Source organism: Pseudomonas urethralis (assembly GCF_021602465.1).
Taxonomy (GTDB): domain Bacteria; phylum Pseudomonadota; class Gammaproteobacteria; order Pseudomonadales; family Pseudomonadaceae; genus Aquipseudomonas; species Aquipseudomonas vlassakiae.
The window spans coordinates 171810-229480 of sequence record NZ_BQIJ01000008.1; the positions used below are offsets into that span (position 1 = coordinate 171810).

At 64.6% G+C, this 57671-nt stretch carries 40 protein-coding genes and 1 pseudogene (2 of these 41 cut by a window edge); 20 read left to right on the top strand and 21 right to left on the bottom strand.

What is annotated here, in order from left to right:
• Window positions 1-2242, top strand: the 3' portion of a protein-coding gene (locus tag L6D64_RS15445) for a glycoside hydrolase 5 family protein (RefSeq protein WP_176509588.1). It extends 359 nt beyond the left edge of the window; only the last 2242 of its 2601 coding nucleotides appear in the window; the start codon falls outside the window, past its left edge; its stop codon occupies window positions 2240-2242.
• A 75-nt stretch (window positions 2243-2317) separates the two neighbouring features.
• A complete protein-coding gene (gene galE, locus L6D64_RS15450) occupies window positions 2318-3280 on the top strand; it encodes a UDP-glucose 4-epimerase GalE (RefSeq protein WP_176509589.1) in 963 nt (320 codons plus the stop codon).
• 47 nt (window positions 3281-3327) lie between these two features.
• Here galE and L6D64_RS15455 read toward each other — a convergent pair whose 3' ends face one another.
• The 7 genes from L6D64_RS15455 to L6D64_RS15485 all read right to left on the bottom strand — a co-directional run bounded on the left by L6D64_RS15455 (window position 3328) and on the right by L6D64_RS15485 (window position 10468).
• Window positions 3328-4134 (bottom strand): CpsD/CapB family tyrosine-protein kinase, encoded by an 807-nt coding sequence (locus tag L6D64_RS15455; RefSeq protein WP_176509590.1) that lies wholly within the window; start codon window positions 4132-4134, stop codon window positions 3328-3330.
• Window positions 4135-4145: 11 nt separating this feature from the next.
• Complete coding sequence (locus L6D64_RS15460; protein ID WP_176509591.1) at window positions 4146-5711, bottom strand: GumC family protein; 1566 nt, start codon at window positions 5709-5711, stop codon at window positions 4146-4148.
• A 20-nt stretch (window positions 5712-5731) separates the two neighbouring features.
• The gene (locus L6D64_RS15465) at window positions 5732-6850 is read right to left on the bottom strand and encodes a hypothetical protein (protein WP_176509592.1); all 1119 of its coding nucleotides are present in this window, start codon (window positions 6848-6850) and stop codon (window positions 5732-5734) included.
• A 25-nt stretch (window positions 6851-6875) separates the two neighbouring features.
• Window positions 6876-7421, bottom strand: a complete 546-nt coding sequence (locus L6D64_RS15470) for a polysaccharide biosynthesis/export family protein (RefSeq protein ID WP_054885433.1) — start codon at window positions 7419-7421, stop codon at window positions 6876-6878.
• Window positions 7422-7708: 287 nt separating this feature from the next.
• Complete coding sequence (gene eppA / locus L6D64_RS15475; protein ID WP_176509593.1) at window positions 7709-7885, bottom strand: EPS-associated small membrane protein EppA; 177 nt, start codon at window positions 7883-7885, stop codon at window positions 7709-7711.
• A 233-nt stretch (window positions 7886-8118) separates the two neighbouring features.
• Window positions 8119-9237, bottom strand: coding sequence for a glycosyltransferase 61 family protein (locus tag L6D64_RS15480; protein ID WP_176509594.1), 1119 nt, complete (start codon window positions 9235-9237; stop codon window positions 8119-8121).
• A 73-nt stretch (window positions 9238-9310) separates the two neighbouring features.
• The gene (locus L6D64_RS15485) at window positions 9311-10468 is read right to left on the bottom strand and encodes a GNAT family N-acetyltransferase (protein WP_176509595.1); all 1158 of its coding nucleotides are present in this window, start codon (window positions 10466-10468) and stop codon (window positions 9311-9313) included.
• A 341-nt stretch (window positions 10469-10809) separates the two neighbouring features.
• Here L6D64_RS15485 and L6D64_RS15490 point away from each other — a divergent pair, with 341 nt between their 5' ends.
• Entirely contained in the window at window positions 10810-14409 is a 3600-nt protein-coding gene (locus L6D64_RS15490; protein WP_176509596.1) for a leucine-rich repeat domain-containing protein, read from the top strand.
• 11 nt (window positions 14410-14420) lie between these two features.
• Here the strand turns inward: L6D64_RS15490 and L6D64_RS15495 are convergent, their stop codons facing one another.
• A complete protein-coding gene (locus L6D64_RS15495) occupies window positions 14421-16022 on the bottom strand; it encodes a putative bifunctional diguanylate cyclase/phosphodiesterase (RefSeq protein ID WP_176509597.1) in 1602 nt (533 codons plus the stop codon).
• A gap of 138 nt (window positions 16023-16160) precedes the next feature.
• Here L6D64_RS15495 and L6D64_RS15500 point away from each other — a divergent pair, with 138 nt between their 5' ends.
• The 3 genes from L6D64_RS15500 (at window position 16161) to L6D64_RS15510 (ending at window position 19609) form a co-directional block, all read left to right on the top strand.
• Complete coding sequence (locus L6D64_RS15500) at window positions 16161-17780, top strand: NADP-dependent glyceraldehyde-3-phosphate dehydrogenase (protein WP_176509598.1); 1620 nt, start codon at window positions 16161-16163, stop codon at window positions 17778-17780.
• A 110-nt stretch (window positions 17781-17890) separates the two neighbouring features.
• Window positions 17891-18358 carry a VOC family protein gene (locus tag L6D64_RS15505; protein WP_176509599.1) on the top strand — a complete coding sequence of 156 codons (468 nt, stop codon included), beginning with the start codon at window positions 17891-17893 and terminating at the stop codon, window positions 18356-18358.
• A 63-nt stretch (window positions 18359-18421) separates the two neighbouring features.
• Window positions 18422-19609: a hypothetical protein gene (locus L6D64_RS15510; RefSeq protein ID WP_176509600.1), complete on the top strand. Its 1188-nt coding sequence runs from the start codon at window positions 18422-18424 to the stop codon at window positions 19607-19609.
• A 103-nt stretch (window positions 19610-19712) separates the two neighbouring features.
• On the opposite strand, the gene yiaY is transcribed toward L6D64_RS15510, so the two are convergent.
• The 3 genes from yiaY to L6D64_RS15525 form a co-directional block, all read right to left on the bottom strand.
• A complete protein-coding gene (yiaY, locus tag L6D64_RS15515; protein WP_176509601.1) occupies window positions 19713-20861 on the bottom strand; it encodes an L-threonine dehydrogenase in 1149 nt (382 codons plus the stop codon).
• A gap of 78 nt (window positions 20862-20939) precedes the next feature.
• Window positions 20940-22502, bottom strand: coding sequence for a threonine ammonia-lyase, biosynthetic (gene ilvA / locus L6D64_RS15520; RefSeq protein ID WP_176509602.1), 1563 nt, complete (start codon window positions 22500-22502; stop codon window positions 20940-20942).
• Between the two features lie 181 nt (window positions 22503-22683).
• A complete protein-coding gene (locus tag L6D64_RS15525) occupies window positions 22684-23115 on the bottom strand; it encodes a PACE efflux transporter (RefSeq protein WP_176509603.1) in 432 nt (143 codons plus the stop codon).
• Window positions 23116-23383: 268 nt separating this feature from the next.
• Here L6D64_RS15525 and wecB point away from each other — a divergent pair, with 268 nt between their 5' ends.
• The 5 genes and pseudogenes from wecB (at window position 23384) to L6D64_RS15550 (ending at window position 31719) form a co-directional block, all read left to right on the top strand.
• Window positions 23384-24538: a non-hydrolyzing UDP-N-acetylglucosamine 2-epimerase gene (gene wecB, locus L6D64_RS15530; protein ID WP_176509604.1), complete on the top strand. Its 1155-nt coding sequence runs from the start codon at window positions 23384-23386 to the stop codon at window positions 24536-24538.
• Window positions 24535-26709, top strand: a complete 2175-nt coding sequence (gene nfrB / locus L6D64_RS15535; protein ID WP_176509605.1) for a cyclic di-3',5'-guanylate-activated glycosyltransferase NfrB — start codon at window positions 24535-24537, stop codon at window positions 26707-26709. The genes wecB and nfrB overlap by 4 nt, the downstream gene beginning before the upstream one ends.
• Window positions 26706-29708, top strand: a pseudogene (locus L6D64_RS15540) (phage receptor). Before nfrB ends, L6D64_RS15540 begins: the two are co-directional and overlap by 4 nt.
• The gene (locus L6D64_RS15545) at window positions 29708-30547 is read left to right on the top strand and encodes a DUF4434 family protein (RefSeq protein WP_176509606.1); all 840 of its coding nucleotides are present in this window, start codon (window positions 29708-29710) and stop codon (window positions 30545-30547) included. Before L6D64_RS15540 ends, L6D64_RS15545 begins: the two are co-directional and overlap by 1 nt.
• 80 nt (window positions 30548-30627) lie before the next feature.
• The gene (locus L6D64_RS15550) at window positions 30628-31719 is read left to right on the top strand and encodes a GGDEF domain-containing protein (protein ID WP_176509607.1); all 1092 of its coding nucleotides are present in this window, start codon (window positions 30628-30630) and stop codon (window positions 31717-31719) included.
• Here L6D64_RS15550 and L6D64_RS15555 read toward each other — a convergent pair.
• Both L6D64_RS15555 and L6D64_RS15560 read right to left on the bottom strand, forming a co-directional pair.
• Window positions 31694-32992, bottom strand: coding sequence for an ATP-binding protein (locus tag L6D64_RS15555; RefSeq protein WP_176509608.1), 1299 nt, complete (start codon window positions 32990-32992; stop codon window positions 31694-31696). The two genes, L6D64_RS15550 and L6D64_RS15555, sit on opposite strands and share 26 nt — an antisense overlap.
• A gap of 6 nt (window positions 32993-32998) precedes the next feature.
• Window positions 32999-33700 carry a response regulator gene (locus tag L6D64_RS15560; RefSeq protein WP_176509609.1) on the bottom strand — a complete coding sequence of 234 codons (702 nt, stop codon included), beginning with the start codon at window positions 33698-33700 and terminating at the stop codon, window positions 32999-33001.
• 182 nt (window positions 33701-33882) lie between these two features.
• On the opposite strand from L6D64_RS15560, the gene L6D64_RS15565 reads away from it, so the two are divergent.
• The 3 genes from L6D64_RS15565 to mobA are packed head-to-tail and all read left to right on the top strand — an operon-like array spanning window position 33883 to window position 38840.
• On the top strand, window positions 33883-35052 hold the full coding sequence (locus L6D64_RS15565; protein WP_176509610.1) for an efflux RND transporter periplasmic adaptor subunit: 1170 nt from the start codon (window positions 33883-33885) through the stop codon (window positions 35050-35052).
• Between the two features lie 11 nt (window positions 35053-35063).
• Complete coding sequence (locus tag L6D64_RS15570; RefSeq protein WP_176509611.1) at window positions 35064-38186, top strand: efflux RND transporter permease subunit; 3123 nt, start codon at window positions 35064-35066, stop codon at window positions 38184-38186.
• 60 nt (window positions 38187-38246) lie between these two features.
• Complete coding sequence (mobA, locus tag L6D64_RS15575; RefSeq protein ID WP_176509612.1) at window positions 38247-38840, top strand: molybdenum cofactor guanylyltransferase MobA; 594 nt, start codon at window positions 38247-38249, stop codon at window positions 38838-38840.
• A 205-nt stretch (window positions 38841-39045) separates the two neighbouring features.
• Here the strand turns inward: mobA and peaD are convergent, their stop codons facing one another.
• Genes peaD through peaA form a run of 4 tightly spaced genes read right to left on the bottom strand, consistent with a single transcriptional unit; the run spans window position 39046 to window position 43573 of the window.
• Window positions 39046-40167 (bottom strand): quinohemoprotein amine dehydrogenase subunit beta, encoded by a 1122-nt coding sequence (gene peaD, locus L6D64_RS15580; protein ID WP_176507520.1) that lies wholly within the window; start codon window positions 40165-40167, stop codon window positions 39046-39048.
• A 32-nt stretch (window positions 40168-40199) separates the two neighbouring features.
• Window positions 40200-40523, bottom strand: a complete 324-nt coding sequence (qhpC, locus tag L6D64_RS15585) for a quinohemoprotein amine dehydrogenase subunit gamma (protein ID WP_054885454.1) — start codon at window positions 40521-40523, stop codon at window positions 40200-40202.
• Window position 40524: 1 nt separating this feature from the next.
• Window positions 40525-41955 (bottom strand): quinohemoprotein amine dehydrogenase maturation protein, encoded by a 1431-nt coding sequence (gene peaB / locus L6D64_RS15590; RefSeq protein ID WP_176507521.1) that lies wholly within the window; start codon window positions 41953-41955, stop codon window positions 40525-40527.
• Window positions 41956-42004: 49 nt separating this feature from the next.
• Entirely contained in the window at window positions 42005-43573 is a 1569-nt protein-coding gene (peaA, locus tag L6D64_RS15595) for a quinohemoprotein amine dehydrogenase subunit alpha (protein ID WP_176507522.1), read from the bottom strand.
• 392 nt (window positions 43574-43965) lie between these two features.
• On the opposite strand from peaA, the gene L6D64_RS15600 reads away from it, so the two are divergent.
• The gene (locus L6D64_RS15600) at window positions 43966-45459 is read left to right on the top strand and encodes an aldehyde dehydrogenase family protein (protein ID WP_176507523.1); all 1494 of its coding nucleotides are present in this window, start codon (window positions 43966-43968) and stop codon (window positions 45457-45459) included.
• Here L6D64_RS15600 and qhpG read toward each other — a convergent pair.
• From qhpG to L6D64_RS15620, 4 genes are read right to left on the bottom strand one after another with little or no spacing between them, the layout of a single operon-like run.
• Window positions 45423-46748 (bottom strand): flavin-dependent monooxygenase QhpG, encoded by a 1326-nt coding sequence (gene qhpG / locus L6D64_RS15605; protein WP_176507524.1) that lies wholly within the window; start codon window positions 46746-46748, stop codon window positions 45423-45425. The genes L6D64_RS15600 and qhpG overlap by 37 nt on opposite strands.
• Window positions 46741-47412 carry a subtilisin-like serine protease QhpE gene (gene qhpE, locus L6D64_RS15610; protein ID WP_176507525.1) on the bottom strand — a complete coding sequence of 224 codons (672 nt, stop codon included), beginning with the start codon at window positions 47410-47412 and terminating at the stop codon, window positions 46741-46743. The genes qhpG and qhpE overlap by 8 nt, the downstream gene beginning before the upstream one ends.
• Complete coding sequence (locus tag L6D64_RS15615; RefSeq protein ID WP_176507526.1) at window positions 47402-49135, bottom strand: ABC transporter ATP-binding protein; 1734 nt, start codon at window positions 49133-49135, stop codon at window positions 47402-47404. The genes qhpE and L6D64_RS15615 overlap by 11 nt, the downstream gene beginning before the upstream one ends.
• 1 nt (window position 49136) lies before the next feature.
• Window positions 49137-51050 carry a sigma-54-dependent Fis family transcriptional regulator gene (locus tag L6D64_RS15620; protein WP_176507527.1) on the bottom strand — a complete coding sequence of 638 codons (1914 nt, stop codon included), beginning with the start codon at window positions 51048-51050 and terminating at the stop codon, window positions 49137-49139.
• Window positions 51051-51539: 489 nt separating this feature from the next.
• On the opposite strand from L6D64_RS15620, the gene L6D64_RS15625 reads away from it, so the two are divergent.
• The 5 genes from L6D64_RS15625 to alkB form a co-directional block, all read left to right on the top strand.
• Window positions 51540-52868, top strand: coding sequence for a hypothetical protein (locus L6D64_RS15625; protein ID WP_236192494.1), 1329 nt, complete (start codon window positions 51540-51542; stop codon window positions 52866-52868).
• A 32-nt stretch (window positions 52869-52900) separates the two neighbouring features.
• Window positions 52901-55135: an Ig-like domain-containing protein gene (locus L6D64_RS15630; protein WP_236192498.1), complete on the top strand. Its 2235-nt coding sequence runs from the start codon at window positions 52901-52903 to the stop codon at window positions 55133-55135.
• A gap of 15 nt (window positions 55136-55150) precedes the next feature.
• Window positions 55151-55621 (top strand): curlin, encoded by a 471-nt coding sequence (locus L6D64_RS15635; RefSeq protein WP_236192500.1) that lies wholly within the window; start codon window positions 55151-55153, stop codon window positions 55619-55621.
• Between the two features lie 16 nt (window positions 55622-55637).
• Window positions 55638-57083: a curlin gene (locus tag L6D64_RS15640; protein WP_236192501.1), complete on the top strand. Its 1446-nt coding sequence runs from the start codon at window positions 55638-55640 to the stop codon at window positions 57081-57083.
• Between the two features lie 248 nt (window positions 57084-57331).
• Window positions 57332-57671 carry the 5' portion of a DNA oxidative demethylase AlkB gene (alkB, locus tag L6D64_RS15645; protein WP_236192502.1) on the top strand. It continues 305 nt past the right edge of the window, so only the first 340 of its 645 coding nucleotides appear in the window; it begins with the start codon at window positions 57332-57334; its stop codon lies beyond the right edge, outside the window.

The following is a 57671-nucleotide window of genomic DNA, read 5'->3' on the forward strand; positions in this document are numbered from 1 at the left end:
GGGTGGCGGTATCGTCTGGCGCTTCGACCCCACGCTGATTGCCGGGGAAATGGGCGACCCGGTGCTGTTGCCCGACAACCGCGGCTGGGCGTGGGGCAAGAACCCGCAAGGGCCGCACGTCGAAATGCGCTTCGATCCACCGCTGGCCAAGGTCTATTTCGAACGCGGCAACACCGACCAGGTGCGCACCTTCTTCTACACCGACCCGATCAAGCCTGGGCAACAGCACATCAAGGCGCAGCTCAGCGTGACCGGGGATATCACCATTGGCCAGACCGCGACGGAACGCTTCGGCATGAGCGACCCCACGACGTGGCCGGATGACCAGCTCGACTGGCGCACCTCATCGGTCGACCTGTCGTTCCTCAACGCGCCGGAGAAACCGGCCGGCAAGCGCGGCTTCGTCAAGGCCGAGGGTGAGCAGCTGGTGTTCGCCGACGGCACCCCGGTACGCTTCTGGGGGACCAACCTCTCGGCCTATTCGCTGTTCCGTACGCCCGACGAGGAAATCAGGCTGCAGGCCAAGCGCCTGTCGGCGCTGGGTTTCAACCTCGTGCGCCTGCACCATCACGACTCCCCTTGGGTGACGCCCAACATTTTCGGCGACCTGCAGCAGATCAAGGACACGCAAACGCTCAGCGCCGAGTCGTTGAAGAAGATCGACCTGTGGGTCAAGAGCCTCAAGGACGAAGGCATCTATGTCTGGCTCGACCTGCATGTGTCGCGGCCGGTCACGGCCGCTGACAACATTTATGGCTTCGACGAGTTGCCCAAGGACCATGGTGTCGCCGGGCTCAAGGGCTACCTGTTCGTCAACACCAGCATGCAGCAGGCCTTGAAGCGCTTTGCCGAACAGTACCTGACCCACGTCAACAGCTATACCGGGCTGGCCTACAAGGATGACCCGGCGATTGCCGCCGTGCTGATCACCAATGAGAACGACGTCACCCACCACTTTGGCAACGCGCTGCTACCCGACAAGGAGGTACCCAAGCACAGCAAGCTCTACATGGACCAGGCCAAGGCCTTTGCCGAGCGCCATGACCTGCCCGCGGACAAGACCTGGCGTGCCTGGGAGCATGGCCCTTCGAAGCTGTTCCTCAACGACCTGGAGCAGCGTTTCTATGCCGACATGATCGGTTACCTGCGCACGCTGGGCGTCCAGGTGCCGATCGCCACCACCAGCACCTGGGGCCTCAATGGCTTGTCCTCGCTGCCTGCACTGACGGCCGGTGATGTGGTCGACGCCCACAGTTACGGCGGCCTCGGCCAACTGGAGAAGAACCCGCTGAGCAGCGACGGCATGATCAACTGGCTGGGCGCGGCGCAGGTGCTGGGCAAGCCGATGACCGTCACCGAGTGGAACGCCGAACCCTTCCCCCTGCCTGACCGCCACACGCTGCCGCTGTACGTGGCCGGCACCGGCAGCCACCAGGGTTGGGATGCGATCCTGCAGTACGCCTACAGCCAGCAGGCGTTCTTCGAACAATGGCGCCGGGCCGACAACTGGAACGCCTACAACGACCCGGGGCTGATCGCCACCCTTCCCGCCGCCGCCCTGCTCTATCGGCGCGAGGACGTGCACCAGGCCAAGACCCGCTACGTCTTTGCACCCTCGGCAGAAACGCTGTTCAACCAGGACATCTCGCCCGCCAACTCGGTGATGTTGCGCACGGCCATGGAAAAAGGCCGCCTGCAGATCGCCATGCCGCACACCCAGCAGTTGCCGTGGCTGCAGGCCGGCACGCTGCCGGCCGACGCGCAGGTGCTGAAAGACCCGGGGCAGTCACTGATCGATGCCAATGCCAGCGAAGCCGTCAGCGACAGCGGCGAACTGCGTCACAACTGGCAGCAGGGCCTCTACACCATCGATACGCCCATGACCCAAGCGGCGAGCGGCTGGCTGGGCGGCCAGTCGCTCAACCTCGGCGACATTCAGGTCCAGCTGAAAACCGGCTATGCCAGTGTCGTGGTGCAGAGCCTGGACAGCAAGCCGCTTGCCCAGTCGCGCAGCCTGCTCATTTCACTGGGCAGTCGCGCCATCCCCAGGCCCGAAGACGTCACGCCCTTCCATGTCGAACCACTCGACGGCAGCCTGAGCATCAAGGCGCCGGCAGGCCTGAAACTCTACAGCCGCAGCAGCGATGGCAAGGAAAATGCCTTGCCGGCGCGCTACAAGGATGGGCGCTACCTGATCACGTTCGATGGCCAGCACATGGCCAACTGGCTGTTCTTGAAATAGGGCATATCGCCATCTACAGTCATTGAAGCCCTGTACACCAGGCATTCAACGCTGCGTCTGCTCCAGGAGGATTGGATGAAGTATCTGGTTGTCGGTGGTGCAGGTTATATCGGCTCACACATGGTCAAGCACCTGCTGCGTGCCGGCCATGACGTGGTGGTGGCAGACCTCGAGGCTCCGGCATCCGGCGTCGAATGGGTGTGCCTGGACATCGCCGACGGCCACGCGCTGGACACCCTGTTCAGCGACTACCACTTCGAGGCCGTGTTCCACTTCGCCTCGTTCATCCAGGTCGGCGAGTCGGTGGCAGACCCCGACAAGTATTACTTGAACAACGTCTGCTCGACCCTCAGCCTGCTGGAGGCCATGGTACGGGCAGGCATCAAGCGGCTGATCTTCTCCTCCAGCGCCGCGGTATACGGCGACCCTCTGTCTGTTCCCATCGACGAGCAACACCGCAAGCTGCCGATCAACCCGTACGGGCGCACCAAGTGGATGGTGGAGCAGATGCTCGAAGACTTCGACCGTGCCTATGGCCTGCGTTCGGTCAGCTTGCGCTATTTCAATGCCGCAGGCGCTGACCCGGACGGTGAGTTGGGCGAATGCCACGAGCCGGAAACCCACCTGATTCCATTGATCCTGCAGGCGGCCTCCGGGCGGCGCGAGGCCGTGACCGTGTTCGGCCATGACTACGACACCCCGGATGGCACCTGCATCCGCGACTATATCCACGTAGCCGACCTGGCCTCCGCGCACGCCCTGGCCGTGGAGTACCTGCAGGCCGACGGCGCGACGACGGCGTTCAACCTGGGCAACGGGTTGGGGTTCTCGGTGCAGGAAGTGATCGATACTGCGCGGTCGGTTACCGGGCGGCAGATCAATGTGATCGAGGCCCCCCGCCGCGCTGGCGACCCGCCCCGGCTGGTGGCGGATGCCGAGAAAGCCAGGTCCGTGCTGGGCTGGCAGCCTGCGCTCAGGTCACTGGATGAGATCGTCAGTCATGCGTGGGCGTGGGAGTTGAAGTATCCCTGGAGGTGACAGCCAGCCCCTTCACGGTTGCTCGACGCGAAGGGGCCACCTCTCACTCAATAGTAGGTCCGCGGTTGCTCATCCGCCTTGTTCAACACTGCCCCCACCAGGTTCGATGAAGCCAGGTGATACAGGCAATCCTCGATATCCTTCTTGCTGTTCATGCCATTGGCCACCACCAGCAGCACACAGTCGAACCTCGGCAGCACAGTGATCGCGTCGTCCGAACTCAGCAGTGGCGGCAAATCGAAGATGCAGATCCGCGATTCATAACGGTCGCGCAGCTCGCCGATCAGGGTGTTCACCTTGGGCGACGACAGTACCTCGGTAGACATCGGTACCGGCTCGCGTGTCGGCAGCACGACGAAGCGTGGCAGGGTCGGATTGACCAATGCCTCTTCGAGCCAGGCCTTGCCATCGAGCACGTCGTTCAGCGCCTTCTCCATCGGCAAGCCGAGGCTGCTGCCAACCCGTGGGCGACGCAGGTCGAAGTCCACCAGCAAAGCGGTCTTGTTGGTGTGGTGGGCGATGCTCATGGCCAGGTTGACCGCCAGCACCGTCTTGCCCGCCTCGGGCGTTGGCGAGGTAATCGCCAGGGTGCGCCAGCCATTGTCCTCCATGGCCTGCAGCACCTGGGTGCGCAACAGGTCGATCGCCCCGCTCATGTTCGAGTTCTTGTTGAAGGAAACGATCCGGTTGCGCTCCAGGAGGTCCGCATTGAGCGGCACCACCTTGGTCTGCACGTAATCGAACAGCCCGAGTTCCCCGGGTTTGTCCATGACCGATGGCACCTGCGCCGTATCGGACGTGGCTGGCGAAACCTGGTGAATGTTCTTACCAATAGCCGGCGTACTTCTGTCCATCGCTGCGCTCCCTATTCAAACCGAGCCATAGCTTTGAAAAGCAGGAGGTCCAGAGGCATGTAGAACATGTGGACACCCACCAACAGGATAGCAACCACCAGCAAAGCGGCAGCGATCATCATGCTCAGCAGCCGCTTGCGCCTGGCCTTTTCCGCCTTGGTCGCGATATACGGCACAGCCACCAGCACGCGCCGGCCCAGTACGCTCTCCAGGGCACCGACACCGCGCACGCGCTGATTGAGCATTTCCAGCAGCATTACCAGGCCACCGCCTGCGGCCGGGGCCAATACCAGGCCAAGGGCGACGATCTTCTTGCGGTTGGGTTTGACCGGTTTTTCCGGCATCAGCGGCGGCTCCAGCAACACGAAGCGCTCGGCCTTGTTCTCTTGTTCGAGGCTTTCGGTGATTTTCGCGCCCATTTCCTTGTTGCGGATTTCCTCGTACTTCTTGCGCGCGTTGTCGTGATCGCGCATCAACGTCACCAAGCCGCGCTCGACTTGCGGTGCCTCGAGGATATCGGCCTCGTAGCCTTCCATCTTGGTGGTCAGCTGGCGCTTCTGCTCGGCCAGCGAGGCGATGCGCGATTGCGCGGCAGCCATTTTGGTGCGGACCCTGGCGGCATCCAGGTTGGTGGCTCCGGCGGCGGCGATACCCTGGTCGCCAGAAGCCTTGAGCGCGTCGATCTTGCGCTTGACCGCCACCACATCCGGGTGCGCTTCGGTGTATTTCGTCAGCAGGCGCGCATACTCTGCCTTCAGCCCTGGCAGGTCTTGCGGATCGGGCGCAACGGCCTTGCCGTTGGCGGTCTGGGCCGGCGCGCCGGCGTTGGCTGCGGCCAGCTCCAGCTCCAGGTAGCGCAGTTCTTCCTGCGCAGACTTGTAGTCGCGGTCCACTTCGCGGAACTCAAGCTCCGAACGCGACAGCATGCTCATGCGCAGTTGCTGGTTCTCGGGCAATGCGTTGGCGTGGGTCTGCTTGAAGTCGGCCAGCTGGTTCTCCAGGTCGGCCAGCTCGGCACCGAGCTTGTTGGCTTCCTGGGTGAGGAATTCGGTGGTTTCGGTGGCGCGTTCGGTGCGCTGCTTCATGTTCTCGTTGAGGAACAGCGACACCAGCTCGTCAGCCACTTCCTTGGCCACTTCGGCGCGTTTGTCTTCGTAGGAAACCGTAAAGGCCACGGTGGCCTCGCCGCGCCCCTTGACGTAGGTGCTGAGCGTGGCGACAACGATCGCACTGCGCATCTGCTCGATCTTGTCGGTTTCGCTGAAGCGGCTGCCGCGGTCGGCGAACAGGTTGTACTTGTCGATGATCCGCAGCAGGTTCTCGCGAGTCATCACTCGCTGGCGGATGACCTCGATACGCTCATCGGCAAAGGTATTGTTGCCGGCCGAGACCAGGTCCGGGGAGATCTGCTGCGACTCCACCAGAATGGTCCCGGTCGACTGATAGATCGGCGGAACGCTGATCGCCACCCCGATGGTGGCGGCCACCACGACCACTATGACGATCCCCAACAACAAGGCACGGTCCTTGATGATGGCGATGTAATCTTTGATAGAGAGCTCGTACTCAGATTTCATAGTGGCCACCAATCCGAAATTCAGATGTCGGGGTATCGGTACGTCAGCGTCAAACCAGCGATGGTAGCGTCGGCATTGGGCAGGCCCTTTTGTTGGCGCTCCTTGTACATCAACGAAAAACGCAGGTCCCAGGCCGGCGAGAACGCCCGGCTGGCCCAGACGCTGTAGGTTTGCAGGGTATTGGGGTTCTGCCCTTTGCTGTCCTGCCACCAGGCGTCTGCGCCGACCCGGGTGGTCTCGGTGAGCAGGTAGCTCCAGCTGCCACGCACCATGTCCATCTCGGCGGCACCGCCCTGGGCGTTGGACATCGTGCTGCGGTCGGCACTGAAGCTGGCCTCGTGGCGTGAGCCGCGGTAGGTCAGCGATGCGCCGCCTTCACCACGGCGCTGAGTACCGGCACCGTTGGTCTGGTTGACGCCGACATGCATGGCGCCGACCAGGCTGTCGGAGAACTGGTACTTCAGACCGATGCTGGGGACATAACTGTTGGTGGCGACTGCCGAGCTGGTGTCATCCGGCTCGTAACGCCGCGCTTCGAAACCGGTGATGATGTCGGTACGTTCGCTCCAGGCGTACGTCCAGGTGAAATCGTTGGCGTACTCGTCGTAACCGGTCAGCGTACTGATGTCGTAACTGGCGTGGGAGTAGCGAAGTTCGTTGGCCAGGGTGCTGCGCTCGGTTACCGCGCTGCTCCAGTTGCCCGTGAGCCGTGACATCTTCTGGGTGCCGTCGGTGGTGGTCACCACACCGGTATCCTGCACCGCACCAGAAAGCGTCGAGCTTTCATCGTACTGCGCCAGCAGGCCAAAGCCACCGCTTTCGGTTTCGCGTTGCCAGCCCAGGCTGAGGTTGGGGTCTTCACGGTCATCCATCACCGAACGGTCGGATGAGCGCAGCACATGCATGCCCACGCCCATGCGCAGCTGGTCGCGATCGAACTGACCTACCAGGGTGTAATCAGGCGCAATGATGGTACGCGTCACACCTTTCTCCTTGGAGGTAAGGAGCAATGGGTTGCTGTCGTACTCGACAGTCGTGGGAACCTCGACTGAAGACTGCCAGTTGGCGGCATCAACCACCCCGGAGAACGGCATCATCATGATCGCCGTTACAACACTCGTCGTTTTATTGATAGGCACAAGTCGTTCTTAATTTTTAGGAGAGTCAGGGTACGACCAGCGTATCGCCAGCCTGAAGTTGGAAGTTGGTGGACATGTCACGCCCAGAAACCAGATCCTTGTAACGCACCGGCATGACCTTTTGGCCGCGGATGACTTTGATGGCGCTTTCGTCGGCGAATTTGTCCATTCCGCCCGACATGCTCAAGGCTTGAAGCACCGCCGTAGGGCCTGCCATCGGTACCGGGCCGGGCTTGATCACTTTGCCTTGAACATACACCAGGTTACCCGCGGTGCTGGTGACGACCACGCTGACATTTGGCTGGGCCAGGTAAGGTTTCAGCGCGGTCTCGATTTTCTTTGCCACGGCGGTGGCTTCAAGGCCGGCAACATCCACACGCCCCGCCAGCGGGAAGGTGATACTGCCATCGGGAAGAACAACGGTTTCCTGGCGCAGGGTGTCTTCCTGCCACACCGAGATCATCACCTTGTCACCAGGGCTTAACAGGTAAGTCGAGGAGGATGTGTCGGCGGCGGCGCTGCCAGAGCCGACGACCAGGGCGCAGAGAACGGACATCAGCAAACGTACCATGAGGGATCCCTCCGGCCAGTCGGCCCAGGTTAAGAGCACTGAATGAGTACAACGACGAACCTCTCGCTCCGCTTCGCCGCCCGTTTGCTGCGAAGGCCACACCCATCCTGGAGGCGTTTTACCGCGATGCCGCCCTGCCTGCCTTTTTATCGACTGTTCGCGTCGAGGACGCTGGCTACTGGAATATAGCAACAGCTGTAAAATTGACAAGCATCGACTACGCCGAAAAACATAAACACCCACGCTTTTGCGTCAACGCATTGGCATCGCGATAAAACCGAAACAACTTAGATCTTCTTTCTATTGGCCACCGCGATGAAACCGATCACCGCAGACGCGAACAACCAGCCCGCCGTGGACAGCGGCACAATGGTATTTTCCGATAAGTAAGAATCCGCCGCTCGCGCTGCACCAGTCAATAACACCAACAGGAAGAAAGACTTGATGAGCAAAGTCGAGCGCATATTCGTCACCTTCAAAGAGGAACGTTGTTATTGATTGGCGGAAGACTGGATCGCTGTTGACTTGAGCTTATGGGCACAATGATATTACGTCAATGATCCGACACCATAATAAATCTCAATCGGACAGGGCTGACAGAGTCAAAAAGCCGTCAACTTGAATTCGCCGACCTCGACCCCGTGCCAGGGCTGCATTGCGCACGCAGCCGGGCAGTCGATCATCGCCCCGTCGAGGTTCAATAAGGGAACAGATCCAGCGTTCGCTCCACTTCATCGACATCGATGGTGAAGCCTTCGCCTTGCGGCGTCCCGACCACGAAACCGAAGTGCTGATGATCGCGATCCGTCAGGTATTTGTAATAGCTGACAAACCGGTTCGGCGGCTGCAGCGCCAGTATCGAACCGCCGGGCTGCAATACATTGACCCCGTGTACCAGCTGGCTGCCTTCAACGCCGATCACCGTCCGCGCCCCGGCACAGGCGGCAACGATACCTGGCACATCGGTTTTCATCGGGTCGACAATGCGAAAACCACGGGACTTCTGCAGGTGCGAGGCGACTTCGAGCTCATTGCGCATGAGCCGCAGGTCGCCCTCGCTGCCACGCAGGATGAACACCCCCGGGTGCGGCGAAGGGTCGACATGCGACAACAGCTTGTCACCCATGGCGCGATAACGCGAATACCTGCTGCGGTTGTTGCTGAGGTCGTCGAACAACACCAGTTCGCGGAAAAACGCCCCACGCGTGCGCAGCGGTTGCATGCCCAGCCAGCGCTCATACGCCGGCCCCTGGGTGAACAGCGGGTAACGCGCCGAGGGCGCCGTGGTCACCGGAACGCCTTCTTCGCAGGCCAAGGCATAGGTCGGGCAGTCTTCCATCAACCAGGTACCGAACCAGGTGTTGCCGTTCTGGGTGCAGTAGATGGCCCCACGGTCGATCTCGTGATCCACCGTGATGCCAGGGAACCGGCCCGGTTTCAGCGACAACCAGTGGCTGGCATTGCCCTTGTACAATGCACCGTCGACCAGCCAGACATCCTTGAACAGGTAGCCCCGGGTCGGCCCCTGTTCGACAGTGATCCCGCCTTCCATGGTCCGCCCAGGATGCACATACGGGTAAAAGCGCTTGGCCTCCCAGCCTGTTACGCGCTCCAGTTGGTTGGGCAAATAGAACGCCGGGGCCGATACGGTTGTTTCACCGGGGGCGATATCCCACGTTTTCTCGGCGACACGCTTGATATCGATATCGGCCTTGCGTGCCAAGCGCTTGCGCGCGATGTGCCGGTAGGCAGCCAGGGTCCAGGTGTTCTGGCTGGCAAGCGAAGCGCCGCTGAGGTTCGAGATACCGCTACCCATGAAATGCCCTCCCGAGGTGACACATCTCTGGCCTGAGGCAAGGCACGCATTCCTGGCATGCCTTGAAGCCGGCTCAGCTGGAAACGACAACCCGTTCCATCATGGGCGGGGACTGTAGCGTGGCGTAACGCGAGCGCAGCGTTTGCAGGAATGACTCGCCACTGCTCCTGGCGCCATAGAGGTAGATCTTGTGCAGCCCACCGAACACCATTTCGTGATAACGGCTGGCGACCTCGTCGTCACTCGGCCCTTCTGGCAACCCCAGGTGCAGCGTCAGTTTGTTGCCCTCGACGGCAAACAGCGGTGTATCCCAGAGGAACTGCGCGGTCCCCGTGCGCGGCAGGCGGACAAACAGGTAGGCATGGTTGCCCATGGCATCGATATCGCCACCACGCCGGCGCTTCCACTTCAGCAGGCCATCGTCCGGCCGCGCCAGGCAAAGGCCGATATCGTAATAGTCATAGCCGTTGGCCAAAGCCCATTCGAGGGCCATGAAGGTGGTGATCGAGTTGACCTCGCGCAGCCTTTTCGGGTCTGAGAACACCGCCTCGCAATAGCCGAAACGCAGGGTGCTCCAATAGCGTTTGCCATCGCGCGTGATCTCGCAGCCCAAATGGCAACCGATCACCTCTTCACCGCAGGTAATCAGGTCGAGGCGCCCGACCCCCTTGGCCAGACGAAATACTTCGTCGGTGGGAAACTGCGCCGCATGGATGCCCTGCCTGGCCGTGGCATAGGGCCGCAACAACTGTTGATCAGCCATGGCGATCTCGTCATCGGCGAGCGTCTGGCGCATCTGGTAGAGCGGGCGGTTCTTGCGAATGCTGCGGCGCAGTTCACTGTCGTAGCGGGCGGTGATGTCATCGAGCGAACGCCCCAGGGGCACCACCGCGCTCAGGTAATGAGGTACCGTCAACGCGCCTGCCGTCGGCATCTCGCTCACCACCACGAGATGACGGTTCGTGGCGGGTGCAGCCTCCTGGGCAACCTCGCTGGCCAGCGGCTGGCCCTTGCCGCCGATCAGCAGCTTGGCCATCTCGCGCTGTTGCTTGCGGCCGATGTAGAGGATCTCGTAAGGGCTGGCCTGCTGCAGGCGGAAACGCGAGATTTCCCAGCGCCAGAGACAGGTGCGGGCCAGCACTTCGCGTAACTTGCTTGAAACAGTCCGGATCTCGTAGCGCATGGAAGGCGAGATCACTTTTCGCGCCACAGCCGCCAAGTTCTCTTTCATGTCTTCTTCGACATCCTTTGATGTTGTCAACGAGGCGAATCGGAAATAATGAAACGAAGCTTGAAAGCCTGCATAACGCGTTGATTTACGGACCATCAACTACGCACGCCGCCTTTCCATCCTGAATCTAGTTAAGATGCAGGCGTGCCGCTTGGCAAGCGGCATTTTGACAGCATCGCAGTGTGATTAATGGCGTCAAATTTCCTCGCACAGGGGCACTTCAAATGTTGCTTTCGCTATAGATCAACCGTGTTTCATGCATTGAAAGTTGCGCTATATCACTACCACCGCAAGCGACTGCAAAAATTGCCTGATGGCCCCTTCGACGAAGGAGCCTCCCTATGACCCGCCAAGCTACCGCTTCGCCGCATGAAGAACTGATCGCAACGCAACTTCCCACCTGGGCCCGTCACATCCCCTCCCGGCACTGGCAGGCCTTACGCCAGAGCCAACGCCTCGATGCATTTGACCAGGACTGGTACAACAACGCCGCGCCTGACCTGCAAGAGGCCGTGCAGGCCAGCCATACTCGCCTGCTGCACTCGCAAGCCAAGCTGGCTCGTTCGCTCAAGGGCCTGCAGCAGATCACCGAGTTTGCCGAACCGCTCCTGCAGGCACGCCTGGCCGAGCTCGATTTCAGGGCACCGCTGCGCGGCAGCGAGCTACTGCGCGTCGAGCGCACCTGGAACTGGCGTGTGGCGGGCTACTTGTACCGTCATCGTCGTGACAACCTGCTGCAGGCTGCCTTGCAGAACTTTGCCGATGACGAGACGTTCACTCCCGAGAGCGCCATCGCCCTCAGCGACAAAATCCATGTGACCCCCATCAAGGTGCACGGTACAGCGCCGACCGGCCCACAGACGCCGCCCGCGCATTTTTCTCTGGCATCCGAGCGCTATGATGCCGAGCGACTGGCACTTGCCCCGGAGACCTTTGCCCAACTGTGCCGCGAACTGGACCTCGGGGGTGCCTACCAAGCGCACCTGCAGCAATGCTTCGCCGCGCCACAGGCAAGGGAACAGGCCATAGCAGTACGACGGGACCGCTTGCGCCTGGCAGCGGACCTTGCCTACCTGCGCCACGCCCTGAGCGGTGCAACACGCGACCAGGTGGACAAATTGCTGCAAGGCGACGACGTGCCCTGCTGGCAACTGGCGCTGTTCGGCATCGTCTTGCATGAGGTCATGCTGATCGATGCAGGTAGCTCAGGCTGGCTGCTCTATCTACCCGACGACACCCCTGCCCTGCACCTTTGCGCCGACATCGACGCCCTCAACTCAATACTGGCGGCGCTGCTGCAGGCGCCAGAGAACCGTCAGCGTTTGCATCCCTACCTGAACCAGGCCGACCAGCCGCGCATGCTCGACCTGCTTCAACAGAACCTGGACGACGCCCGCCCGGCGGACCTGCACCCCAGCCTCCTTGCCATCACCGGCAAGCCTTTCGATTTTTATCAGGACCAGCACCTGGCCCACCTGAAAAGCGCAGCCGAGCAAATCGCCGTACCGACTGAGGTGGCCGACGCCCAGGCCCGTGCCAAACGCATCGCCGAGTGGGAAAACCTGGGGCTGGACGTGCTCAATCTGGCTGGTTTCTTCATCCCTTCCGTGGGCACCCTGATGCTGGCCGTGACAGCCTGCCAGTTGCTGGGCGAGGTCTACGAAGGCTATGAAGCCTGGCTCGAAGGCGACCGTCACCTGGCCTTGCAACACCTTGAAGGCATTGGCTTGAACCTGGCCCTGATCGGCGGCCTGGCAACCGCAGGCCACATCGTGCCGAAGCTGTTCAGCAACCCCTTGCTGGAGAACCTCCAGGAAGTTCACTGCAGCGATGGCCACGACCGTCTCTGGCAGCCGGATCTGCAGCCCTACCGTAGCACGCAGGTGCTACCGGAACAGCTGCCGGCCAATGCGCAAGGCCAGTACCTGCACGAGGGCAGGCACTACATCCGCATGGACGGCCATGTGTATGAACAGCGCTTCGACCCTGCCATCCAGCAGTGGCGAATCGTCCATCCCGAGGCGCCGGAGGCTTTTCAACCCCCCTTGGAACACAACGGCCAGGGCGCCTGGCGCGCTGCCCACGAACAGCCGCAGGCATGGCCATTCACTGTTCTGGCAAGACGCTTGGGCGAGGACTACGCGGCGTTCACACCCGCGCAACTGGAACTGGCCGGCCAGATATGCGGCGTCGACGCGGCGCGCTTGCGCCAGGTACACCTTGAAGGCCGGCCGGCGCCCGCGCTGCTGCTCGACACCTTGAAGCGCATGGCCCGCGAGCCACACGAGCTCGTCCAGGGCGAAGCAGAGCAGGTTTTGCAGCGTCACCGCGAATGGCCGCTGGTGCGCGCGCTGGAGGGGCTACTGGTGCACCAGCAAGGCACGACCGACAGTGAACGGTTGTTGATGAGTTGCCTCGATGACATGCCTGAATGGCCCGCTGACCTGCGCCTCGAATTGCGCGCAGGCAGCCCGCAAGGCCCGCTGCTCGACAGCAGCGGAAGCAGCCTGGCAGGCACGGTCTGCCGCGTGGTCAAGTCTGCCGAGGGTTACGAGGCCGATCTGGGCGAGCGGCCGGCTCCGGGGCCTCAGGACCAGGACCTGTGCCGGGCGATCGAGCAAGCACTGCCAAGCGCCTGGCGCACCGCCCTGGATATTTCGACCACCGATGGCAACACCTTGCGCCAGCGCGTAGTGACCTGGAGCGAACCCCGCCGCAATGACCTGCTGCAACGCCTCTGGGGCGCGGGCGCACGGCGCCAGGCCGCTCGCACAGGGTTGCAAGGCGGCCGGCGTGCAATACCCAGTGGCCCCTACCTGCAAGTGCCGCTGGCGGCCCGCTACCGCCGCTTGTACCCCACCTCGACCGATCAGGAGTTCCTGACCGCCACGCAGAACTGGCGCCTGCAAGGGCGTTCGCCGGCGGCAGAAATGCGCAACCTTGAGCGACGCCTGGAAACCTTGCGCCGCGACCTTGGCGAATGGGCACGCCCCGACCCGCAATCGCCCCATCGGCGACAGCAAGCCATAGCCCCCATCATCAATGCCTGGCGACGCATCTCCAGGTTGCGGCTGGGCCAGGACGCAATGGTCTACAGCCTGGATCTCTCGCGCCTCGATCTGGAGGACCGTGACCTGGCGAGCCTGGCCCTGCCGGACGATTTCACGCACATCGAGCATGTGTCGCTCAAAGGCAACCGCAACCTGAGCCTGTTACCCGCCGAGTTCTACGAACGCTTCCCCAGGCTCAAGCGCCTGCTGCTGAGCCATTGCCGCTTCGCCCGCTTGCCGCGCCTGGCCAATCCTCAGGCGCTGGTGTGGCTGGACATCGAAAACAACCGCCTCACCTGGGACGACAACGCCCAGCAGATGCTCGATCAGTTCATCAACCTGGGCGTGCTGGACATGGGGGGCAACCCGTTGCTGCGCGCCCCCGACCTGAGCCGCCTGCCACGCCTGTTCACGCTGTTCCTCGACAATTGCGCGCTGACCGAGTTGCCGCGTGGGCTGCAAAGCATGACCAACACACCGGTGACGATCGACCTCGCCGGCAATCAGTTGCAACAGTTACCAGCCAACTTCCAGGTATCGCAACCGGTCGCTCAGGCGATGCGCCTTGAAAGCCGATGGCTCAGCCCGCGCATGCGCGAGGAAGTCGAGGCCTACAACGCCGAGCATCAGGTGGATTTGCTGGTGGATGACAGCGACTATGCTGAGTTCTTCGAGGGCGCGGGAGCCAATGAACAGGCGCTTTGGCAGCGTCTGCCGCTGCAGTACCGCCGCGACCTGAGGCAACTGCTGGACCTCGAACCGTTCACTTCACGGCCCAGGCGTGCCCGCGCAGAATTCTGGCGTCGCCTGGCGGTGATCGATCACGACCCGCAAGCAGGTCAGGACGCACTGGCACGGCCCGCTCATGAGCTGTTCGATATCGAGCTCTAGGTGCCCGGCCATCAACGCGGCATTCGCGCCCTGAGTGGATTGTGCGCGATCCACTTCTGCAACTCGGCGGCTGGCATCGGCCGCCCCAGCAGATAGCCCTGGCCTTGGTCACACCCGGCATTGCGCAAAAAGTCATACTGCTGCTGGGTCTCGATCCCCTCGGCCGTGATGCGATAGCCCAGGGCATGCCCCAGGTCGATGATCGCCCGGGCAATGGCCACCGCATCGTCGTCATCCGGCAAGTCCTTGATGAACGCCCGGTCGATCTTCAGGTGGTCGATGGGCAAGGCACGCAGGTAGGCCAGCGACGAATAACCGGTACCGAAGTCGTCCACCGCCGTGGCCACGCCCATCGCCTGCAACTGGGCCAGCGCCGCACAGGCCTGTTGCTGGCTTTCCATCAGCAGGCTCTCGGTGATTTCCACTTCCAGCAGATTAGGTGCCAGCCCATGACGTTCCAGAGCAATGGCCAGGCTTGAGACATAGTCGCTGCGCTCGATCTGCAGCGCTGCCACGTTGATCGCGAGCGGGCCCGGCAGGCAATCGGCGGCGCGCCAGGCGGCCATCTGCGCACAGGCAAGATCGAGTAACCGCTCGCCCAAGGGAATGATCAGGCCGGTACGTTCGGCCAGCGGGATGAACTCGCCGGGCGGAATCAGCCCGTGATCCGGATCACGCCAACGCAGCAAGGCTTCGACACCTTCCAGCTGGCCACTGAACAGGTCGACCTTCGGCTGGTACCACAGTTCGAACTCGTTTTCCTGCAAGGCCCGGCGCAAGTTGCGCTCCAGTTCCAGGCGCTGGTGCAGCCGCGCGGTCATGTCCGGGTGATAGGGGCGCCAGGCGTTGCGCCCACCCTCCTTGGCCGCATACATGGCCGTGTCGGCATGGCGCAGCAGGCTGCCGACGTCTTCGCCATGTTGCGGGCACCAGGCCAGGCCGATGCTGCCGGTCACCAGCGCGGCGTTGCCATTGAGGTCGAACGGCCGCTGCAGGCAGCGCAGCAACTCGCGCAGCTGGTGGCTGACCTGTCCCTGGGTGCCCTGCAGCATGAACACGAATTCATCGCCGCCCAGCCGGCATACCCGGTCGCTGGTGTCGAGTTCCTGCAAGAAGCGCGCAGTCGCCTGCTGCAGCAGCAGGTCACCCATGGCGTGGCCCAGGCTGTCGTTGACCTGCTTGAACCCGTCGATATCCAGTAGCAGCACAGCCAGCCCATGGCCTTCGGCAGTGGCCTCGGCGAGCTGTTGCTGGAACAGCACCCGATTGGGCAAACCGGTGATGGTGTCGTAATGCGCCAGGCGTTCCAGCTGCGCCTGCGAGCGCTGCAGCTCGCGGTTACGCTGGCGCAACTGGCGCTGCTTGCGGTTGATCTGCGCGATGAACAGGCTGAGCAGGCCGCTGCAGGTCAAGGCGAACCAGAACAACGGCGAGTAGAACAGGCTTGCGTCCTGGTGGTTTTGCTGGCGCTGGATATCCACATGCCCAAGGGCCATGGACACGCCGATACCGGCCAGGGAAACGCCCACCGGCAACAAGCGGCAGAGGGCCCGTCGCAGCGTGCCGGTGGTCGGTTTCTGTTCGTAGGTCATCGGGGAATTGGACGGGGTCATAAGCCTGCAGGCGTGAGCGATTGCCCCTGTATCGGCGCGGCGTCGGCGAAATTGAGCCAGACTGGTGTTTTTCTTGCCCAGGGTGCATGCTCGAAGCTGAAGCGTTTCACCCGTCCAGACACGTGAGGTGCAGTACCCATGGAACATCTGCTCGATTCGCTGTTTCCGACCGCCGAAGACATTCCTGAACACTGGCGCCTGGAAGCACCACTGGAACAACGCGACTATCTGGTGAACGGTGAACTCCGGCGCTGGGACGGGCCGCTGGCCACGGTCCGCAGCCCGGTCTGGCTGAAGCAAGCGGATGGCGAGCGCCAGGTCGTGCTCGGCAGCGCGCCCCTGCTGGATGCCGACACCGCCCTCACCGCCCTGGACGCGGCAGTAAACGCCTACGACAAAGGCCGTGGCGCCTGGCCGAACATGCGCGTTGCCGAACGTATCCAGCACGTGGAAACCTTCCTCGCGCGCATGCGTGAACAGCGCACTGCCGTGGTCAAGCTGCTGATGTGGGAAATCGGCAAGAACCTCAAGGACTCGGAAAAGGAATTCGACCGCACCTGCGACTACATCGTCGACACCATCAACGCCCTCAAGGACCTCGACCGCCGCTCCAGTCGCTTCGAGCTGGAACAAGGCACCCTTGGCCAGATCCGCCGTGCACCCTTGGGCGTGGCGCTGTGCATGGGCCCCTACAACTACCCGCTCAATGAAACCTTCACCACGCTGATCCCGGCCCTGATCATGGGCAACACGGTGGTGTTCAAGCCGGCCAAGTTCGGCGTGCTGCTGATCCGTCCGCTGCTCGAAGCGTTCCGCGACAGCTTCCCACCGGGCGTGATCAATGTCATCTATGGCCGTGGCCGCGAAACGGTCAGCGCGCTGATGGCCAGTGGCAAGGTCGATGTATTCGCCTTCATCGGCACCCACAAAGCCGCCAGCGACCTCAAGAAACTGCACCCTCGCCCGCACCGGCTGCGTGCGGCCCTGGGCCTGGATGCGAAGAACCCGGGCATCGTCCTGCCTCAGGTGGACCTGGACAATGCCGTGGAAGAGGCCGTGACTGGCGCCCTGTCGTTCAATGGCCAACGCTGCACGGCGTTGAAGATCCTGTTCGTGCACGAGGATGTGGTCGAACCCTTCCTCGACAAGTTCCAGCGCAAGCTCGCCGCGCTCAAACCCGGCATGCCGTGGGAGCCGGGCGTCGCGCTGACACCACTGCCGGAGCCGGGCAAGGTCGACTACCTCGACCAGCTGGTGGCCGACGCCAAGGCCAAGGGTGCGCAAGTACTCAACGAAGGTGGCGGGCAGAGCCGCGGTTCGTTCTTCTACCCCGCCCTGCTCTACCCGGTCAACCACGACATGCGCGTCTACCACGAGGAGCAGTTCGGCCCGCTGGTACCGGTGGTGCCTTATCGCGACCTGCAAACCGTGATCGACTACGTGCTCGACTCCGACTACGGCCAGCAGCTGAGCCTGTTCGGCAACGACCCGGCCACCATCGGCAGCCTGGTCGACATCTTCGCCAACCAGGTCGGCCGCATCAACCTCAATGCCCAGTGCCAGCGCGGCCCGGACACCTACCCGTTCAACGGCCGCAAGAACAGCGCCGAAGGCACCCTGTCGGTGCACGATGCCTTGCGCGTATTCTCCATCCGCACCCTGGTCGCGACCCGCTTCCAGGAAGCCAACAAGGCGCTGATCAGCGAGATCATCCGTAACCGCCAGTCGAGCTTCCTGACCACCGACTACATCTTCTGACAGGCGCGCTTATAGAGAATCGATCTAGCCTTGCTGTCGATTTTCCATCTGCGCAGACGACTCTAAGCATCAGGGCGCCCCTCGGCGCCCCTTGCAAAGGAGAGTCGCACATGCCTGTCAAACCCATCCCCGAAGGCCAGCACAGCATCACCCCGTACCTGGCCATCAACGAAGCCGCCAAGGCCATCGAGTTCTACAAGAAGGCCTTTGGCGCCACGGAAATGTTCCGCCTTGAAGGCCCCGATGGCCGGGTCGGCCACGCCGAACTGCGCATCGGCGACTCCTCGCTGATGCTCGGCGACCCTTGCGACCGCGAGGGCGGCCTGACCGCCAGCCAGAAACTCGCCGGCGCCGGCGTCGGCCTGCACCTGTACGTCGAGGACTGTGACAAGGTCTATGCCCAGGCCCTGGCGGCCGGCGGCACCGCATTGCACCCAGTGACGGACCAGTTCTACGGCGATCGCAGCGGTACCCTGAAAGACCCGTTCGGCAATATCTGGTTCGTCTCCACCCACAAGGAAGACCTGACCCCCGACGAAATCCGCGCCCGCGCCGCGAAGATGTTCAGCGGCAACTGAGCGACGAGTTGAAAGCACGGCGCGTTTGCTTGAAGCTTGAGGCTCGTAGCTTGGAGCTGCTTCATGCGAATCATCGACAAAACCGCCGCGCAGGTGCGCAGCCTGACCCCGGCCGAAGAGGAACTGCTGGTCGGTTTCGCCACCGGCAGCCTGGCCGGGCCACGGCTGCTGCAGGCCAACCAGCTGCTGATGAAGGTGCGCAGTGCCAACCAGTGGCTGGCCTGCGACTGCCGCAAGGATGCCTTGCCGGTGCTCAATGTCACCCTCAATGGCAGCACCGGCACGCTGTTCCTGAAGAACAACCCGGGCACCGCCGAGCATGCGCCCGGCTGCCCGTTCACCAAGGACGAACGCGAAGCCAGCGAGCGTGAAGAGGCGCCAACGGTGCCCGCCGCCTGGCTGGCACCTGACACCCCGCTGCGCCTGATCGGTGACTACCGCAGCGCCAGCGACAGCGCTACTGGCGCTGTTGACGGTAATGAGCGCCGCGAACAGCAGCGCCTATTGTCGTTGCTGCTGACCTGGATCGAGACCAGCGGCCTCAACCTCTACGCCACACACCTGAAGAAAGACCTGACCGGCCAGTTCGCCGAGCTGCGCAGTGTCGCCAGCCGTTACCCGCTGCTCGAACGGGTGCCGGCCAGCAACTACCTGGAAACCCGCCTGGACATGAAGCACATGATGATGCTCAAGTCCCGCCTGCGCGAAGCCACGGTGTTCGGCAACCACCGTCGCCATGGCCTGCTGCTGGACTGCGTCGACCAGATCAAAGGGCGCAAACTGTTCAACAACCGCAGTGAGGACGGTTTCGACTTCCAGGGCCACCATTTGTATTGGGGCGGCAACCGGGCGTCTGGCCCGTTGCTGGCGCTGGCCCTCTACTCACCGACCACCGCGGGCAGTCACTTCTATGAACTGATCCATGTGGCCAGCGTGCCGGTGCTGTCGCGCGCGCACCTGTTCCCGGTGTACCGCGACGAAGAACGCGAGCCGCTCAAGGCGCTGGTGTCGCTGATCGACTGGATGGCCAGCAAAGGGGTGAAGGTGCAGATGCGCCGGCCGGTGATCGGCGGCCAGGTGATGGATGAGCTGGTGCTGACCTCGGATCAGGACCGGGTGCTGTCGGTATCGTTGCTGGAGCAGCCGATCGGGCCAGAGCCCGATGCCGAGAACTTCAAGCGCTATGCCGACTTCAAGAGCCTGGAGACCTTTCGCAAGTATGTGGCCGGGTTCTTCATGCGTGAGCGCTGAAGACCGGGTCGCACAGGGACGGCGCCGGACATGAAGCTGGCGCTATCCCTGTAGCAGCGGCTTTAGCCGCGAAAAGGCCGGTGCAGCCACGCATCGTCATCTGTCAGAACGCAGCCCGGAAAATCCCCTCGATCTCATCCTGGCTGGCCGACCGCGGGTTGGTCAGGCCACAGGCATCCTTCAGGGCGTTCTGCGCCAGAATGCCGATATCCTCAAGCTTGGCCCCCAGCTCCGCCAGCCCCGCCGGAATGCCCACAGCCGCCGCCAGGTGCTCGATGGCGGAAATCGCCGCCCCCGCGCCCTGCTCCGCATCCAGCCCACACACCTTGATGCCCATGGCTTTGGCCACATCACGCAGGCGCGCAGCACTGACCTTGGCATTGAAACGCTGCACATGCGGCAACAACACGGCATTGCACACACCGTGGGGCAAGTCGTAGTAACCGCCCAGCTGGTGCGCCATGGCGTGCACATAGCCCAGCGAGGCATTGTTGAACGCCATGCCGGCGAGGAACTGCGCATAGGCCATGTTCTCCCGTGCCTGCAGGTCGTTGCCATCGTTGACGGCCTGGCGCAGGTTCTCGCTGATCAGGCTGATGGCCTTGAGGGCACAGGCGTCGGTGATCGGTGTAGCCGCCGTCGACACGTAGGCCTCGATGGCATGGGTCAACGCATCCATGCCGGTGGCCGCCGTCAACCCCTTGGGCATGGCAACCATCAATGACGGGTCGTTGACCGACAGGATCGGCGTGACGTTACGGTCGACGATGGCCATTTTCACGTGCCGCGCCTCGTCGGTGATGATGCAGAACCGGGTCATTTCACTGGCCGTGCCGGCCGTGGTGTTGATGGCGATCAGCGGCAGTTGCGGCTTGCGCGAGCGGTCGACGCCCTCATAGTCACTGATATGTCCACCGTTGGTGGCGCACAGGGCAATGCCCTTGGCGCAGTCATGGGGCGAGCCACCCCCCAGCGACACCACGCAGTCGCAGCGCTCACGCTGCAACACGGCAAGGCCCGCCTCGACGTTGGCGATGCTGGGGTTGGGCTTGGCGCCGTCGAACACCACCGAGTCGATATCCCGCAAGGCCAGCATGCGCCCGATTCGCGCGGCGACGCCGGCCTTGGCCAAGCCCTGGTCGGTTACGATCAGCGCCTTGCGCAAGCCATATCCGGCAATTGCGGCCATGGCCTCGTCGAGGCAGTCGATGCCCATGATGTTGACGGGCGGGATGAAAAAGGTGCTGCTCATGACCGGTTCCTCCTGGTGGGTCTGTCTACCCGTGAGAATCCGCCGGTTCAATGCAGCGGATATTGATCCAGCGCAACATTAGCCAAGGAACAGCTGGTACGCCGGATTAGCGGTCTCGTCCCAGTAGCGGTAGCCCATCTCGTCCAGCACCTGAGGCAGGCTGGGTTGCTCGTCGGCCGGCACCTCCAGCGCCGCGAACACCCGCGCTTCGGCCGCGCCGTGGTTGCGGTAGTGGAACAGGCTGATGTTCCAGCGCTTGCCCAGCCGCTCCAGAAAGCCCAGCAGCGCGCCTGGCCGCTCGGGGAATTCGAAGCGCAGCACCCGCTCGTCCGCCCCCGGCGCAGCATGCCCACCCACGGTGTGGCGCACGTGCAGCTTGGCCAGCTCGTTGTCGGTCAGGTCGAGCACGCTGTAGCCCTGCCCGCGCAAGCTGGCCAGCAGTTGCTCGCGCGGGTCGTGCACGGGGTGGGTCTGCACGCCCACGAACAGCCGCGCTTCCTTGCCGGGGTAGTAGCGGTAGTTGAATTCGGTGATCTGCCGCTTGCCCAGGGCCTGGCAGAACGCCCGGAAACTGCCCGGCTGTTCGGGGATGGTCACGGCGATGATCGCCTCACGCTGCTCGCCCAATTCGGCCCGCTCGGCCACGTGGCGCAGGCGGTCGAAGTTGACATTGGCGCCGGAGTCGATGGCCACCAGGGTCTGCCCCTGCACGCCCTCGCGGGCCACGTACTTCTTGATCCCGGCCACGGCCAGGGCACCCGAGGGCTCGGTGATCGAGCGGGTATCGTCGTAGATGTCCTTGATCGCGGCGCACAGCTCATCGCTGCTGACGGTCACCACGTCGTCGACAAAATGCCGGCACAGCTCGAAGCAATGGGCGCCGATCTGCGCCACCGCCACGCCATCGGCAAAGGTGCCGACCTGCGGCAGGATCACCCGCTCGCCTGCCGCCATGGCAGCTTGCAGGCAGTTGGAGTCTTCCGGTTCGACGCCGATCACCTTGACCTCGGGGCGCAGGTACTTGACGTAGGCAGCAATGCCCGCGATCAGCCCGCCGCCGCCAACCGGCACGAAGATCGCGTCCAGCGCCCCCGGCTGCTGGCGCAGGATTTCCATGCCCACGGTGCCTTGGCCAGCGATCACGTCCAGGTCGTCGAACGGCGGCACGAAGGTCGCCCCGTCGCTGTCGGCCAGTTTCAGCGCGTGGGCCAGGGCATGGGGGAAACTTTCGCCGTGCAGCACCACATGGCCACCCCGCGAGCGCACCCCTTCTACCTTCAGCGATGGCGTGGTGGTGGGCATGACGATGGTCGCCTGCATGCCCAGGTGCGCCGCGGCCAAGGCCACGCCCTGGGCATGGTTGCCTGCCGAGGCGGTGATCACGCCGCGTTGGCGCTGGGCCGCGTTCAGGCGCGACAGCCGGGTATAGGCACCGCGGATCTTGAAGGAAAAGGTCGGCTGCAGGTCTTCACGCTTGAGCAGCACCTGGTTGCCGAGGCTGGCAGACAACGCAGGGGCGGCTTGCAAGGGCGTCTCGATGGCCAGGTCGTAGACCGGCGCGGACAGAATGCGGCGCACCTGTTCCGACAGCAATTGTTGCGCGGTGGTCGGGGTACGAGGGCTGACGTTGAGGCTGGTCATCGGTTGCAACTCCTTGGCTTTTTTGGTGCCCAGGAGTCAGAGAGAAGAAACCCGCCTCCAGGGCGGGTTCGGTGCACGTACGCGCTAGCCCGCCAAGCTGATGATGGCGGTAATAATAATGGCGTTCACGTGCGGGAAGGTGTTCATGGAGTAGGACGTTATCCCGCCTGGCTTGGCCAAGTCAACACTTTGCTTGCTGCGCCGAAAGCGGCACGTCGAAGACCTTGTCGAAGCCCCACTGGAATACGAAGGCATAGACGAAGAAGAACACGAACAGGGCGAGGTTGGTCAGCAATGCCGCCCACAGGCTGACGTCCAGCCAGTACGCCACCAATGGCAGCAGGATCAGCACCAGCCCGCCCTCGAAGCCCAGCGCGTGCAGCCCCCGGCGCAGCAGCGTGCGCTCGCGCTTGCGCTGGCGTGCTTCCCAGCGCTCGAAGGCCCAGTTGTAGGCCATGTTCCAGCTCATGGCGATGCCCGACATCAGCACAGACAGCACCGTCGACTGCGCCATCCCGGCCTCGAACGCCAGCTCCAGCGCTGGCGCCACGCACGCCACGGCGATGGCTTCGTAGAGAATGGCCTGGACGATCTTGCGAGCCTTGCCTTGCATGTGTAGCTCCTTGGAAAGACGACCTATCAAAGTACAAGATGAATGCCTGAAGAAAAAGGGTGGTCTGACAGGTGCTTGCCTTGGGTTCTGCGGTGGTGCGCAGAGCGAGCGCCGCCCGCGCGGCGCTCGATCTCACAGGCGCTGAACCTGTCACGCCGAATACCTGTCACCTATTGGACAACCCCGCCTGCGACTGCTTGTATCTATCACTTGCAAGTGGCGACCTGTCCCACAACTTCGTCCAGGGAATCGAACGAGGATCAAGACGATGGCGTATTGCGTGATGATGGTCTTCGGCACCCGCCCCGAAGCGATCAAGATGGCCCCGCTGGCCCGTGTGCTGCGCACCTGGCCCGAGGTCAACCTGCATATCTGCTCCACCGGCCAGCACCGCGAGATGCTCGAGCAGGTGCTCACCGCCTTTGGCCTGAGCGTCGACCAGGACCTCAAGGTGATGACCCAGAACCAGACCCTCAATGGCCTGTCTCGCGACCTGCTGGACAAGCTCGACCAGGCCTACGACCAGGTCAGGCCGGACATCGTGCTGGTCCACGGCGACACCACCACCAGCTTCATCGCCAGCCTCGCGGCCTTCCAGCGGCACATTCCCATCGGCCATGTCGAAGCCGGCCTGCGCACCGGCAACTTGCAACAGCCCTGGCCCGAAGAAGCCAACCGGCGCCTGACCGGGGTACTCGCCGACCTGCACTTCACCCCGACCCGCGACTCCGACGCCAACCTGATCCGCGAAGGCGTGCCACCGGAGCACATCGCAGTCACCGGCAACACCGTCATCGACGCCCTGCTGTGGATGCGCGATGACCTGGCCAAGCGGCAATGGCAGCCGGCCGCCGACTCGCCCCTGAGCGCGCTGCGCCCAGAGCAGCGCATGGTGCTGATCACCGGCCACCGACGGGAGAACTTCGGCCCCGGTTTCGAACGCATCTGCCTGGCCCTCGCGCAGTTGGCCGAGCGCTACCCCGACGTACAGTTCGTCTACCCGGTGCACCTCAACCCGCAGGTGCAGAAGGCCGTGTATGGCGTACTGTCGAACCGCAGCAACATCCACTTGGTCGCCCCTCAGGACTACCAGCACTTCGTCTGGCTGATGAACCGCGCCCAGGTCATCCTCACCGACTCCGGTGGCGTCCAGGAAGAAGCGCCGGCACTCGGCAAGCCTGTGCTGGTTCTACGCAAGGTCACCGAACGCCCCGCCGTGCTCAAGGGCGGCACGGTCAAGCTGGTGGGCACCGTGACTGAACGCATCGTCGAAGAAACCGCCCGGCTGCTCGACGACCCGGTGGCCTACGCGCGCATGGCGCGGGTCTATACCCCGTTTGGTGACGGCCACGCCAGCGAGCGCATCGCCGAGCGCCTGACGCGCTGGTTCGCGGAAACGGCCACCCAGCGAGACGACGCATGAGCCTGGTTTTCATCGACTTCCTCACCTATGTGCTGTTCGGTCTCAAGGTCCTGGCGATCATCCTCGCCTCGCTGATGTTCCTGCTCGGCCTCGACGACCTGTTCATCGACCTGTGCTACTGGGGCCGCAAGCTGATCCGGCGCTTTCGCATCTACGACAAGTACGAAAAGGCCGACGAGAAACGCCTGTTCGAAGTCGCGGAAAAACCCCTGGCGATCATGGTCCCGGCCTGGAACGAGGTGGGCGTGGTCGGCGAAATGGCACGCCTGGCAGCCTCGACCATCGACTACGAGAACTACCAGATATTCGTCGGTACCTACCCCAACGACCCGCAGACCCAGGCCGACGTCGACGCCGTGTGCCTGCATTACCCGAACGTGCACAAGGTGGTCTGTGCCCGCCCCGGCCCCACCAGCAAGGCCGACTGCCTGAACAACATCATCGACGCCATCCTGCGCTTCCAGGACGATGCCCGTATCGAGTTCGCCGGCTTCATCCTGCATGATGCCGAAGACGTGATCTCGCCCATGGAATTGCGCCTGTTCAACTACCTGTTGCCGAACAAGGACATGATCCAGATCCCGGTGTACCCCTACGCGCCGGAATGGAAGGGTTTCACCGCCGGGCACTACGTCGACGAGTTCGCCGAGAACCACGGCAAGGACGTGATCGTGCGCGAAGCGTTGACCGGCCAGGTACCCAGTGCTGGCGTCGGCACCTGCTTCAGCCGCCGCGCCATCAGCGCCCTGCTCGAAGACGGCGATGGCATCGCCTTCGACGTGCAGAGCCTGACCGAAGACTACGACATCGGCTTTCGCCTGAAGCAAAAAGGCATGAAGTGCATTTTCGCCCGCTACTCCATCACCGACCCGGCGCTGGCCCTCAAGCACGAGTGGCGGCCGGGCATGAGCCGCGAGTTCTCCCAGGTGATCTGCGTGCGCGAGCACTTCCCGCGCGACTGGCAGCATGCCATCCGGCAAAAGTCGCGCTGGATCGTCGGCATCGTCTTCCAGGGCACCAGCAACCTCGGCTGGAGCCGCACCGGCGCGCTCAACTACTTCCTCTGGCGTGACCGCCGCGGCCTGTTCGCCTACCTGCTGAGCTTCCTGGTCAACCTGTTGCTGCTGGTGCTGCTGGCCATGTGGCTGGTGACCGTGATCGCCCCCGATTCCTGGCGTTTCATGTCGATCCTCAGCGACAGCCAGTTGCTTGCCACCCTGCTCTGGCTCAATGGCCTGATGCTGATCAACCGCCTGTTCCAGCGCGGCTGGTTCGTCACCCGCTATTACGGCATCTTCGAAGGCCTGCTGTCGGCGCCACGGATGATGTGGAGCAACTTCGTCAACTTCTTCGCCAACCTGCGCGCCCTGCGCCAGGTCATGGAGATGGGCGATTCGCGGCGGGTGGCGTGGGACAAGACCACCCACGAGTTCCCCGCCCTTGCCTCGCCGGCGCGCACGCCGCTGGGCCATCGCCTGGTGGAAAAGGGCTACATCAGCGAACAACAGCTGGAGCAGGCGATCACCAGCCCGGTGCGCCGGCGCCTGGGCCGCGAACTGCTGCTGCGCGGCTGGCTGAACAGTGAGCAGCTGGTACAAACCCTGGCCGAACAGCTCGACCTGCCCTGGGCACCGCTCAACCCGTTCAAGCTCGACCCACAACTGATCGCCCAACTGCCGCGCCGGCTGGCCACGCACTACGGCGTGCTGCCGGTCGCCGAAGACGGCAACACCCTGGTGCTGGCCAGCGAGAGCCCCGTCAGCCAGGTGTCGCTGGGGGTCATCAGCCGCCAGCTGAAGCGCCCGGTCAGTTGCCGCCTGGCGCCCCAGGGCCGAGTCACCCTGGGCCTGCGCTATCACTACCCAAGCCCCTGGCAAATGCCTGAAACCCAGCAGATGCTCAGCGTGCTGGAGCGGCACCAGGATGACGCCGACCTGATCGAGCAGGTCAGCCATCACCAGGTGATGCTTGGCGCCCTCCTGCAGGTACGCGGCATGGTCCCGGTCACCCTGTTCAACCAGGCACTGATCGATTTCAACCCCGAGCAGCAAAGCCTCGGCGAACACCTGATCGCCCGCGGCATCATTACCGAAGACGTGCTGCAACAGGCCCTCGCCGAACAAGCCAGCGAACAGCAGGCTGCCTTTGACCTGACCCGGGAGGTGGCATGAAGCCGCGCCTTTCCCTCACCCTGTCCGGGCTGTTGCTGTGTTCCACTGCGCTGGCGACCCAGGCAGCCCCCATGAGCGATTTCCAACGCTTCACCAGTTACCCCTTCATGGAACGCAGCTACCGCGAAGCGAAGAAGGACAACTGGGCCGAAGTCGAACGCCTGACCCGCCATGTACTGAGCCGTGTGCCGAACAACGACGAAGCCCGCTCGCTGCTGGTCGAAGCCCTGGCCCACCAGCGCCGCTACAAGGACGCCGAAGCCATGGCCGAGCAGCTTGGCAATGGCTCCGAATACGCTGACGCCCTGCAAGAGCTGCGCCTGACCTGGATCGAGCAGGACCCGCCAGCCGCCAGCCAGGTGGAAGGCTGGCTGGCCAGCGTCGATGGCACCCAGCGCGTGCAGCTGTGGCAAGCCTACAGCCTTAGCCTGGCCAAGTTCGGCGGCGCCGGCAAAGCCCTGGAGTGGCTGAACCAGCTGCCACCGCGGGATGATGGCCGGGTGTTGCGCCTGGCCCGGGCCAACTTCGCCGAACAGCTACGCAACTGGCAGGAAACCATCGATCAACTGCAACCCCTGGCCGACAAGGGGCAACTGCCGTCGATAGACTGGCAGCGCCTGGCCAATGCCTATGTCCAGCAAGTCGACGAAAAGGGCCTGGAAAAGCTGCTGCAAAGCGCCCCCTCCGCTGAAGTGGCCAACCAGACACGCCTGGCCATGGCCAATCGAGCCATTGCCGTCGGCCACAATCAACTGGCGCAACGCTGGTTGCAGAAGCTGCCCACCGAACAGCTGCAGCAACCTGAGCAACGCCAGCAGCTTTGGGAGTTGGCCCGTGAAGGTGATGACGCGCCGCTGGTACGACGCCTGAGCAACGAGCTGCAGCGCCCTTGCCTGGAGACCGTCGACTGGTTGTCACGGCGCGACCCGGACGTTGCCCGCGAGCAGTTCAAGGACTGCCCTGCCAGTGCAGACCCGCGCGCCTATGCGGTGCTCAAACAGCGCCTGTATGGCGACCCGGTGCAGCCGCCACAACCTCGCACGACCGCCGAATGGGAAAGACGCTACCGCCAGAGCGGTGACCTGGCGGCACTGGAGCAAGCGACGTTCCTGTTGCTGCAACAAGGCCACAGCGAGCGGGCCCGCACCTTGCTGGAGCAGGCCTATGATCGCCGCCATGGGCGACTGACGACCTCCCTGTTGCAGCGCCTGGGCAATATCTATGCGCGCAACGATGGCCCGCTGAACAGCGAGCGCATGCTCGGGCTGATCCCCAGGGTCGACGCCAATACCCGCGCCCAGTTACTCGGCCGCCTGGCTGAAAACGGCCAGTGCGCCGCCGTGCGCCAGGCCATCCCGGCGAACCCGAGCGAAGCCGGCCAGTACCGGGCCCTGGGCCGCTGCGCCATGCCCGATCATCCCGGTGAGGCAGTGGTGTAATACCCGGCCGCCGAGCGCCTGGGCGACGGTGGCAACCGCCTGCCCTTGGCCTATGCTCTGGAAGCCGCTGGCGACTCCGAAGCCGCCCAGCCAATCTGGCGCAACCTGCCGGCCAGCGCCTGGACCGACAACGCCCGCCTGACCGCCGCCCGCGGGGCCTTGAATGCTGGCGATGCCGACGCTGCCCGCCGCTACTGGGACGCCGCCGCACACAACAGCGCCGATGACTGGGCACTGGGTGCCGCCATCGCGCAACGCCAGGGCGACCTGCAGGCGGCGCTGGGCTTCCAGCGCCAGGCCCTGGCGCACAGCCCGCGTGCCGACCACTACTACGCTGCCGCCAGCACCGCACAACTGGCTGGCGACAGCGCACAGAGCACTGCCTGGCTGGCCGAAGCCGTGCGCCAGGCGCCCAACCAACCGCGTTATCGCGCCGACTACGGCATGCGCCTGGCTGGTTCGCCAGACAAAGCCCAGCGCCTTCAGTCAATCCCTTATCTGGAACACGCCACCCACGATTTCCCCGAGGACTATCGCCTGGGCGAGACCCTGGCGCTGCGCTATGACGAGGTCGAGAACAGCGCAGCGGCCCGCCGCGAACTGCGCCGGGTGATCGATGTGGAAGAGAACCTGGTCGATGGCGACGACGACTACGGCAGCCTCGAAGCCCGCAAGTACCGCCAGCGCCGCGCCCATGAAACCCTCTCACGGCGCGACACCATCACCCTGGCCAGCACCTGGTCGCCGGCAGGCACCTCGACCAACGACAAGTTCCTCGATAACGGCGAGCGCAGCGGCACCTCACGTCGCGCCCAATCACAGAACGTGCAGCTGGCCATGTGGGACCACGCCCTGGGCGAGGAACCCAGCCGCAACGGCAGCACCTTGTCGGTCTATGGCCGGGTGCTGTTCGGCGGCCAGAGCCGCACCGACTACGCGCAAAGCATGGGCACCGGCGTCGGCCTGCGCTACAAGCCGCTCGGCCAGGCCAACCTGAACCTGTATTCCGAGCTCTACCACCAGCGGCAGATCGACGATGACCACTACAGCGGCCTGAGCCTGGGCCAGCTGCTGAGCCCCTCCAAGGTGGGCGGCAACTGGGGCGACTTGCGCCAGCACGCCGAATCGAGCAACGACCTGCTGCTGCGCGCCACCGCCTCGTTCCTCGACCAAGGCGACTGGCGCAACGACTGGCGCGTCGATGAAGACGACTGGAACGAGCGCTTCCTCTACCTCGATGCCGCCTGGTGGACCCGCGCCGGCGACCACGCCTGGCTGTCGCGCTACCAGCAGGGCCATGCCTGGAAACTGCCGGGTAACTCGCCGCAAACCCTCATGCCTTACGGCTTCGTCGAATTTTCCAGCCAGGACCCAGGCAACGACTGGCGCCAGGACGCTCGGGCCGGGGTCGGTGTGCGCTGGCAATGGTGGTTCGACGACGACCGCTACAACGCCTACCGCGGCTCGCTGAAGGTGCGCGCCGAATACCAGCAGTCGCTGGGTGGCAACCTCTACAAAAGCGCCAATGGCGTGCTGCTTGGCGCGGAGATGAGCTTCTGATGCGTACGTTCCTGGCAATCTGCATGCTCGCCCTGTGCCTGCCGGCCGTGGCCGACCAACGCCTGTTCTACCAGCCACTCAACCGCGACGCCGCAGTGACCCCGACGCAATGGCAGCAACTGTGGCGTGCCACCAAGGCGCAAGGTGGCACGACGCTGATCGTGCAGTGGAGTGCCTACGGCGACAGTGACTTCGGCGGTGCCCAGGGCTGGCTGGCCAACAGCCTGCGCGAGGCCCATGCCCAAGGCCTGGAGCTGGTGCTCGGGCTGTACCTGGACCCGGCCTACTACCAGCGCATCGAGGAACTCGACGGTGACGGCCTGAACAGTTACTGGAAGTCGCAACTGGGCCGCTCCCTGAGCCAGTACCAGCAGGTTCGCCAACACTGGCAATTGCCCGTGGCCGGCTGGTACCTGCCCATGGAACTGGACGACCTGCACTTTCGCGACAGCAGTCGTCGCGAGGCGTTGTACAGCCAGCTGCAGGCCTTCAACCGGCGGCTGGACAAGCCGCTGCACATCAGCGCGTTCAGCGCCGGCAAGCTGGCGCCACGGGTCAATGGCGCCTGGCTGGATCAATTGGCCGGGTTGGGCTTGACTGTGTGGTGGCAGGACGGTGCCGGGACCGGGCGCTTGCCGCCGCTGGTACGCCAGAGCTACGAACAGGCACTGCCCTGTCGGGTGGGGGTGGTGCGCGAGGCGTTTCGCCAGGTGAGTGGGCCAGGGCAGCCGTTCCGGGCTGAGCCTGCGCAGCCGATGGTGAGCGGTGGGTGCCATGCCGAAGCGGTGTTTGCGCTGCGCTACCGGCCTTGGGCCCGGGGTGTTCTGCCACAGAATTGAAGTCTGTCCGTACCGGCCTCTTCGCGGGTTCGCCCGCGAAAAGGCCAGTACAGGCGATGCAGTACTCCCAGGAGCCCATGATGTTCAAGACCATCGAAGAGCACGTGCGCAAGCAGGTCGCCCCCGCCGCCCTGCGCGCCGAATTCCGCCAGCACGAATTCGAATCGATGCGCCCGTTCTGCATGCTGATCTTCTGCGTCAGCATCGCCATCTGGCTGGTCTTCGACCTGATCGTCAGCTTCCTTGGCGGCCAGGGCTTCACCTGGCTGTCCTACCTGTTCATGGGCCTGCTCGGCTGCCTCACCGTGGTACTGCGCTTTACCCGTCGCAGCCACCATTTCGACGTGCTCAACCTGCTGTTCATCGCCGTCATCACCCTGGGCATGCGCCTGGTGATCGAAGGCATTCCCGAACCCTTGCGCCCGGTGTGGCTGGTGCTCGGCGTATCGACCGTGCTCTATGCCGTTTCGGTGCTGCCGGTACGGCGCTGGTCGTTCTTCTGCGCCATGGCCATCACCTGGGCCATGCTCAGCCCCTTCTACCACACCCGCATCGATGTCGATCAGCTCGAAGGTGCCATGCTGCTGAGCTACGCGGTGTTCCTCAGCGGGCTGGTGATCTACAGCTACCTGCAGATGCGCCAGGCCAAGCTGCACAATTTCTACCTGTCCAAGGTACTGCTGGAGCAGGCCTACTTCGACGCCCTGACCGAGATTCCCAACCGCCGGGCGTTCATGACCAACGCCGAACGCCAGATCCGCCTGGGTACGCCCGGGCAATACCTGGCGATGATCGACATCGACAATTTCAAGCGGGTAAACGACCGCTACGGCCATGACGTGGGCGACGCCGTACTCAAGCGCGTGGCGGTGCATATCAAGGCGGGGGTGGAGGAGCACGAATTTGCCCGGCTGGGTGGCGAGGAGTTCGCCATCTTCTTCGCCGGGCTGAATCAGCAGGCTGCCGAGCGATGCGTGGCGGCCTTGTGCGAGCGGGTGCGCAACGATCTTGGCGTGCCACCGGTGACCATCAGTATCGGCCTGGCCCGGGTGGACAGCGGTGACACACTCAGCATGGCGCTGATACATGCCGACCAGGCGCTGTACGAGGCCAAGCACAGCGGCAAGGACCGGTTCGTGCTATGGTCTAGCCAGCTGGCAGCCGAATCCTGAACTGCGCCCCACCCAGCGCCGACTGCGCCACGGTCAACGTCCCGCCCTGCCCCTCGATCGCCCGGCGGCTGATCGCCAGGCCCAGACCAAAGCCGCCGGTATTGCGGTCGCGGCTGCGGTCCAGGCGGTAGAACGGCTGGAAGATCCGCTCACGTTCCTCGGCCGGGATACCGATGCCGTCATCTTCCACGGTCAACAGGCAGGCACCGTCCGCTTCCAGACGCATCCTCAGCAATAGACTTTCATCGCAATAGCGCATGGCATTGCGCACCAGGTTCTGCACGGCCCGGGCGGTCAGGCGCGGGTCCAGCACGAAGCGTGGCAGATTGGCCTCGGCCTGTACCTCCCACTGGATACCCCGAGCATCGAGCTCTTCGGCAAAGCCGCCCAGCACGCTGTCGACCAGCTCCAGCAACGAGACCTCGACCCGCTCACGGGCCTGGTCGGCGTTGTACAGCCGGCTGTACGACAGCAGCTCGAGCACCAGCTCATCCAGCTCGCGCACATGCCCGACCAGCTCCAGCAGGCGCTTGCGGCTGGCGGCTGGCACCTCGTCGAACAGCAGCACCAGGCCGAAATCCAGCCGGGTCAGTGGCGTGCGCAGCTCGTGGGACACCGCGTTGAGCAGCTCGCGCTGCTGGTTGACGTGGCGTTCGAGGTCACTGGCCATGGTGTCGAACACCCCTGCCAGTTCGCCGATGTTCGAGTGCGGCGAGATGTGCGTGCGCTCGGCCATCTGCCCTTGGCCCAGGCGCCGGGCGGTTTCCTTCAGGCGCTCAAGGTCGCGCCAGTGCGGCCACACCCAGAGCAGCAGGCAGCCGAGCATGGCCGCGCCGATCAGTACTGTCACACCCCAGGACAACACATTGATGTCCAGTGGGTCTGGTGGTGAATGCAGGCTGACCAGCCAGTCCTGATCCAATGGTGCCAGTGCCGTTCTGTAATAGCCCCAGTCACCGATGCGCACGGCATACAGGCCGTGCTCCAGACGCGCTTTCTCCTGCGCGCTCAGGCCGGCCTCTTCTCTACGCAGCAGCTTGACCTCCAGTGGCGCAAAGACCTTGGCCAGGTCCTGCTCCACCGCCGGCCATTGCGCCTGCGGCGCCTGCTGGAACTGGCGCACGATGAGCGACTGCACACCCCTGGCCTGGTCCAGGTTGTAGGCCATGAAACGGTCATGGAACAGGCCGACGATGGCGTCCGGGATCAACAGCAATGCCCCGGCGTAAGCAACGATGATGACCAGATACAGGCGCACCAGGATTTTCAGCATGGCGCGTCAGCACTCCCACTCGACACGGCTGAACAGGTAACCCTTGCCCCACACGGTCTTGATCTTGCGGGCCTCGCCGGCACTGTCGTCGAACTTGCGGCGCAGCTTGGAAATGGCCACGTCCACCGAACGGTCGGTACCGTTGAATTCGATGCCGCGCAATTGCTGGAGAATGCGGTCGCGGCTGAGTACCACACCGGCATTGCGCGCCAGCACCACCAGCAGGTTGTATTCGCCGCTGGACAGCTCCACCTCTTCGCCACGCCAGCTGACCAGGCGCTCGGCGAGGTCGATGCACAGGCCACCGATGACGATCTGGTGGTTGTCCAGGCGCGGCTCGTTGACGCTGCTGCGGCGCAGCAAGGTGCGAACACGCGCCAACAGCACCCGGGGCTCACACGGTTTGGTCACGTAATCGTCGGCGCCCATCTCCAGGCCCAGCACCTGGTCATGGCTGTCGTCGCGGGCGGTCAGCATCAGGATCGGCAGGCTCTGCGATTCCTGACGCAGCAGGCGGCACAGTTGCAGGCCGTCGATACCGGGGAGCATCAGGTCGAGAATCACCAAATCGGGGTTGTCCTGCCGGAAAGCGTCCAGTACATGGTCGCCACGGGCAATCACCCGCACATGGAAATCGTTGCGTTGCAGGTAGCTGGCGATCAGCTCGGACAGCGCGCTGTCGTCTTCGACCAGGAGAATGTTTGGCATAGAGGGTTTGCTTGTAGGAGCGGATTCATCCGCAATGGCCGGAACAGGTTCAAGCAGAATATAGAAACCTACAAACCGGCAGGACTCTTCTTAACACTTTTTCACACAGGTCCTACAGGTGTTAACAGCCATCCGAGGAACGGTTGCCTTAGGATATGCAGGGTCATCATCGGAAGATCCGCATGCCTATCACCCTCTCCCCACACCTGCGCCCCCTGGCGCTGGTGGCGCTTCTTGCACTGTCCCTGGCCGGTTGCGATCCTTCGGCCGAGCAGGACGAACAACCACCCACGCCGCAAGTACGGGTAGAAACCCTGCAATTGCAGCCTCTGGCCATCAGCACCGAGCTGAGTGGGCGCATTCTCGCCCCGCGTACTGCCGAAGTGCGCGCGCGCGTCGCTGGCGTGGTGCTCAAGCGCGTCTATCGCGAAGGCAGCGACGTCAGACAGGGCGATGTGCTGTTCCTCATCGACCCGGCGCCGTTCAAGGCTGACCACGACAGCGCCCGCGCCACCCTGGCCAAGGCCGAAGCCACCCTGTACCAGGCCCGCCTGCAAGAGCAGCGCTACCGCCAGCTGGTCGACGACAAGGCGGTCAGCCGCCAGGAGTACGACAACGCCCGCGCCGCCTTCCTCCAGGCCGACGCTGCCGTTGCCGAAGCCAAGGCTGCGCTGGAGCGCGCCCGCCTGAACCTGGGTTACGCCACGGTCACCGCGCCGATTTCCGGGCGCATCGGCCGCGCCCTGGTCACCGAAGGTGCCCTGGTCGGCCAGAACGAGACCACGCCGCTGGCGACCATCCAGCAGCTCGACCCGATCCATGCCGACGTCACCCAGTCGACCCGCGAGCTCAACGCCCTGCGCCGTGCACTGCGCGCCGGTGAACTGCAACAGGCCGGCGACGGCCAGGCCCGTGCCACGCTGATCCAGGACGATGGCAGTGCCTACCCGCTGCCGGGCAAGCTGCTGTTCTCCGACATCAGTGTCGACCCGAGCACCAACCAGATCACCCTGCGCAGTGAATTCCCCAACCCGGACCTCGACCTGCTGCCGGGCAGCTACGTGCGCGTGCGCCTTGAGCAAGCTGTGCAGCCCAAGGGCCTGAGCGTGCCGCAGCGGGCCATCCTACGCGACAGTGCCGGGGTGCCGAAGGTGCTGGTGGTCGACGCGCAGTCGCGCATCAGCGAACGCCAGGTGGTGCTGGGCAATGCCCAAGGTGATCGCTGGCTGGTCAGCGAGGGCCTGGCGCCCGGCGAACGGGTCGTGGTCGAAGGCCTGCAACACGTCAAGGCGGGCGACCAGGTCCAGGTCGACGCCGAGGCTCAGTCCATCGTCCAGCACAACGGCCAGTGAGGGCCTGATCCATGCCGCAGTTCTTCATCGCCCGCCCGATCTTCGCCTGGGTGATCGCGCTGTTCATCCTGCTTGCCGGCGCCCTGGCCATCCCCCAGCTGCCGGTGGCGCAGTACCCCAACGTGGCGCCGCCGCAGGTGGAAATCTACGCCGTGTACCCAGGCGCCTCGGCGGCGACCCTGGACGAAAGCGTGGTCAGCCTGATCGAGCAGGAGCTCAACGGCGCCGACAACCTGTTGTACTTCTCGTCACAAAGCAGCCTGGGCAGCGCCACCATCACCGCGACCTTCGAGCCGGGCACCCACCCCGACCTGGCCCAGGTCGATGTGCAGAACCGCCTCAAGGTGGTCGAGTCGCGTCTGCCGCGCCAGGTGACCCAGCAAGGCCTGCAGGTGGAGAAGGTGTCCACCGGCTTCCTGCTGCTCGGCACCCTCACCTCGGAGGACGGCAGCCTCGATGAAACCGCACTGTCGGACATCCTTGCACGCAACGTGATGAACGAAATCCGCCGCCTCAAGGGCGTCGGCAAGGCGCAGCTGTATGGCTCCGAGCGCGCCATGCGCATCTGGATCGACCCGCGCAAGCTGATCGGTTTCAACCTCACCCCCAACGATGTGGCCGAGGCCATTGCCGCGCAGAACGCCCAGGTCGCCCCCGGCAGCATCGGCGACCTGCCCGCCCGCGGCACCCAGGAAATCACCGCCAACGTGGTGGTCCGCGGCCAGCTGAGCACGCCGGAGGAATTCGCCGCCATTGTCCTGCGCGCCAACCAGGATGGCTCCAGCGTCACTGTCGGCGATGTCGCCCGGGTCGAAATCGGCGCCCAGGAGTACCAGTACGGCACCCGCCTGAACGGCAAGCCGGCCACCGCCTTCAGCGTGCAACTGGCACCGGGCGCCAACGCCATGGAAACCGCCACCCTGGTACGGGCGAAGATGAAAGAGCTGTCGCGCTACTTCCCCGAAGGGGTCAAGTACGACATCCCCTACGACACCTCGCCGTTCGTCAAGGTGTCGATCCAGCAGGTCATCAACACCCTGTTCGAAGCCATGCTGCTGGTGTTTGCGGTGATGTTCCTGTTCCTGCAGAACCTGCGCTACACGCTGATCCCGACCCTGGTAGTACCCGTGGCGCTGATGGGCACGTTCGCCGTGATGCTGGCCATGGGTTTCTCGGTCAACGTACTGACCCTGTTTGGCATGGTGCTGGCCATCGGTATCCTGGTCGACGATGCCATCGTGGTGGTGGAGAACGTCGAGCGAATCATGGCCGAGGAAGGCCTGCCGCCTCGCGAGGCCACACGCAAGGCCATGGGCCAGATCAGCGGCGCCATCGTCGGCATTACCCTGGTGCTGGTGGCGGTATTCCTGCCGATGGCCTTCATGAAGGGCTCGGTAGGTGTGATCTACCAGCAGTTCTCGCTGTCGATGGCGGTGTCGATCCTGTTCTCGGCATTCCTCGCCCTGAGCCTGACCCCGGCCCTCTGCGCCACCCTGCTCAAACCGCTGGCCAAGGGCGAGCATCAGCAACGCCAAGGCTTCTTCGGCTGGTTCAACCGCCGCTTCGAAAGCCTGAGCAACGGCTACCAGCGCTGGGTGCTGCAAGCGCTGAAGCGCAGTGGCCGCTACCTGTTGCTGTATGGCGTGCTGCTGGCCGTGCTGGGTTATGGCTTCAGCCAGTTGCCTACGGCGTTCCTGCCCACCGAAGACCAGGGTTACACCATCACCGACATCCAGCTGCCACCCGGCGCCAGCCGCATGCGCACCGAGCAGGTCGCCGCCCAGATCGAGGCGCACAACGCCGAGGAGCCGGGTGTCGGCAACACCACGCTGATCCTCGGTTTCAGCTTCTCGGGCAGCGGCCAGAACGCCGCGCTGGCCTTCACCACGCTCAAGGACTGGTCCGAGCGCGGTGGCGACGACAGCGCGCAGTCGATCGCCGACCGGGCCACCCTGGCCTTCACCCAACTCAAGGACGCCGTGGCCTATTCCGTGCTGCCACCGCCGATCGACGGCCTGGGCGAGTCGACCGGCTTTGAGTTGCGCCTGCAGGACCGCGGCGGCATGGGTCATGAGGCGCTGATGGCCGCCCGTGACGAACTGCTGGCCGGCGCGCACAAGAGCAAGCTGCTGGCCAACGTGCGCGAGTCCTCGCTGGCCGAAAGCCCGCAGGTTCAGCTGGAAATCGACCGCCGCCAGGCCAACGCCCTGGGCGTGTCGTTCGCCGACATCGGCTCGGTGCTGGACGTTGCTGTCGGCTCCAGCTACGTCAACGACTTCCCCAACCAGGGCCGCATGCAGCGGGTGGTGGTGCAGGCCGAAGGCGACCAGCGCAGCCAGGTGGAAGACTTGCTGAAGATCCACGTGCGCAACAACAGCGGCAAGATGGTGCCCCTGGGCGCGTTCGTCCAGGCCAGGTGGGTCAGCGGCCCGGTGCAACTGACCCGCTACAACGGCTACCCGGCGGTGGCGATTTCCGGAGAGCCGGCAACGGGCTACAGCTCGGGTGAGGCCATGGCCGAAATCGAGCGCCTGGTCGCCCGGCTACCGGCCGGTGCCGGCCTGGAATGGACCGGCCTGTCGCTGCAGGAGCGCCTGTCCGGCAGCCAGGCGCCGCTGCTGATGGCGTTGTCGTTGCTGGTGGTGTTCCTGTGCCTGGCGGCGCTGTATGAAAGCTGGTCGATCCCGACCGCGGTGCTGCTGGTGGTACCGCTCGGTGTGCTCGGTGCGGTGCTGGCGGTGACCCTGCGCGGCATGCCCAACGACGTGTTCTTCAAGGTCGGCCTGATCACCCTGATCGGCCTGTCGGCGAAGAACGCCATCCTCATCATCGAGTTCGCCAAGGACCTGGTCGACCAAGGCGTCGACGCCGCCGATGCTGCCGTGCAGGCCGCCCGCCTGCGCCTGCGGCCGATCGTCATGACCTCGCTGGCGTTCATCCTCGGCGTGGTGCCGTTGGCCATTGCCAGCGGCGCCAGTTCGGCAAGCCAGCAGGCGATCGGCACCGGGGTGATCGGCGGGATGCTCAGCGCCACGTTGGCAGTCGTGTTCGTGCCAGTGTTCTTCGTGGTGGTGATGCGCCTGGCTGGACGCGGCCGCAGCAAGGCCGAACAGACGCAGGCCAGCGAAGCCTGACTGGACAAGCCGGGCGTTGAATGAGAGGGTTCCGGCATTGACTGCCCGGAACCCTTTTTCATGCCTGATGCCCTGCCCCCCTGCTCCGTCCTGATCCTCGCTGGCGGCCGCGGCCAGCGCATGGGAGGGCGCGACAAAGGCCTGCTGGAATGGCGCGGCGAGCCGTTGATCGCGCATGTACAGCGCGCCGTACGGCCGCTGAGCGACGACCTGATCATTTCCTGCAACCGCAACCAGGATGCGTACGCGGGCTTTGCCGATCAGCTGGTGGGCGATGCCGAGCAGGACTATCCCGGGCCGCTGGCCGGGGTGATTGCCGGGTTGCAGGTGGCCAGGCATGAATGGGTGGCGCTGCTGGCGTGCGATGCGCCGCAGGTCGAACAGCCGCTGGTCGATGCCCTGCGACAACTGGCGGTGGACGGTGACAGCGCCGCTATGGTCCGCCAGGGCGGTTTTTGGCAACCCATGTTCAGCGTTTTGCCGCGCCGGCTACTGCCAGTACTGGAGCAGGCATGGGCGGCAGGCGAACGTAGCCTGCAGAGGGCCTTGCTGCATGAAGCCGTGCAAGCGCTGGACTGTGCCGATGACGACGCAAGGCTGAACAACTTCAACACACCCGATAGACTGCACGTTGGACCAGGCCCTCAAGCCTGACAACACACCAGCTGGTGGCCCACATCCCCCGGCCTGCGCCAAAACGGCTGTCCAACCCACCGTTCTTCAGGTAGCGGCCCACCCGCCAGCCCGGCGGCGACAAGCTTGTGTTGTCAGGACTGGCCCTATCGCGGATGAATCCGCCCCTACAGGACAGCGGTGATCCCGTAGGAGCGGATTCATCCGCGATGAAGCCACCACCGTTTTAGCGGATGAACACCTGCGGCGTGGTGGTGGACATGTCCCCGCCCGGCAGCTTGATGTTCTTCACCTTCTCCAGCGTATCGGGGTTGAACACCGCCAGGTCGTTGAAGGTACCGCCCAGGTACAGCTTGTCGCCCTTCTTGTCGAAGGTCACGCAGTAGTAGGTGTGCTCCAGATCAGCCGCCTTGATCAGCTTGCGCTGCTTGATGTCGTATTTGGCCAGGCGGTTGAGCACGCCGTAGATCTGGTTCGGGTCCTTGGGCGAACGCAGGCCGGTGAAGTAGAGTTCGGTCAGGTCGGCGAATTCCCGGGTGTGGGCCTTGCCGGTCTTGAGGTCGATGCTCAGGTAGCCATACAGCGGCTGCGCCTCGTTCGGGTCCTGCCGGGCGTCCTTGAACCTGGCGATGGTGTAGAGCATCGAGAATTCATGGCGCGGGCTCTGGTGCGGCCAGAAGTACAGCACATCCGGGGCGCTGTAGCCTTTGCGCTGCCAGTTGCGCAGCGGCAAGGCCACGCTGTACTTGCCGGTCTTCACGTCCATCTTGTAGATGTCCGGCCCGGCGACGAACAGGCTGCCATCGTCGGCGGTGCGCATCAGGTAGACCTGGCGCGGCATCGGGAAAGTCCGCACCGGCTTGGCCTGCAGGCCATCGGCGGTGTTGTACACCTCCAGGCGCGGTGGCTTGACCACGTAGTGGTCGTTCAGGCGCTGGGTCGGGTTGACAGTGGCGTACACCTCTTTGCCATCCGGGCTAAGGGCGAACGAATACATCGACTTGCCGACTTCACCCGGCACGCTGGACAGGTTGGCGTGGAAAGTGGTCTTGCAGGTGTCCAGGTCGATGCCATAAATGTCGGCATAGTGGTTGTTGAGCACATACGCGGTGCGGTTGTCCGGCGCCATCAATGCGGTGCCGGGGCCGAACCTGTCGGGCATCTGGCAGCTCTTGTACAGCGTGTCGCTGGCCACGTCGATGACGTGCAGGTTGTTCGGGTAGTTGGTGGTGATCAGGTATTCCTGGCCAGCCTTGAGGGCCGGCCCGGCATCGTCGGCCTGTACCGCCCAGGCGCAGGCCGTGGCAGCGATGGTCAGCGCGAGTTGCGCGCAGCGTCCAGCTTTCATGCGGTTTCCCCTTGTCATTCTTGTTCGGCCGGTCACTTGTCTTTAGGGAACACGGTGCCGAGGTTGCGCCAGTCTTCCTGGGAGTTGTTCGCCTGGGCGTTCCAGTCCTGGTAGGTGCTCATCATGTCCGGCACCTGGGCCGGCCACCAGCAAGGGTCGGAGCACCCGTACAGGTCGGCCTCCATCGGCTGGCACAGCGAGCTGACGCCACCAAAGGCGTCCACTTCCCAACCCGGGTCGGTGGTGGCGGTGCAACCGGCCACCGCGCTCATGGCCATGACTGCTTCGACGCGGTCTTCGGCGGCGGCCTGCTCGAGGATGCGCGCCTTGTTGTTCAGGGGCTTCAAGTGCTTCATGTCAGTGCGCCTTCCGCGGGGTGATGTAGCGGTCGATGAAGGCCGGGTTGGCGGCCATGATGCGGCTGTAGACTTCGATGCCGAAGTCGACCCAGTCGCGCATCAGCTCGCAGTAGTGGTAGGTCGGGTGCTGCGGGTCGCCGTAACGGGCATAGCTCTCGTGGTAGCAGCCGCCAGAGCACAGGTTGCGGATGCGGCAGCTGTCACAGCCGGTGTTGCTGCGGTCCAGGCGCTGCGACAGGAAGTCGTTGAGCTGCGCCTGCTTCACGCCCTGGTGGACGTTGCCAAAGGTCGGCAGGCTGGAGCCGGTGAAGCGGTGGCACAGGTTCAGCTCGCCCTCGTGGTCCACGGCCAGCATCTTCAGCCCGGCACCGCACGGCAGGGCCTTCTTGTGGCCTTCGTGGATGTCGGTGATCAGCTGGTGCAGGTTGGAGAAGCCGATGTTGCGGTGCTCCAGCGCCGCTTCCAGGTACTTGCGGCCCAGCGCCTTCATGTTGGCGAACACCTGCACCAGCTCTTCACCGGTGAGGTTGAAGTCGGCCATGTCGCCGGAGGTGACCGGGGCAAAGCCGACTTCGGCAAAGCCCATTTCGTTGAACAGGTGGTTCCAGATGGTCTCGACGTCGGTGATGCCACGAGTCAGGGTGACCCGCGCGCCCACCGGGCGGCTGCGGTAGCGCGACAGCAGCAGGTCGGCCTTGCGCCGCACCACGTCATAGGTGCCCTGCCCGCCCACGGTGATGCGGTTGCGGTCGTGCACGGTCTTCGGGCCGTCGATGCTGATCGACAGGCCGAAACGGTGGGCGTCGAGCCAGTCGATGATTTCTTCGGTGAGCAGGGTCGCGTTGGTGGTCATGATGAACTCCACCTGCTTGCCGGCTTCGCCGAAGCGCCGCTCGCAGTAGGCGACCATGTGCTCGATCAGCGGCCGGTTGGACAGCGGCTCGCCGCCGAAGAACACCACGCTGTAGCGCGCTTCGTCGGGTGATTCCTTGAGCAGCATCTCCACCGAGGCTTCGGCGGTGGCGGTGCTCATCTTCTTGCCGGCGGACGGTTTGTCCAGGTCTTCCTTGTAGCAGTAGGTGCAGCTGAGGTTGCAGCCCGTGTTGACGTTGAGTACCACGGTGTTCAGTGCCGTGCGCTCGACCTGCTTGAGGGCGATTTCCGGGGTCAGCGGCGAGCCGTCGCTGACCAGCTCCAGCGCGATCAGCTCGCGCAGGGTGTCCTGGATATCGTCGCTGGCAAACTGCTGGCCAAGGCGCTGCATCAGCGCCTCGGCCGAACAGCCTTGCTGACGCAGGGTGTCGATGATGCTGCCGGTCACCGCGTCGGCGGTGAACAGCGAACTGCTGGGGATATGGAACAGCATGCGGTCGGCATCGACCTGCACTTCGTGCAGGTTGCGTTCGACCAGGTTCAGTAGCGCGCCCATGGCGACCTCCCGATAATCGATCCGTTGGCAAAACCGTTACACCCAGCCCTTACGGCAGCGGCGGGTTGTTCCAACGCTGAACGGTGACGATCATGTGGCCTTCACCACGCTGGCCGCCGTCTGCCAAGGTGGCGATGACCTTCAGGTTGCCGGCGTTGTTGGTCATCATCTTGCGCGCCGGATTCGGCCCGGCACCGCCTGGCACGAACACCCCGTCGGCCTGCATCTGCCCGGCGAACCTGATGTCTTCGTCCTCGACCGCACGCTCGTTGAATGGCTCGACCTTCCAGCTGGCCGGCAGGTAGCCGATGCGCAGCGGCTGGCCACTGCCATCCTTGCCCCAGGCTTCGGCTTCGAAACGGCCCTGGACCTTGGGCACCGAGGCACCGTTCTCGCCGATACGGGCGATGGAGAATGCCGGTACCACCTTCACTTCCTCGACCTTGTCATAGACCGCCAGCTTGGCGCCCTTGAGTTCACCCACGCCCACGTCGCGCTGGCCGGGCTTGGCATCGGCCGCAGCGCGGGCCTTCACACGCACCAGGGTCGGGGTCTGTTCCAGCACCTCGCTCACCTCGACCCCGGCCCCCAGGTCGGGCTTGCCGGCCAGGCCGGTGCCGACCAGGGTGATCTCGCTCTCGCCACCGGCCTTGATGAACGCAGGCTGAACCGCCAGCAGGCGCGCCTTGCCCTCTTTGGCGGCGATGAAGTCCAGGCCTCGCTCGTCGTGATCGGCCTCGAACATGCGGCCTTTCAATTCGCCGTCCAGCGCCGCGAACACCTGGCGCAGGTTGCTGTCGCCCACCTTGACGTTGCCGCGCCATTCATAACCGTTGTAGAGCAGCGCCGTGCCACTGCCATTGAACGGCGTACCGTCGGCGTAGCTGCCTTTGACCTCGACCTTGAAGGTATCGCCCTGGTCGGCAACCACCGTCATCACCCCACGCACATCGCCCTTGGCCAGCATGTGGCCGCTGAACGCCCACTGCCCCGCCAGCGCGTCGGCGGCTGGCCTGGCCTTCTGCCATTCAGCCCAGGCCGGGCTCTCCAGCGGGAAGCGCTTGGCGAGGTCCGGCACCACTTGCTTGAGGGCGATCTCCAGCCAGTCGCGGTCACGCGCCTGGGCCTGGTATTCGAGGGACGGCCATTGGCCAAGGTGGAAGTTGACCAGGTGCTCCCATTCCTGCGCCGGGCGCCGCTGCAGCGCGACACGGGCACCGGAGTGGCAGCGCCCGCAGGTTTCACTGAGCTGGGTATCGAAGTGCTCGACGGTGTTGAGCCGGCGCTCCATGGCGTAGCGCACGCCATCGGTCTCGCTCGGCGCCAGGCCCTGCTTGTCGGCCAGGTACTTGACCAGGGTGCGACGATCGTCGTCGCTGATCTGCACGCCGTGCATCACCTGCATGCGGGCAATGCTCATCAGCCAGCCTTCCGGCGTCTTGCGCTGATGGCTGATGCGGCTGTAGGTATCGTTGCCCTCGGGGATGTGGCACCCCATGCACGTGTTCTGCAACAGGCTCGGGCCCTGCTCGGCCGCCACCACGGCCTGGGTGCCCAGCAGTGCGGCGGCGGCCAGCGCCAGTTTGCCCGCATGCCGCCGGAGTCGAGTCGTCTTCAAGGTCAGACCTCCACGGTTGTTGTTCTTATCGTTTTCACACGCTTTGGTACAGCAGGTGTGCTTGTGACGGTTGCGATACAGAAACTGTGCCAAGTGCTGCAAAGGCGTTGTATTTCAGGTCCTTAGCCGTTTTCTTCAAGGGTGTTGAACGGTTGCCGGGGGCGCTGGAGCGTGCCATTTCGCGACAGGGTGTTTCATCCTGAGACAGGGCCTGCGCAGCCACTGTTTCAACACCGTCTCACAGCGTCTCAATGTGCAACAGCGCACGCCTGCAAAGTTGGCCTTGCACAAAAGCAAAACCCAGACAGTTCAACACCTTGCGCCCATTGCACCGGTTTGGCACGCGCCTTGCGCCAGTACCGGCCACATCCAATGACAAGAGGCACAGCCCCATGCTTTCCGAACTGCCCATCCTGCCCGCTACCCGCGCCTTCCTCGAACGCAAGCTGAAGATGCGCATCGGTGCCGACTGGCAGGACGCCGCCAGTGGTCGCACGTTGTCGTTCCGCAACCCGGCCACCGGCGAAATCCTTGGTGAAGTGCCCGCCGCCGAGCAGCAAGACGTCGACCGCGCCGTGCGCGCCGCGCGCCAGGCCTTCGATGACTCGCCTTGGAGCCGTGTGCGCCCACGCGAGCGGCAGAACCTGCTGTGGCGCCTGGCCGACCTGATGGAGCGCGACGCGCAGCAGTTGGCCGAACTGGAGTGCCTGAACAACGGCAAGAGCGCCGTCGTGGCCAAAGTCATGGACGTGCAGCTGGCCATCGACTTCCTGCGCTACATGGCCGGCTGGGCGACCAAGATCGAGGGGAGCACCGTCGAAGCGTCCATGCCGTTGATGCCCAACGAGCAGTTCCATGGTTTCGTGCGCCGCGAGGCCGTGGGCGTGGTCGGTGCAATCGTCGCCTGGAACTTCCCGCTGCTGCTGGCCTGCTGGAAGCTCGGCCCGGCCCTCGCCACCGGTTGCACCGTGGTGCTCAAGCCGGCCGACGAAACCCCGCTGACTGCACTGAAGCTGGCCGAACTGGTGGATGAGGCCGGCTACCCGGCCGGGGTGTTCAACGTGATCACCGGCACCGGCCTCAACGCGGGCGCCGCACTGAGCCGCCACCCGGGCGTGGACAAGCTGACCTTCACCGGCTCCACCGAAGTGGGCAAGCTGATCGGCAAGGCGGCCATGGACAACATGACCCGCGTCACCCTGGAGCTCGGCGGCAAGTCGCCGACCATCGTCCTGCCCGACGCCAATCTGCAGGAGGCCGCTGCCGGCGCCGCCACGGCGATCTTCTTCAACCAGGGCCAGGTGTGCTGCGCAGGCTCGCGCCTGTACGTGCACCGCAAGCACTTCGACAACGTGGTGGCCGACATCACCGGCATCGCCAACGGCATGAAGCTCGGCAGCGGCCTGGACCCGGCGGTGCAGATGGGCCCGCTGATCTCGGCCAAGCAGCAGGACCGGGTGACCGGCTACATCGAACTGGGCCGCGAACTCGGCGCGACCATTGCCTGTGGCGGTGAAGGTTTCGGCCCGGGCTACTTCGTCAAGCCGACGGTGATCGTCGACGTCGACCAGCGCCATCGCCTGGTACAGGAAGAGATCTTCGGGCCGGTGCTGGTGGCGATGCCGTTCGACGACATCGACGAAGTGATCGGCATGGCCAACGACAACCCGTACGGCCTGGGCGCGAGCATATGGTCGAACGACCTGGCGGCGGTGCACCGGATGATTCCGCGGATCAAGTCGGGGTCGGTGTGGGTCAACTGCCACAGCGCGCTGGACCCGGCGCTGCCGTTTGGTGGCTACAAGATGTCCGGGGTTGGCCGTGAGATGGGCACAGCGGCCATCGAGCACTACACCGAATTGAAGTCGGTGCTGATCAAGCTCTGAGCTGCACCCTGGTCTGCCAGCCAGCGCATCAACAGCCTCTGATGCGCTGCTGGCAGGCTGCTCATGGCTGCCACGGGTGATCGACCAGCCAGCAACTCACGGACTACCGGCGCCAACTCGATCCCCTGCAAATGCCAGATCCCCAAAGGCTGATCCGCCGTCACCACCACTTCAGCCTCGTCCACCAGCCCATCCCGCAACACCGGCCGCCGCGCCACCCGCACCGCCGCCCAGTCCGCCGCCAGATGCAACGGCTGCGCATCCGGCCAGCCTCGCCGGCGTTCCCAGAATGGCTGCCCGGCACGTTCAAGCTCCTGCCCATAGAAATCCCGCCCAATGCGGGCAAAACGCATGAACAGCTGCTCGATCCGCTGCTGATGAAACTGCTTCGCCAGTGCGGCCCGTTCAGGCCGGCGCAACAAGGTATTGATCACCACCGGCGCCTGCAATGCCGACGACAACGACTGGAATATCCCGTTCCCCGACAAGGGGTCAACCGCCATCGCCGCATCGCCCACCCGCAGCCAGTCATCGCCCACGCAGTCGCCCGCGAGAATCGCCGTACTGCTGCGAGCGTGAACCTGCGCAGGCTCCAGCGCACGCGCATCGAACACCCCGGCCACCAGTGCCGACGCACGACGGCGTGCGACGCAATAGTCTGGCAGCGCCGCCTTGCCCGGCAGCCCCTCGGCATCCAAGGTCACCTGCCAGTAGCATCGCCCGTCGGCCAGCCGGGCCATCCAAGCCCAACCATCGTCCAGGCTCTCCACCGCCGAAGCAGGATTGCCAGGCTCCGACTGCCAAAGGTTGAGCAGGCTGACCGTCTCCGGCCCGCGCATACGGTCGGCCGCCAACGGTGCCTGGCGGCCGCGTGCTTCGACCAGAAAGTCGCCGTGAAGCACCTGCCCGTCATCCAGCCGGACCTGGTAGCCCTCGGCAGCCGCAACTTCGCGAACGCGCCCTTCCACCAGCGTTACCCCTGCTCGCATCAGGTCATCACGCAACGCACGATCAAAGCGCTGACGGTCGAGCAGGTATTCCTGATTGAGTTGCAGATGCTGGCCATTCCAGCGCACCTGGCGTGTCGCCGGTACCGCTGCCTCGCCCAAGGCGCCGCCCAAGCCGGCATGGCGCAACCCTTCCAACACCCGTTGCGAAACCCCTTCCACAGCAGCAAAACGCCGCCAGTCGGAGACCACCGTTACCGGATAGCCCAGCCGGCGCAGACCCAGCGACGTGGCGGCGCCGGCCGGCCCGGCGCCCAGCACCAGAATGCGTGGCTCAGGCATCCGCTGCACCTCGTCGCTCCGGGCCGCTGAAGGCAGCATGGGCCTGCAGCCAGGCATAGACCTGCTGGCGGTCCAGGCCGGGCTGCTGTTGCAACAAGCTGGCAATCCGCCCGCTCACCGCCGCGCAGCCGAGACTCGCCCCGGCCCGACCATGCTCGCCCACATGGCCACCGAAGTCGGCCTGTGCGCTGCCGAGCCACGACCACTGCCCTGGTGCGCAGCGGGCATCGCCGGTGATGCGGATAACCCCCGGATACGCCGCCGGGTAAACCGCACTGCCCTGCGCCGGGCTGGACGCGCACAGCAGCACGCCAGCCCGCTGCACTTCAGCACAGGCCTGGCGCAACACCGCCCGGTCCTGCTGCAAGCCAAGGCTGAGATTGATCAAGGTCACACCCTGCTCCGCCAGCCAGAACAACGCGGCGGCAACCTGTAAAGCGCTGGTGCTGCCGCGTTCGCTGAAGACCTGGGCCAGCAACAGCGGCAGCGCACCGGCCTCGGCTTGCAGGCTGGCCAGCACGGCGCTGCCATGGCCGAGCCGGTCTGGTTGCAACTCGCCCTCGCAGAGCACGCCCTCGTCCAGCCAGAAACGCCGGGCCGCGACCAGTGCCTGCGTTGGTGCACAACCGCTGTCGATCACACCAACCTGGACATCAACGGCCATGCTGGATCGTCTCCCGAGGCAATACGCGCAACTGGCCGCCTTGCAGGTGCAGGTGCAGGTCGGCATCTGCCAGGGTCGATGCGCGGTGGCTGATGAGGATGCGCGTGCGCCCGGCGAACAGTTCGTCGATGGCGGCAATCACTTCGCGCTCGGTGGCTTCATCCACCGCCGAGGTGGCCTCGTCGAGCACCAGGATCGAAGGCGCCTGCAGCACCGCCCGGGCGATGGCGATACGCTGTTTCTGCCCACCGGAAAGCTGCTGGCCGCGCTCACCGAGCAGCCCGTCCAGGCCCAGCGGCAGGCTTTCCACCAGGCTGTCGAGATGGGCCATTCGCACCACCCGCTCCAGCTCGCCACGGCTGGCCTGCGGCGCGCCATAGGCCAGGTTCTGCGCCAGGGTGCCGCGGAACAGCACGATGTCCTGGCTGACCACGGCGATGCGCTGGCGCACGGCGGCCAGGTCGAGCTCGCGCAGGTCGGCGCCATCGAGCAGGATGCGCCCGGCATCCGGGTCGTAGAAGCGCTGCAACAGGTCGATCAGGGTCGACTTGCCGACACCCGAAGCACCGCTGATGGCGACTTTCAGGCCACCGGCGATACAGGCATCGACCTGCGCCAGCACCGCGCCCTGGCGCCCGTCATGGGCAAAGCACACGCCTTCCAGGCGCAGCTCGCCCGGCCCTTGCGGCATGGGCCTGGGCGAGTCGGCCTCGCGCACCGCTACGGCTTCCTGCTTCAACTCCATTACCCGGCCCAGGCTCACCACCATGCGCTGCACCGCCACGTAAAGGCCCAGCAGGCTCTGCACCGGGCCGACCGCCATGCCCATGTAGGTGGAAAACGCGATCAGCGCGCCGAGCTGCCAGGTGCCCTGGATCACCCACCAGCCACCGACCAGGAACGCGCAGGCGCGGCACCACGAGGTCAGGGTGCCGGGGATCGCCTGGGTGAAGAACTCGGTGACCTGCACCTTGAGCAACTGGCGCATGTAGCCCTGCCCCAGCTGGTCCAGACGCCCGGCCTCGCGGTTCTGCTGGCCGGACGCCTGGATGAATTTCATCGCCGGCAAGGTCTCGACCAGGAACGACGACACGTCCGCGGCCCGCTCACGCAGGCTGCGCACCTCGCGCGCGACCTTGCGCCGCATCCAGCGCAGCCACAGCACTTCGATCGGGATCAGCAGTGCCAGCAGCAGCGACAGTTGCCAGGACAGCATCAGCATCAGCGCTACCGCGCCCACCAGGCCGATCACCGCTGATACTGCGGAGAACAGCGAATCAACGGCAAAACGCTGGATCTCGGCGACATCGCCGTCGAGCCGCGAGAGGATGTCGCCAGTGCGCCGACGGCCGTAGAAGGTCGGCGACAGCTGCTGCAAATGGCGGTACAGGTCATCACGCAGGGCGAACAGAATGCGCCCCGACAGGCGCGTGTGCAGGTAGCGGTTGACGCCCGCCAGCACGGTGCCCAGCAGGCCGGCGCCAATCATGATCGCGGCCATGTGCCAGAGGGTCTGGTAATCCTTGGCCAGCAGGCCTTGGTCGATCAGCGTCTTGACCAGCCACGGTTGCACCAGGGCCAGCAGCGAAGCGCCGAAGGACAAGCCCAGCAACACGCCGATGGCCCGTTGCTGGGGGCGGACGAAACCATACAGCCAAGCCAGGGCCTGGCGCATGAGTATGGGGTCGCTGGTGTGCACCAGCCTTGCGAACAGGTTACCCATGTCAGCCGCGCAACTGTTTGAGCTTGCGGTACAGCGTCGCCCGGCTGATGCCCAGCGCTTCGGCGGCCGCCGAGACATTGCCCTGGTGGCGCGCCAGGGCGCCACGGATCAGTTCCAGTTCGTTGTCCTTGAGGCTACCCGAGGGCGCCGTGCCGCTGGCCAGCTCATCCAGCAGGCAATCGGTCAGGTGGTCGAGGGTCAGCACCTGCTCGCCATCCTCGCGCATGGCCAGGGCGGTGCGCACGACCATTTCCAGCTGGCGGATGTTGCCCGGCCAGTCGAAACCTTCGAGCAATGCGGCCAGGGCCGGGTCGAGGCTCACGCCCTTGGCGCCGGACTTGTCCAGCAAGCCCTCGATGATGCTCGCCAGGTCATCGCGCTCGCGCAGGGCCGGCAGGCGCAGGGACACGCCGTTGACCCGGTAGTACAGGTCTTCGCGAAAGTGCTGCTCCTGTACCAGGCGCTTGAGGTCGCGGTGGGTGGCGCAGATCAACGCCACGTCGATGTCCTGCTCATCGCCCGCGCCCAGCGGCGCCACCCGGCGCTCCTGCAGCACGCGCAACAGCCGTGCCTGCAGGGCCAGCGGCATGTCACCGATCTCGTCGAGGAACAGCGTGCCGCCATGGGCCTGCATCAGCCGCCCGACCATACCGCCGCGTCGTGAGCCGGTGAAGGCGCCCTCGCGGTAGCCGAACAGTTCGGATTCGATCAGCCCCTCGGGAATCGCCGCGCAATTGACCGCAACGAACGGTTTGTCGGCACGCGGGCTGGCTTGATGCAGGGCACGCGCCACCACTTCCTTGCCCGTACCGGTCTCGCCCAGCAGCAACACTGGCAGGCCATTGCCCAGGCCCTGGCGGGCCATGCGCAGGTTGCGTGCCAAGCGCGCGTCAGCCCCGGCCAAGGCCTCCAGCGCAGGGGTTTTGTTAGCCACCGCCGGCTTGGCCTGCGCCGCGCTGCCATTGAGCGGGCTGTGCCGCGGCAGCTGCAACGCACGGAAGAAGAATTCGCCCTTGGCCGTCTGCACGTTGCTTACGCCACCCTGCCACAGGCGGGCGATGAAGGCCGGTGAACGCTCACCCAGCAGGTCGCTGCTGCGCCGCCCGATCAGGCCCTGGCGCGGCACCTGGAGCAACTGGCAGGCGCTGTCGTTGGCGGCCAGCACTTCGCCGTCCAGGCTTAGCGCCAGCAGGCCGTGCCAGGCGCTGTTGAGGTATTGCGGGCGGCTGTGGAACGCCAGCACCAGTTGCCCGGGATGGCACAGGCCGAACATCCTGCTCTCGATATTGCCAGCCGCCAGCATCAGCAGGCTCAGGCTGTCCTGCGGCTGGGCCATGACCCCTTCGCGGGTGACGTCGAGCACGCCGATCACTTCACCGCGCGGGTCGCGCAGCGGTACCGAGGTGCAGGAGAACGGGCTGAGCCGGTCCAGGTAATGCTCGCCACAGTTGATCAGCGTCGGCCGGCCTTCGACCACGGCGGTGCCGATGGCGTTGGTGCCGCGCAGCGATTCGCTCCAGCAGCTGCCGGGGTGCAGGTCGCGCAGGCCTTCGCGTTGCAGTACGTGCTTCTGCCCCTCGATGGCCAGCACGTTGGCCTGGGCATCGCCGAGGATGACGATGCCAGCCTTGCCTTGGCGTGATACCAGGTAGTCCAGTTCGGGGGTGACGGCGTCCACGAGCAGCCGGTTGCGTTCCAGCAGCATGCGCAGGTCCTGGCCCTGCTGCAGGCCCACGCCGACTTGCTCGCCTTGCAGGCAGTCCAGGCCATGGCCGAGGCTGCGACGCCAGGAGGCGTCGATTTCTTCGCGCAGCATGCCCAGCGGCAGCTCGCCTTCGCTGGCCAGACGCATGCGGGCCTGACGGGATTCGCGCAGCGGGTCTTGGGCGTTTGTTATGGGAAATTGTCGCGCCATTTTTTGCTCCAGCTGTGGCCTCCGGGGTCAAGGCTACGGGCTTGGTATCTTTTGCGCAGTGTGCGGGAGATTATGGTGGGCGTCGAGGTGCATGCCTTGAGAGGTGTGCCGCCCGTGAGATCGAGCGCCGCCCGCGCGGCGCATCGCGGATAAATCCGCTCCTACCGTTCGTTGCAACGTGCCGAACCTGTTACGCCATGGTCGCCTGCCTTGGCGCATGCCTTGTAGGAGCGGATTTATCCGCGATGCGCCGCGCGGGCGGCGCTCGATCTCCCAGACGCCCCCCTCAAGCCATGCCCCCAACCCACCGCTAACCCCAATACTGGGGAACACCGCCCACCGGAAAATCATCCAGCTCGATCGCCCCGCCGCGCTGAAACCCAAGTGCCACAAGGCCTGCAGCCTGATGTGAAAAAATTGGCACGGCTGTTGCGCTGGTCCTCCCAGACGCCCCAAGTCCATGGGCCCGTTAGCAGGAGGAACCGACTCATGCTCCGACCGATACCCAACACGCTGGCAATGGCGATCGTCGCCGGCCTGTTCCAGCTCCCGGCGCAGGCAGCGCTATATGCCGTCGACACCGGGCCCTACACACCTGAAAACGGTCACTACGCCGCCTGGTACCAGGATACGCACGGCCGTACCCTCGACCTGTGCCTGTCCAAGGCAGTGAGTTCACGCGTCGCCGGCGCCCCTGGCGCACCGGCTTACATGTGCACCCTGTTGCCTGCCCCCGGCATCTTCGACGACACCAAGCCGTTGGTCTTCCCGAGCAACTGGCCGGATGAATCGTTCTGGTTCACCGCCGACGCTGCCATCAACGATGTCGCCCGGGGGGTCAACCTGACCTACGTCAGCGCGCTCGAAGCCGCGTTCGGCGGTGGCGACCCGGCAGAAAACGACCAGATCAGTTTCGCCCGCGTGCGGATCCGGGTCGACGTGCCCGTGGCCGGAACCTACGTGGTCACCCACCCCTACGGCGTCGAAGTGTTCGATGTACCCGCCGCCGGGCGTCGGGCGATCAACATGACCCGCGACATCGGCATCGGCTCCGCCGGCACCTTTACCGGCGCCCTGAAGGGCGATATCGGGCCCTTCCTGCGCAGCGTCAACGGCCCTTACACCGAAGGCAGCGAGACATTCATCGGCGACCCCAACCTCAACGAGCGGGTCACCGGCAGCCCGTTCAACACCAACTTCGTACGCATCGAAGGCCCCAACGGCATCGACTTGCGCACGGACCTGTTCGCCGTTTCCGGCAAGCTTTCCGCAGTAGCCCGACCGACGCCGTTGATCCCCTTGCGCAGCACCTACTCGCGGCACACCGAGAACGGCGATCTGCGCGCCCAGCAGGACATGTTCGTGCTGGCGCCGCCACCGCCTGGCAGCGCCACCCTGACCAGCCAGGCGCCTAACCTGCCGCTGACCGAAGCCAATGGCACAGGTACCTGGTATGCCCAGTCGGCACTCAACCCGGCACTGCCGACCAGCCTGCTGATCAGCGCCGACAACAGCGTGGCCATTCCCACCAGCAGCGTGACCCAGGCCAGCCTGCCGCTCACCGACCTGGTCACCATCACCAAGGCCGAATACAGCTTGGCCAATGCCACCCTGACCTTGATCGCCACCAGCAGTGACGAAACCAACCCGCCGGCAATGACTGCCCACACCGGCAACGGCACCTTCATCGGCAACTTCACCGGCGACGGCGCGCAGAAAAGCCTGAGCGCCAACTTGTCACCCGTCCCGCCAGCCAAGGTGCAGGTCACCAGTGCCAATGGCGGCAGCGACATCGAAGACGTGGTGCTGGTGCCATGAACAGACAAAGGCTCCGCCTTCAAGGAGGCAGCATGAACACTTGGCAACGCCGCGCGCTGTTGGCCGCCGGTTTCTCCCTCACCCTCAGCAGTGCGGCCTGGGCTGCCCTGTCCGACGTCGACCCGGGCCCCTACACCTTCGCCACCGGTGGGTTCCCGCTGTGGTACAAGGACAGCAACGGCCTGGCCCTGGAACTGTGTCGCTCACACGCCGTCAGCACCCTGGTCGCTGGCGCCCCCGGCGCACCGGCCTACCTGTGCACGCTGCTGCCAGAGCCAGGCGTCTTCGACGATACCCTGCCCCTGGTGTTCCCTGACAACTGGCCTTCGGAGATGTTCTGGTTCCTGGCGGAAACCAGTATTCCTGCAGTCGGCAACAGCGGATATGCCCTCGACGCCTATGTGGCCGGCATCGAAGCGGCGTTCGCCGGTGGCAACCCGGTCGATGGCGACCAGCAGAGCTTTGCCCGCATCCGCATCCGCGTCTCGGTGCCCACTGCCGGTACCTACACCATCACCCACCCCTACGGCGTGGAGACGGTCAACGTCAGCGCGCCCGGTCGCCGGGCAATCAATATCACCCGCGACATCGGCATCGGCGCCCCAGGCAACTTCACTGGCGCGCTCAACGGCGCGATTGGCCCGTTCATCCAGGGCTTCGGCGCCCCCTATACCGCAGTCAACCCGGATACCGGCTCCACCGACACCTTCATCGGTGACCCCAACCGCCCGGAAGCGATCAAGGGCAGCCCGTTCAACACCAACTTCATCCGCATCGACGGCCCGCCCGGGCGCATCGAAACCAACCTGTTCACGGTCTCCGGCAAGGTGCTCGACCAACGTCCGCAGCTGCCGGCGTCACTGGAGCGGGCGACCTACTCGCGCAATGCCGGCGGCACCCGGGTGGAGGTATTCGCCAAGGCGCCAAGCGACGCCAGTGTCTGTTTCCGTAACGGCCTGGCACTGGTCGGCACGCCGCCATCGCCTTGCCAGTTCAGCATGACGTCGGACAACAACGGGCTGTTCTTCAGCCAGCAACTGAGCCAGGTGGCGCCGCCGCCGGTGGTGGTGGTGACGGCCAGCAGCAGCGACATCAACACCCAGCCGACCGCCATTTCGAGCAAGCTTTCCGATGTGGTCAAAGTCAGCACCGCACGCTACGAGTGGGCCAACAAGCGGCTGACCCTCGAAGCGCGTTCCAGCGATGAAGTGCTGATCCCGGACATGGTCGCCCAAGGCTATGGCCGGCTGTCCAAGTCCGGCACCCTGCAAACGCTCACCGTCAATGACCTGGCCCAGCCACCGGCCACCGTCACCATCAAGTCCAGCCATGGCGGCGTGGATGTAGAGCCGGTGGTGGTCGTCGGCACCGCACCGGTGTCGGCCGCCAACCAGCCGCCGCTGGCCCAGGCCGATGTCGGCAGCACCAGCGTCGGCGTGCCGCTGACGATGAACCTGCTGCTCAACGACAGCGACCCGGACGGCAACGTGCCACTGAGCATCACCGACGTTACCCAACCAGCCACCGGCCAGGGCAGCGTGGCCCTCAACGGTAGCACCGCCGTGACTTACACCCCACCGCCAGGTGCCACGCAGCCGGTGGTCGCCACCTTCACCTACCGGGCAATGGATGCCAAGGGCCTGAAGTCGCAACCGGCCACCGTGACCGTCAACGTCGCGCCCAACCAGGCACCCACCGCCAACCCGGAAACCGTGACCACCCTGGCCGCGCCGCTGACCATCAACGTGTTGGCCAACGACACTGACCCGGAAGGCAACGTGCCATTGACCGTCGCCAACCTGACTCAGCCTGCCGCCGGGCGCGGCAGCGTGAGCACCGATGGCACCACGGTCAGCTACACCCCTCCGGCCACGGTGACCACGGCCTTCACCACCACCTTCACCTACCAGGCGCGTGATTCCCTGGGCGCGCTTTCCGCCCCGGCCACCGTCACGGTCAACGTGCAGCCACGGCCCGCAGCCGGCGAGACCTTCACGGTCACCGCAGCCACCGTCCTGGCCCGCTCGAACAACCGTTACAACTGGGATGTCAGCGGGACTTCGTCAGTGACCACCGGCAATACCGTGACCGTGCGGGTGACTACCACCACCGGCGTGCAGACCCTCGGCACCACCACGGTACCGGTAACCGGCCGCTGGCGCCTGACGGTGAGCAACAGCACCACGATCGTTCCGACGGCCGCACCGACCGCCACCGTGACGAGCAGCCAAGGCAGTACCCGTACCGTCAACGTGACTGTGCAGTAGGGCCAGGAGAACGCCATGAAGTGCCTGTATCCACTGCTGCTGAGCCTGGCCCTGGCGGGCCAGGCCGGGGCCGATGACCTGATGGACAACGCCGACCTTGCGCCCGGCAGCGACCTCGGAGACCCGGTGATCATCCGCCTGCTGCCGGTCGGTGCCGGTCAGGCGGCGGTGATCGAGCAGCAAGGCAACGGCAACCGCGCCGCCCTCGACCAGAACGGCCAGGCCCTGCTGGGCCGCATCGTCCAGGCCGGGGGGGCGCAGGAGGCGTACATCCTGCAGGAAGGCAGTGACCTGATGGCCAGCATCAGCCAACAGGGATATGGCAACAGCGCTGCGATCCGCCAGAGCGGCACCAGCAACAGCGCCAGCATCGAGCAGATCGGCAACCACAACAGCGCCAGTATCGAGCAGGCCGGCACAGGCCTGAGCAGCTCAGTGACCCAAGCCGGCAATGGCCAGCGTGTTCAGATCACCCAATACCGATAGACCTGGAGGCACCACCATGTTCAAGCTCGCTCCCCTCAGCGCCGCTATCGTCCTGGCCCTGGCCGGCCAGGTCATGGCTGACGACAGCACCTCGAACCAGTCGCAGAACGGTAACCAGAACATCGCCGAAGTGCAGCAGACGGTGGCGCCGTTCGCTGCGGCCACCCAGACCCAGACTGGCAAGGGCCACAACCACCTGGCGGTGCAGGAAAACAGCACCAGCACCATCAACCAGAGCGCCAGCGGGTCGTACAATGCCGGCTACGCTGAGCAGCTGTTCGAAAATGGCAGCCAGATCACCCAGCAGGCCGCCGGGACCTACAACGATGCCTTCGCCAGCCAGTCTGTGGGCGAGAACAACCAGTCGCTGCAGCACCAGCAAGGCAGCGAAAACCGCTCGACCGTGTGGCAGGACAGCCAGACCAACAGCCAGGCCACCACCAGCCAGAGCGGCCAGCGCAACGAAGCCTTCGTCGAGCAGCTGTTCGGCGGCAGCAACAACCGCGCCAATATCAGCCAGGATGGCCAGGACAACTACGCCGCCTCCGAGCACATCCTGCACAACGACGGCTATGTGCAGATCTACCAGCAAGGCAAGCAGAACTTCGCCTACGGTGACCAGCGCGATGGTAACGGCGGCACGATCGCCATCGACCAGTACGGCACCGGCAGCTCGGTGGAGGTCTGGCAGGACACCCAGACCGGCAGCCGCGCCACGGTCAACCAGACCGGCCAGACCAACGAAGGCTACATCGACCAGAGCTTCGGCAAGGACAACGTCGCCAACCTGTATCAACAGGGCCAGTCCAACGCCAGTTGGTCGGATCAGTTCGAGACCAACAATTCGAACACCACCGTCTCCCAGGGCGGCAAGAACAACAGCAGCTTCACCTACCAGACCGGTGACAACCAGAGCCTGACCGTCAACAGCAAGGGCAACGGCAACAAGGTCCTGGCCAGCAACTGGAAAGGCGACAAGCTGGGCGGGCAGTTCGGCAATAACCAGACTGCCACGGTTCACCAGAACGGCACCGACAACAGCGCCAACCTGACCCAGAACGGCGCGTACCAACTGGCCACGCTGAGCCAGAAAGGCACCGGCAACACCATGCAGACCAAGCAGGCCGACAGCTACAACGAGCTGTACTTCGATCAGAACGGCAGCGACAACAGCCTCATCGCCGACCAGCGCGGCACCGACAACTATGCCTACGGCGCGTCCACCGGCAGTGGCAACAGCATCAACCTCGACCAGTCCGGCTACGCCAACCAGAGCTACACCACCCAGCTGTACGGCAGTGGCAACAGTGCAACCATCAAGCAGGCTGACAGCGCCAACGTCGCCTACGTGACCCAGGGCGGCAACAACAACGCGGCCATCGTCAACCAGAGCGGCGCCTATCAGAGCGCCACCATCAGCCAGATGGGCAACGGCAACACGGCTACCGCTACCCAACACTGACCTGCTCCCCCCTTGAACCGCGGCGTCTCCTCTCCCTGGCGTCGCGGTTCCTTTTTATCCCCCTGAGCGATGACGCGGTCCTGTGGGAGCGGCCTTGCGTCGCGAAAGGGCTGCAAAGCAGCCCCGGCAATATCTGCGGCGCACCTGAAATCCTGGGGGCGCTTCGCACCCCTTTCGCGACACAAGGCCGCTCCTACAAGGGCCGCGTTGGCTTACAATGCCTGGAACTCACCCACGCCACCGCGCCGATGATCCAGTCCGACCTCGACCTGTTCGACCCCCAGCCGCAACGCCTGGCCAGCCACACCGTGCTGCTGCCCGGCTTCGCCCTGGCCGTGATCGAGCCGCTGCTCGACGCCCTGCGGCCGGTGCTGCGTGCCGCGCCGTTCCGGCACATGAAGACACCAGGCGGCCTGAACATGGCGGTGGCGTTGACCAATTGCGGGGCGCTGGGTTGGGTCAGTGATGCCAAGGGTTACCGCTACAGCCCCACCGACCCGGTCAGCGGCCAACCCTGGCCCGCCCTGCCCCAGGTGTTGCTAGAGCTGGCGGGCCGCGCAGCGGCGACGGCCGGTTTCGAGGGTTTCG

Excerpts from the sequence above, each read along its gene's own strand:
- L6D64_RS15470 (WP_054885433.1), bottom strand. The coding sequence starts at position 7,421 with ATGGTACGTTTGCTGATGTCCGTTCTCTGCGCCCTGGTCGTCGGCTCT.
- L6D64_RS15630 (WP_236192498.1), top strand. The coding sequence starts at position 52,901 with ATGAACACTTGGCAACGCCGCGCGCTGTTGGCCGCCGGTTTCTCCCTC.
- qhpC (WP_054885454.1), bottom strand. The coding sequence starts at position 40,523 with ATGAAGCACTTGAAGCCCCTGAACAACAAGGCGCGCATCCTCGAGCAG.
- L6D64_RS15550 (WP_176509607.1), top strand. The coding sequence starts at position 30,628 with ATGTTCAAGACCATCGAAGAGCACGTGCGCAAGCAGGTCGCCCCCGCC.
- L6D64_RS15460 (WP_176509591.1), bottom strand. The coding sequence starts at position 5,711 with ATGAAATCTGAGTACGAGCTCTCTATCAAAGATTACATCGCCATCATC.
- L6D64_RS15455 (WP_176509590.1), bottom strand. The coding sequence starts at position 4,134 with ATGGACAGAAGTACGCCGGCTATTGGTAAGAACATTCACCAGGTTTCG.
- L6D64_RS15560 (WP_176509609.1), bottom strand. The coding sequence starts at position 33,700 with ATGCCAAACATTCTCCTGGTCGAAGACGACAGCGCGCTGTCCGAGCTG.
- L6D64_RS15495 (WP_176509597.1), bottom strand. The coding sequence starts at position 16,022 with ATGACCCCGTCCAATTCCCCGATGACCTACGAACAGAAACCGACCACC.
- wecB (WP_176509604.1), top strand. The coding sequence starts at position 23,384 with ATGGCGTATTGCGTGATGATGGTCTTCGGCACCCGCCCCGAAGCGATC.
- galE (WP_176509589.1), top strand. The coding sequence starts at position 2,318 with ATGAAGTATCTGGTTGTCGGTGGTGCAGGTTATATCGGCTCACACATG.
- L6D64_RS15490 (WP_176509596.1), top strand. The coding sequence starts at position 10,810 with ATGACCCGCCAAGCTACCGCTTCGCCGCATGAAGAACTGATCGCAACG.
- L6D64_RS15555 (WP_176509608.1), bottom strand. The coding sequence starts at position 32,992 with ATGCTGAAAATCCTGGTGCGCCTGTATCTGGTCATCATCGTTGCTTAC.
- L6D64_RS15505 (WP_176509599.1), top strand. The coding sequence starts at position 17,891 with ATGCCTGTCAAACCCATCCCCGAAGGCCAGCACAGCATCACCCCGTAC.
- ilvA (WP_176509602.1), bottom strand. The coding sequence starts at position 22,502 with ATGACCAGCCTCAACGTCAGCCCTCGTACCCCGACCACCGCGCAACAA.
- peaD (WP_176507520.1), bottom strand. The coding sequence starts at position 40,167 with ATGAAAGCTGGACGCTGCGCGCAACTCGCGCTGACCATCGCTGCCACG.
- L6D64_RS15525 (WP_176509603.1), bottom strand. The coding sequence starts at position 23,115 with ATGCAAGGCAAGGCTCGCAAGATCGTCCAGGCCATTCTCTACGAAGCC.
- L6D64_RS15615 (WP_176507526.1), bottom strand. The coding sequence starts at position 49,135 with ATGGGTAACCTGTTCGCAAGGCTGGTGCACACCAGCGACCCCATACTC.
- eppA (WP_176509593.1), bottom strand. The coding sequence starts at position 7,885 with ATGCGCTCGACTTTGCTCATCAAGTCTTTCTTCCTGTTGGTGTTATTG.
- L6D64_RS15500 (WP_176509598.1), top strand. The coding sequence starts at position 16,161 with ATGGAACATCTGCTCGATTCGCTGTTTCCGACCGCCGAAGACATTCCT.
- mobA (WP_176509612.1), top strand. The coding sequence starts at position 38,247 with ATGCCTGATGCCCTGCCCCCCTGCTCCGTCCTGATCCTCGCTGGCGGC.
- L6D64_RS15570 (WP_176509611.1), top strand. The coding sequence starts at position 35,064 with ATGCCGCAGTTCTTCATCGCCCGCCCGATCTTCGCCTGGGTGATCGCG.
- qhpE (WP_176507525.1), bottom strand. The coding sequence starts at position 47,412 with ATGGCCGTTGATGTCCAGGTTGGTGTGATCGACAGCGGTTGTGCACCA.
- L6D64_RS15485 (WP_176509595.1), bottom strand. The coding sequence starts at position 10,468 with ATGAAAGAGAACTTGGCGGCTGTGGCGCGAAAAGTGATCTCGCCTTCC.
- L6D64_RS15640 (WP_236192501.1), top strand. The coding sequence starts at position 55,638 with ATGTTCAAGCTCGCTCCCCTCAGCGCCGCTATCGTCCTGGCCCTGGCC.
- L6D64_RS15625 (WP_236192494.1), top strand. The coding sequence starts at position 51,540 with ATGCTCCGACCGATACCCAACACGCTGGCAATGGCGATCGTCGCCGGC.
- yiaY (WP_176509601.1), bottom strand. The coding sequence starts at position 20,861 with ATGAGCAGCACCTTTTTCATCCCGCCCGTCAACATCATGGGCATCGAC.
- L6D64_RS15635 (WP_236192500.1), top strand. The coding sequence starts at position 55,151 with ATGAAGTGCCTGTATCCACTGCTGCTGAGCCTGGCCCTGGCGGGCCAG.
- qhpG (WP_176507524.1), bottom strand. The coding sequence starts at position 46,748 with ATGCCTGAGCCACGCATTCTGGTGCTGGGCGCCGGGCCGGCCGGCGCC.
- L6D64_RS15565 (WP_176509610.1), top strand. The coding sequence starts at position 33,883 with ATGCCTATCACCCTCTCCCCACACCTGCGCCCCCTGGCGCTGGTGGCG.
- L6D64_RS15620 (WP_176507527.1), bottom strand. The coding sequence starts at position 51,050 with ATGGCGCGACAATTTCCCATAACAAACGCCCAAGACCCGCTGCGCGAA.
- peaB (WP_176507521.1), bottom strand. The coding sequence starts at position 41,955 with ATGGGCGCGCTACTGAACCTGGTCGAACGCAACCTGCACGAAGTGCAG.
- L6D64_RS15545 (WP_176509606.1), top strand. The coding sequence starts at position 29,708 with ATGCGTACGTTCCTGGCAATCTGCATGCTCGCCCTGTGCCTGCCGGCC.
- L6D64_RS15600 (WP_176507523.1), top strand. The coding sequence starts at position 43,966 with ATGCTTTCCGAACTGCCCATCCTGCCCGCTACCCGCGCCTTCCTCGAA.
- L6D64_RS15510 (WP_176509600.1), top strand. The coding sequence starts at position 18,422 with ATGCGAATCATCGACAAAACCGCCGCGCAGGTGCGCAGCCTGACCCCG.
- L6D64_RS15480 (WP_176509594.1), bottom strand. The coding sequence starts at position 9,237 with ATGGGTAGCGGTATCTCGAACCTCAGCGGCGCTTCGCTTGCCAGCCAG.
- nfrB (WP_176509605.1), top strand. The coding sequence starts at position 24,535 with ATGAGCCTGGTTTTCATCGACTTCCTCACCTATGTGCTGTTCGGTCTC.